Source organism: Roseivivax sediminis, assembly GCF_900112685.1.
Taxonomy (GTDB): domain Bacteria; phylum Pseudomonadota; class Alphaproteobacteria; order Rhodobacterales; family Rhodobacteraceae; genus Roseivivax; species Roseivivax sediminis.
Genome location: NZ_FOMS01000005.1, coordinates 1 through 54,556, shown reverse-complemented (window position 1 = coordinate 54,556; position 54,556 = coordinate 1). Strand labels below are relative to the sequence as shown.

59 protein-coding genes and 1 pseudogene are annotated in these 54,556 nt (G+C 66.1%); 28 read left to right on the top strand and 32 right to left on the bottom strand.

Annotation, left to right across the window (positions count from 1 at the left end; all coding sequences use genetic code 11):
* Positions 1-242: 242 nt before the first annotated feature.
* The 15 genes from F3H57_RS09170 to F3H57_RS09100 form a co-directional block, all read right to left on the bottom strand.
* A complete protein-coding gene (locus F3H57_RS09170; protein WP_149755607.1) occupies positions 243-482 on the bottom strand; it encodes a hypothetical protein in 240 nt (79 codons plus the stop codon).
* A gap of 191 nt (positions 483-673) precedes the next feature.
* Positions 674-1,852, bottom strand: coding sequence for an acetylornithine deacetylase (gene argE / locus F3H57_RS09165; RefSeq protein WP_149755606.1), 1,179 nt, complete (start codon positions 1,850-1,852; stop codon positions 674-676).
* A 17-nt stretch (positions 1,853-1,869) separates the two neighbouring features.
* Positions 1,870-2,796: a LysR family transcriptional regulator gene (locus F3H57_RS09160; protein ID WP_149755605.1), complete on the bottom strand. Its 927-nt coding sequence runs from the start codon at positions 2,794-2,796 to the stop codon at positions 1,870-1,872.
* A gap of 61 nt (positions 2,797-2,857) precedes the next feature.
* Positions 2,858-3,532, bottom strand: a complete 675-nt coding sequence (locus F3H57_RS09155) for a DUF1028 domain-containing protein (RefSeq protein WP_149755604.1) — start codon at positions 3,530-3,532, stop codon at positions 2,858-2,860.
* 64 nt (positions 3,533-3,596) lie between these two features.
* On the bottom strand, positions 3,597-4,013 hold the full coding sequence (locus F3H57_RS09150; protein WP_149755603.1) for a RidA family protein: 417 nt from the start codon (positions 4,011-4,013) through the stop codon (positions 3,597-3,599).
* Positions 4,014-4,100: 87 nt separating this feature from the next.
* Positions 4,101-4,712, bottom strand: coding sequence for a glutathione S-transferase family protein (locus F3H57_RS09145; protein ID WP_149755602.1), 612 nt, complete (start codon positions 4,710-4,712; stop codon positions 4,101-4,103).
* Positions 4,709-5,710 carry an NAD(P)H-quinone oxidoreductase gene (locus F3H57_RS09140; protein ID WP_149755601.1) on the bottom strand — a complete coding sequence of 334 codons (1,002 nt, stop codon included), beginning with the start codon at positions 5,708-5,710 and terminating at the stop codon, positions 4,709-4,711. Before F3H57_RS09140 ends, F3H57_RS09145 begins: the two co-directional genes overlap by 4 nt.
* On the bottom strand, positions 5,707-6,837 hold the full coding sequence (locus F3H57_RS09135; protein ID WP_149755600.1) for an ABC transporter ATP-binding protein: 1,131 nt from the start codon (positions 6,835-6,837) through the stop codon (positions 5,707-5,709). Before F3H57_RS09135 ends, F3H57_RS09140 begins: the two co-directional genes overlap by 4 nt.
* On the bottom strand, positions 6,827-7,636 hold the full coding sequence (locus F3H57_RS09130) for an ABC transporter permease (RefSeq protein ID WP_149755599.1): 810 nt from the start codon (positions 7,634-7,636) through the stop codon (positions 6,827-6,829). The genes F3H57_RS09135 and F3H57_RS09130 overlap by 11 nt, the downstream gene beginning before the upstream one ends.
* 1 nt (position 7,637) lies before the next feature.
* Positions 7,638-8,489 (bottom strand): ABC transporter permease, encoded by an 852-nt coding sequence (locus F3H57_RS09125; protein ID WP_149755598.1) that lies wholly within the window; start codon positions 8,487-8,489, stop codon positions 7,638-7,640.
* Between the two features lie 64 nt (positions 8,490-8,553).
* Positions 8,554-9,579 (bottom strand): ABC transporter substrate-binding protein, encoded by a 1,026-nt coding sequence (locus tag F3H57_RS09120; protein WP_149755597.1) that lies wholly within the window; start codon positions 9,577-9,579, stop codon positions 8,554-8,556.
* Between the two features lie 398 nt (positions 9,580-9,977).
* Complete coding sequence (locus F3H57_RS09115; RefSeq protein ID WP_149755596.1) at positions 9,978-10,913, bottom strand: 2-hydroxyacid dehydrogenase; 936 nt, start codon at positions 10,911-10,913, stop codon at positions 9,978-9,980.
* Positions 10,910-11,356, bottom strand: coding sequence for a type II 3-dehydroquinate dehydratase (locus F3H57_RS09110; protein ID WP_149755595.1), 447 nt, complete (start codon positions 11,354-11,356; stop codon positions 10,910-10,912). Before F3H57_RS09110 ends, F3H57_RS09115 begins: the two co-directional genes overlap by 4 nt.
* Positions 11,357-11,396: 40 nt before the next feature.
* Positions 11,397-12,647 (bottom strand): flavin-containing monooxygenase, encoded by a 1,251-nt coding sequence (locus F3H57_RS09105; RefSeq protein ID WP_149755594.1) that lies wholly within the window; start codon positions 12,645-12,647, stop codon positions 11,397-11,399.
* A 499-nt stretch (positions 12,648-13,146) separates the two neighbouring features.
* Positions 13,147-14,286 (bottom strand): alpha-hydroxy acid oxidase, encoded by a 1,140-nt coding sequence (locus F3H57_RS09100; RefSeq protein ID WP_149755593.1) that lies wholly within the window; start codon positions 14,284-14,286, stop codon positions 13,147-13,149.
* Between the two features lie 429 nt (positions 14,287-14,715).
* Between F3H57_RS09100 and F3H57_RS09095 the strand changes: the two genes are divergently transcribed.
* The 3 genes from F3H57_RS09095 to F3H57_RS09085 all read left to right on the top strand — a co-directional run bounded on the left by F3H57_RS09095 (position 14,716) and on the right by F3H57_RS09085 (position 17,254).
* Entirely contained in the window at positions 14,716-14,976 is a 261-nt protein-coding gene (locus tag F3H57_RS09095; protein ID WP_149755592.1) for a metal-sensing transcriptional repressor, read from the top strand.
* 7 nt (positions 14,977-14,983) lie between these two features.
* On the top strand, positions 14,984-16,309 hold the full coding sequence (locus F3H57_RS09090; RefSeq protein ID WP_149755591.1) for an MFS transporter: 1,326 nt from the start codon (positions 14,984-14,986) through the stop codon (positions 16,307-16,309).
* 546 nt (positions 16,310-16,855) lie between these two features.
* Entirely contained in the window at positions 16,856-17,254 is a 399-nt protein-coding gene (locus F3H57_RS09085; protein WP_149755590.1) for a hypothetical protein, read from the top strand.
* Positions 17,255-17,289: 35 nt separating this feature from the next.
* On the opposite strand, the gene F3H57_RS09080 is transcribed toward F3H57_RS09085, so the two are convergent.
* From F3H57_RS09080 to F3H57_RS22510, 7 genes are all read right to left on the bottom strand, one after another.
* Positions 17,290-17,718: a hypothetical protein gene (locus F3H57_RS09080; RefSeq protein ID WP_149755589.1), complete on the bottom strand. Its 429-nt coding sequence runs from the start codon at positions 17,716-17,718 to the stop codon at positions 17,290-17,292.
* 42 nt (positions 17,719-17,760) lie between these two features.
* Positions 17,761-20,109 carry a heavy metal translocating P-type ATPase gene (locus tag F3H57_RS09075; protein WP_149755588.1) on the bottom strand — a complete coding sequence of 783 codons (2,349 nt, stop codon included), beginning with the start codon at positions 20,107-20,109 and terminating at the stop codon, positions 17,761-17,763.
* A gap of 50 nt (positions 20,110-20,159) precedes the next feature.
* Complete coding sequence (locus F3H57_RS09070) at positions 20,160-21,479, bottom strand: APC family permease (protein WP_149755587.1); 1,320 nt, start codon at positions 21,477-21,479, stop codon at positions 20,160-20,162.
* Positions 21,476-22,192 carry a TVP38/TMEM64 family protein gene (locus F3H57_RS09065; RefSeq protein WP_149755586.1) on the bottom strand — a complete coding sequence of 239 codons (717 nt, stop codon included), beginning with the start codon at positions 22,190-22,192 and terminating at the stop codon, positions 21,476-21,478. The genes F3H57_RS09070 and F3H57_RS09065 overlap by 4 nt, the downstream gene beginning before the upstream one ends.
* A complete protein-coding gene (locus F3H57_RS09060) occupies positions 22,189-22,623 on the bottom strand; it encodes an ion channel (protein ID WP_149755585.1) in 435 nt (144 codons plus the stop codon). The genes F3H57_RS09065 and F3H57_RS09060 overlap by 4 nt, the downstream gene beginning before the upstream one ends.
* A 12-nt stretch (positions 22,624-22,635) precedes the next feature.
* Positions 22,636-23,022 carry a DUF302 domain-containing protein gene (locus tag F3H57_RS09055; RefSeq protein ID WP_149755584.1) on the bottom strand — a complete coding sequence of 129 codons (387 nt, stop codon included), beginning with the start codon at positions 23,020-23,022 and terminating at the stop codon, positions 22,636-22,638.
* A gap of 72 nt (positions 23,023-23,094) precedes the next feature.
* The gene (locus tag F3H57_RS22510; RefSeq protein ID WP_223163024.1) at positions 23,095-23,727 is read right to left on the bottom strand and encodes a penta-EF hand family protein; all 633 of its coding nucleotides are present in this window, start codon (positions 23,725-23,727) and stop codon (positions 23,095-23,097) included.
* Between the two features lie 171 nt (positions 23,728-23,898).
* Here F3H57_RS22510 and F3H57_RS09045 point away from each other — a divergent pair, with 171 nt between their 5' ends.
* From F3H57_RS09045 to F3H57_RS09025, 5 genes and pseudogenes are all read left to right on the top strand, one after another.
* Complete coding sequence (locus F3H57_RS09045; RefSeq protein WP_149755583.1) at positions 23,899-24,621, top strand: response regulator; 723 nt, start codon at positions 23,899-23,901, stop codon at positions 24,619-24,621.
* The gene (locus tag F3H57_RS09040) at positions 24,618-26,027 is read left to right on the top strand and encodes an ATP-binding protein (protein WP_149755582.1); all 1,410 of its coding nucleotides are present in this window, start codon (positions 24,618-24,620) and stop codon (positions 26,025-26,027) included. Before F3H57_RS09045 ends, F3H57_RS09040 begins: the two co-directional genes overlap by 4 nt.
* A complete protein-coding gene (locus tag F3H57_RS09035) occupies positions 26,024-26,335 on the top strand; it encodes an SHOCT domain-containing protein (RefSeq protein WP_223163023.1) in 312 nt (103 codons plus the stop codon). Before F3H57_RS09040 ends, F3H57_RS09035 begins: the two co-directional genes overlap by 4 nt.
* A gap of 55 nt (positions 26,336-26,390) precedes the next feature.
* Positions 26,391-28,391 (top strand): annotated as a pseudogene (locus F3H57_RS09030) (heme lyase CcmF/NrfE family subunit).
* Positions 28,392-28,399: 8 nt separating this feature from the next.
* Complete coding sequence (locus tag F3H57_RS09025; RefSeq protein WP_149755581.1) at positions 28,400-28,966, top strand: DsbE family thiol:disulfide interchange protein; 567 nt, start codon at positions 28,400-28,402, stop codon at positions 28,964-28,966.
* A gap of 21 nt (positions 28,967-28,987) precedes the next feature.
* Here F3H57_RS09025 and F3H57_RS09020 read toward each other — a convergent pair whose 3' ends face one another.
* Positions 28,988-30,904 (bottom strand): protein-disulfide reductase DsbD family protein, encoded by a 1,917-nt coding sequence (locus F3H57_RS09020; protein WP_223163022.1) that lies wholly within the window; start codon positions 30,902-30,904, stop codon positions 28,988-28,990.
* A 338-nt stretch (positions 30,905-31,242) separates the two neighbouring features.
* The gene (locus F3H57_RS09015; protein ID WP_223163038.1) at positions 31,243-31,503 is read right to left on the bottom strand and encodes a DUF2933 domain-containing protein; all 261 of its coding nucleotides are present in this window, start codon (positions 31,501-31,503) and stop codon (positions 31,243-31,245) included.
* Positions 31,504-31,744: 241 nt separating this feature from the next.
* Here F3H57_RS09015 and F3H57_RS09010 point away from each other — a divergent pair, with 241 nt between their 5' ends.
* From F3H57_RS09010 to F3H57_RS08975, 8 genes are read left to right on the top strand one after another with little or no spacing between them, the layout of a single operon-like run.
* A complete protein-coding gene (locus tag F3H57_RS09010; protein ID WP_149755580.1) occupies positions 31,745-32,311 on the top strand; it encodes a L,D-transpeptidase in 567 nt (188 codons plus the stop codon).
* A 29-nt stretch (positions 32,312-32,340) separates the two neighbouring features.
* Complete coding sequence (locus F3H57_RS09005; RefSeq protein WP_149755579.1) at positions 32,341-32,799, top strand: c-type cytochrome; 459 nt, start codon at positions 32,341-32,343, stop codon at positions 32,797-32,799.
* Entirely contained in the window at positions 32,799-33,143 is a 345-nt protein-coding gene (locus F3H57_RS09000; protein ID WP_107978284.1) for a hypothetical protein, read from the top strand. Before F3H57_RS09005 ends, F3H57_RS09000 begins: the two co-directional genes overlap by 1 nt.
* Before the next feature lie 43 nt (positions 33,144-33,186).
* On the top strand, positions 33,187-33,795 hold the full coding sequence (locus F3H57_RS08995) for a c-type cytochrome (RefSeq protein ID WP_149755578.1): 609 nt from the start codon (positions 33,187-33,189) through the stop codon (positions 33,793-33,795).
* A 2-nt stretch (positions 33,796-33,797) separates the two neighbouring features.
* Positions 33,798-34,751 carry a c-type cytochrome gene (locus F3H57_RS08990; protein WP_149755577.1) on the top strand — a complete coding sequence of 318 codons (954 nt, stop codon included), beginning with the start codon at positions 33,798-33,800 and terminating at the stop codon, positions 34,749-34,751.
* Positions 34,752-34,795: 44 nt separating this feature from the next.
* On the top strand, positions 34,796-36,187 hold the full coding sequence (locus F3H57_RS08985) for a multicopper oxidase family protein (protein WP_076695390.1): 1,392 nt from the start codon (positions 34,796-34,798) through the stop codon (positions 36,185-36,187).
* Complete coding sequence (locus F3H57_RS08980) at positions 36,184-36,651, top strand: c-type cytochrome (protein WP_076695389.1); 468 nt, start codon at positions 36,184-36,186, stop codon at positions 36,649-36,651. Before F3H57_RS08985 ends, F3H57_RS08980 begins: the two co-directional genes overlap by 4 nt.
* 1 nt (position 36,652) lies before the next feature.
* Positions 36,653-37,384 carry a DsbA family protein gene (locus F3H57_RS08975; RefSeq protein ID WP_076695387.1) on the top strand — a complete coding sequence of 244 codons (732 nt, stop codon included), beginning with the start codon at positions 36,653-36,655 and terminating at the stop codon, positions 37,382-37,384.
* 40 nt (positions 37,385-37,424) lie between these two features.
* Here the strand turns inward: F3H57_RS08975 and F3H57_RS08970 are convergent, their stop codons facing one another.
* Positions 37,425-37,625, bottom strand: coding sequence for a heavy-metal-associated domain-containing protein (locus tag F3H57_RS08970; RefSeq protein WP_149755576.1), 201 nt, complete (start codon positions 37,623-37,625; stop codon positions 37,425-37,427).
* A gap of 162 nt (positions 37,626-37,787) precedes the next feature.
* On the opposite strand from F3H57_RS08970, the gene F3H57_RS08965 reads away from it, so the two are divergent.
* The 4 genes from F3H57_RS08965 to F3H57_RS08950 all read left to right on the top strand — a co-directional run bounded on the left by F3H57_RS08965 (position 37,788) and on the right by F3H57_RS08950 (position 42,291).
* The gene (locus F3H57_RS08965) at positions 37,788-40,295 is read left to right on the top strand and encodes a heavy metal translocating P-type ATPase (RefSeq protein WP_149755575.1); all 2,508 of its coding nucleotides are present in this window, start codon (positions 37,788-37,790) and stop codon (positions 40,293-40,295) included.
* Between the two features lie 13 nt (positions 40,296-40,308).
* Entirely contained in the window at positions 40,309-40,734 is a 426-nt protein-coding gene (cueR, locus tag F3H57_RS08960) for a Cu(I)-responsive transcriptional regulator (protein ID WP_149755574.1), read from the top strand.
* Positions 40,735-40,793: 59 nt separating this feature from the next.
* Positions 40,794-41,351, top strand: a complete 558-nt coding sequence (locus tag F3H57_RS08955) for a class I SAM-dependent methyltransferase (protein WP_223163021.1) — start codon at positions 40,794-40,796, stop codon at positions 41,349-41,351.
* A 97-nt stretch (positions 41,352-41,448) separates the two neighbouring features.
* Complete coding sequence (locus F3H57_RS08950; protein ID WP_149755573.1) at positions 41,449-42,291, top strand: DUF305 domain-containing protein; 843 nt, start codon at positions 41,449-41,451, stop codon at positions 42,289-42,291.
* 70 nt (positions 42,292-42,361) lie between these two features.
* Here F3H57_RS08950 and F3H57_RS08945 read toward each other — a convergent pair whose 3' ends face one another.
* The 5 genes from F3H57_RS08945 to F3H57_RS08925 all read right to left on the bottom strand — a co-directional run bounded on the left by F3H57_RS08945 (position 42,362) and on the right by F3H57_RS08925 (position 47,663).
* Complete coding sequence (locus F3H57_RS08945; RefSeq protein WP_149755572.1) at positions 42,362-43,741, bottom strand: hypothetical protein; 1,380 nt, start codon at positions 43,739-43,741, stop codon at positions 42,362-42,364.
* Positions 43,738-45,573 (bottom strand): site-specific integrase, encoded by a 1,836-nt coding sequence (locus tag F3H57_RS08940; RefSeq protein ID WP_149755571.1) that lies wholly within the window; start codon positions 45,571-45,573, stop codon positions 43,738-43,740. Before F3H57_RS08940 ends, F3H57_RS08945 begins: the two co-directional genes overlap by 4 nt.
* A 65-nt stretch (positions 45,574-45,638) precedes the next feature.
* The gene (locus F3H57_RS08935) at positions 45,639-46,112 is read right to left on the bottom strand and encodes a hypothetical protein (protein ID WP_149755570.1); all 474 of its coding nucleotides are present in this window, start codon (positions 46,110-46,112) and stop codon (positions 45,639-45,641) included.
* A 103-nt stretch (positions 46,113-46,215) separates the two neighbouring features.
* Positions 46,216-47,010, bottom strand: coding sequence for a hypothetical protein (locus F3H57_RS08930; RefSeq protein ID WP_149755569.1), 795 nt, complete (start codon positions 47,008-47,010; stop codon positions 46,216-46,218).
* Positions 47,011-47,207: 197 nt separating this feature from the next.
* A complete protein-coding gene (locus F3H57_RS08925) occupies positions 47,208-47,663 on the bottom strand; it encodes a MerR family transcriptional regulator (protein ID WP_149755568.1) in 456 nt (151 codons plus the stop codon).
* A gap of 74 nt (positions 47,664-47,737) precedes the next feature.
* Here F3H57_RS08925 and F3H57_RS08920 point away from each other — a divergent pair, with 74 nt between their 5' ends.
* The 7 genes from F3H57_RS08920 (at position 47,738) to F3H57_RS08890 (ending at position 52,738) form a co-directional block, all read left to right on the top strand.
* A complete protein-coding gene (locus F3H57_RS08920) occupies positions 47,738-48,133 on the top strand; it encodes a mercuric transporter MerT family protein (protein ID WP_149755567.1) in 396 nt (131 codons plus the stop codon).
* A 13-nt stretch (positions 48,134-48,146) separates the two neighbouring features.
* Positions 48,147-48,443: a heavy-metal-associated domain-containing protein gene (locus F3H57_RS08915; RefSeq protein WP_149755566.1), complete on the top strand. Its 297-nt coding sequence runs from the start codon at positions 48,147-48,149 to the stop codon at positions 48,441-48,443.
* Positions 48,440-48,670: a mercury resistance system transport protein MerF gene (merF, locus tag F3H57_RS08910; protein WP_149755565.1), complete on the top strand. Its 231-nt coding sequence runs from the start codon at positions 48,440-48,442 to the stop codon at positions 48,668-48,670. Before F3H57_RS08915 ends, merF begins: the two co-directional genes overlap by 4 nt.
* Positions 48,671-48,682: 12 nt before the next feature.
* Complete coding sequence (gene merA / locus F3H57_RS08905; RefSeq protein ID WP_149755564.1) at positions 48,683-50,098, top strand: mercury(II) reductase; 1,416 nt, start codon at positions 48,683-48,685, stop codon at positions 50,096-50,098.
* Positions 50,099-50,101: 3 nt separating this feature from the next.
* On the top strand, positions 50,102-50,464 hold the full coding sequence (locus F3H57_RS08900; RefSeq protein ID WP_149755563.1) for a hypothetical protein: 363 nt from the start codon (positions 50,102-50,104) through the stop codon (positions 50,462-50,464).
* 48 nt (positions 50,465-50,512) lie between these two features.
* Positions 50,513-51,859 carry a dihydrolipoyl dehydrogenase family protein gene (locus tag F3H57_RS08895; RefSeq protein ID WP_149755562.1) on the top strand — a complete coding sequence of 449 codons (1,347 nt, stop codon included), beginning with the start codon at positions 50,513-50,515 and terminating at the stop codon, positions 51,857-51,859.
* A gap of 246 nt (positions 51,860-52,105) precedes the next feature.
* Entirely contained in the window at positions 52,106-52,738 is a 633-nt protein-coding gene (locus F3H57_RS08890) for a tyrosine-type recombinase/integrase (RefSeq protein ID WP_149755561.1), read from the top strand.
* A gap of 142 nt (positions 52,739-52,880) precedes the next feature.
* On the opposite strand, the gene F3H57_RS08885 is transcribed toward F3H57_RS08890, so the two are convergent.
* Positions 52,881-53,732 (bottom strand): cation diffusion facilitator family transporter, encoded by an 852-nt coding sequence (locus F3H57_RS08885; protein WP_007803328.1) that lies wholly within the window; start codon positions 53,730-53,732, stop codon positions 52,881-52,883.
* A gap of 63 nt (positions 53,733-53,795) precedes the next feature.
* Here F3H57_RS08885 and F3H57_RS08880 point away from each other — a divergent pair, with 63 nt between their 5' ends.
* Positions 53,796-54,146 carry an ArsR/SmtB family transcription factor gene (locus tag F3H57_RS08880; RefSeq protein ID WP_007803330.1) on the top strand — a complete coding sequence of 117 codons (351 nt, stop codon included), beginning with the start codon at positions 53,796-53,798 and terminating at the stop codon, positions 54,144-54,146.
* A 153-nt stretch (positions 54,147-54,299) separates the two neighbouring features.
* On the opposite strand, the gene F3H57_RS08875 is transcribed toward F3H57_RS08880, so the two are convergent.
* Positions 54,300-54,556: transposase (locus F3H57_RS08875; RefSeq protein WP_149755560.1), on the bottom strand; the 257-nt coding region annotated here is incomplete at its 5' end.

Here is a 54,556-nt window from a genome sequence, read left to right as displayed (position 1 = left end):
GATCGGTTTCTCGGGAAAGCGAGCCCTGGGATATTGCTGCGCAGCCTTGCACCGATCACGCTGCAATGCTCGCTACTGCCAAAAAAACCAACAACTCAAATATTCCTTTGCATGACATAGATTTTCCCTTGGGTGAGCCTTATCATTCTGAATCTGTTGAATTTTAATGTTGGGTTTGCGGAGTGTGAAATTGCACCAGAACCGTCGCGCCCAAGAATTGCGCAAGCGTGCCGGACCTCTGATCACCGCGTCGCTGGGTCCGCGTCTGGACAACCTTCGCTGCGCAAGGAATGTCGTGGCGCGTCTATGCGAAGAGCCGTCTTGTCCACGGTCTTTTCCTTGCGAATCTGTTCGGTGCGCCGGGTGAAGTCCGCGGATCGAGCAATCAGTTTTGCGCGCGGAATGTTCGAGGTTTCCCAGTCGAGTACCCTGATCCACCGATCGGCCGGTATGTCGTCTTTCTTCGGCTTCGCACGCTCCATGCGCCGGCCTTCTCGACAGGTCGGAGCGGCGTGAACCTCGCGGCGGCGCAGAAGGGGTCAGGCGATCCGCGCAACCTTGTTGGCGAGCGCTACAGCGACCACCCGACGCAGCTGGGCCACGGTGGGGCAGGGGGCCGACACTTATTCAGTTCCATGTCGGGTTACCTGGCCCACCGCAGCACCGCTGGCTGTCACGGTGCCAGCATCGGCTCCGTGCCCTCTTCGAGTAGACCGACGATGCGGTCGAGAAACGCGTCGCACTCCGCCAGCTGCGCCTCGGTAACGAACTCGTCGGGCTTGTGGCCCTGAACCATGTGGCCCGGCCCGCACACCAGCGTCGGACATCCGAGCGCATCGCGGAAGAGGCCGCCCTCGGTCCCGAACGCAACCTTGATCGGCGCGGCGTCGCCCTCGAGCAGCTTCGTCAGAAGCCCTACGGAACCCGCCTCCTTGGGTGTGTCGAGTCCAGGATATCCCGAGACATCTTCGATCTCGATCCGGGCCTCGGGGAAGCGGTTCCGGTGCGGCGCGGCCACCGCTTCGGCGTCCCCGGCTATATCGGCGATCATCGCGTCGGGGTCGTCGGCCGCGAGATGCCGTATCTCCAACTCGATCGCGCAGCTCTCGGGTACGATGTTGAGCGCTTTGCCACCCTGCATCAGGCCCACATGGATCGTCGAGTAGGGCACGTCGTAGGCCGTATCGCGGGCGCCGGAGGATGCGAGCCGCTCCTGACGCGCGCGAAGCCGGGTGATGAAATCGGCGCCCAGATGCAGTGCGTTCAGCGCCTCGGGCGCCAGCGCGGAATGGCCGCTCTGCCCGCGACAGCAGGCCCGCAGCGCGCGCTTTCCCTTGTGTCCGGTGGCGATACGCATACCGGTCGGTTCTCCGATCAGGCACAGCGCCGGACGCTCGGGGCGCCCCCCGAGCGCGTCGAGCATGCCGCGCACGCCGAGACAGCCAATCTCTTCGTCGTACGAGATCGCGAGGTGCAGGGGCAGCGCCAGCGTGCGCTCGGCCGCGCCCAGCATGGCGTGGATGGCCACGGCCAGAAAGCCCTTCATGTCCGCGGTGCCGCGACCGTAAAGTCGGCCGTCGGCGCGGTGCAGCGCGAAGGGGTCGGTGCGCCACTCCTGGCCTGTCACGGGGACCACGTCGCTGTGCCCCGACAACACTATGCCGCCCGAGCCTGCGGGTCCGAGGCTGGCCCAGAGGTTGGCGCGGGTGCCATCCTCGCTCTCGAACCGCTCGAGCCGAGCGCCCGCCGGGGCGAGCAGGCCCTCGACGTAGTCCAGCAGCGCGAGGTTCGACTGGCGCGAGACGGTGGGAAACGCGACGAGGCGGGCGAGGATGTCGTCGATCTCGGGCATCTTGAATAACCCTCCGGTCAGGACGAGATGCCGGGCAGCTTCCCGGCGTCGGCGGCCTCGTGACAATGGTCGATGAAGGCCTGGATAGTGCGTGAGACATGCGCCGCACGCGACATGGCGATGCCGAGCTGAAGCGGCGGCACCTCGCTGTCGAGCGGGATGAACTTGAGCGGCTTGCCGTCCATTGCCGAGTCGGCGACCGTCCGCATGTTCGAAATGCCGAAGCCGAAACCGTTGGCGACGAGGCTGCGCTGCACCGAAACCTCGGCCGTGCGCTCCGCGATGCGCGGTCGGCGGCCGAGCGCGCGGAACAGAGACAGAAAGTAATCCGAACTGTGCGGCAGGTCGAGCAGTACCATGTCGTGATCCACGAGGTCGGCCGCGCTCACCTCTCGCCGCGAGGCCAGCGGGTGAGCCACGTCGACCATGACATAGGGCGGCAGCGATCGCAGCGGCTGAAAATCGATGTCGCTGGGCAACGACAGGTCGTAGGTCAGCGCCACGTCGATCCGGGACGACCGCAGAGCCTCGAAGATTTGCGCCTGGTCCAGCTCCAATTGCCCGAAATCTACGTTTTCATACTGGTCCTCGAAGCTGCGGCGCAACTGCGGAACCATTACCTGCACGAAGGTCCGCATGCATCCGACGCGCAGCGAGCCGCGTACGCTGCCGGTGTAGATGTTGGCCATGTCGTTGAGCTTGTCGGCGGCCTCGATCACCAGGCGGGCCTGTTCGATGAACCGCTCGCCCGTGGGCGTGAGGACCGATCCCTGGGAATGGCGCCGCGTGAAGAGCTGCACGCCAAAACCCGCCTCGAGCTGCGCGATGGCCGAGGACATCGATGGCGCCGTGACGTTAACCTTGTCGGCGGCCAGCGCGATGCTGCCGGCCTCGCCCACGGCGATGAAGTACTCTAACTGTCGCAGGGTGAACCGAAGGGGCATGATCCGTGTACTTTCCGCTGGTGGTGCAGGCGGCGATGGTCCGCGCCGCCTGCATCCTACATCATTCGTCGCCCGGTACGCCGTAAGAAGGCGCCGCAGCGGGATCAAGCGCGCGCGAGACATACGCCTCGGCCTGCGGCGCGTAGACCTCCCAGGCGGTCTCGAGCGCCGCGATCGGACAGTTCTCGGTCCAGTCGATCCGCAGCTCGGCATAGGGCCAGCTTTCCTTGTCCACCAGCAGGAGCCCCGCCGAATGGACCGGCCCGGCCTCGCCGCCCGCATCGAGGCCCGCGCGCAGGGCGCCGACGAGCCGCGTGCCCAGATGCCCCGACGAGTTGGCGAAGTGCTGGACCATGACCTCGGGGACGCCCGCATCCGCCAGCAAGTTGCCAGCCGCCGCCGCGTCGCGGCCCTGCGCCTCGGACCACATGCCCAGCACTTGCGAGCCCGAATAGATCGCCGTCTGTCCCGAGGCGTCCACGGCAAGCACCTGCCGGTAGCTCATGTGCGCGCCGCGCCGCTCCAGGATCGACAGCGCCTCGTGCGGGCTCGCGCCGCGCTCCATGAGATCCAGGGCGTGCGGCCCGAGGCGCGGGTCGGTGACGTTCTGCGAGGCCACCGCACCGACGCCGGCGCGGGCGTAGGAACAGCGCGCCGCGACCGCCGGCGATGAAGAGGAAATCGCCACGCCGAACATGCCGGTCTCCGTACAGTGGCCGATGATGGAAAAGGTCATGTGAACTCCCGGAGCCTCGGGGCCCCTCCCTGTGTGGATGTCGAAATGCGGCCGCCGCCCGGGGTCAGTCCGGAATGACCGCCGTGGCGTCGATCTCCACCAGCCATTCGGGCCGGGCGAGCGCGACGACGACGAGCCCGGTGCAGACCGGGAAGACGCCTTTGATGTATTCGCCCATGGTCCGGTAGACGGCCTCGCGGTGGCGCACGTCGGTCAGGTAGACCACCAGCTTGGTGACGTGCTGCATCTCGCCGCCGCACTCCTCGACCAGCTGCTTGATGTTGCCCATCACCTTGTGGGTCTGCTCCACCGGGTCGTGGCTGTCGATGTTCTGCGCCGTGTCGAGGTCCTGCGGGCACTGGCCGCGCAGGAAGATCGTGGTGCCGCCCTTGGCAACCACCGCCTGCGACAGGTCGTTGTCGAGGTTCTGCTCGGGGTAGGTGTCGGAGGTGTTGAACTTGCGGTGACGAAGATGCGCCATCTGCTTGGCTGTCCTCTGTGCTGGGGTGTGAAACGGCCGAGGTGAGTGAGGGACGATCCCGGCCCGCGCAGGGGCCGGATCCGGGGATCAGGCGTAGGGGCGCGTGGCCGCCATGGCCGGGCGTGTGTCGAAGACGGCCTGCCAGTCGGCGAGCGCCGGGCGGTCGGTCTTCCAGTCGAGGTCCGGGAACCGGAACTCCAGCCAGCCGAGCGCGCAGGCCATCGAGATCGCCCCGATGTCGTGGCAGTCCGGGCCGGGCACATCGGCCGCCATGGCGTCCACCGCATCGAAGACCTTCTCGCGCTGCTTCTCCACCCAGAGCGGCCACTGGTGCGCCTCGGGGCGGATAAGCGTCTCGTACCGGATCAGGAGCGCCGCATCGAGGCATCCGTCCGCCAGTGCCTGCCGCCGGAGCGCGGTCCAGCGCACCGGGCCGGGGGCGGGAAAGAGGCCGCCGCCATGGGTGGCGTCGAGGTACTCGCAGATCACCCGGCTGTCGTAGAGCGGCGTTCCGTCGTCGGTCTCTGCCGCGGGCACCTTGGCCAGCGGGTTGAACGCCTTGATCCGCGCATCGCGCTCGACCGGATGGGCGGCGCTGTCGCGGAACTCGATATCGGCCTCGGCGCCCAGTTCGTGCACGACGGCCATGACCTTGCGGACGAACGGAGAGGCGGAGCCCCAGTAGAGCGTCAAGGTCATGCCGCCTCCTCGTTGCAGGTCAGGACGATCTTGCCGACGTTGCCGTCGCTTTCAAGAATCCGGTGCGCCTCGGCCGCCTGGCTCAGCGGCAGCGCCGCCGACATGACCGGCCGCACGCCGCCGGCGCCCAGCAGCGGCAGCAGGTGCGTGCGGACGTCCTCGGCGATGTCGGCTTTCTCCTCGTCGCTCTTGGGGCGCAGGGTGGAGGAGCTGAGCCACAGGCCCTTGCGCATGACCAGCCCGAGGTCCACCGGCGCCACCATGCCCTGCATGAAGGACAGGCCGATATGCCGCCCGCCGGGGGCCATGCAGGCAAGATGCCGGTTGACCGCCTCGCCGCCGAGGATGTCTAGCACGACGTCGACGCCCGCGCCGCCGGTCAGACGCAGGACCTCTTCGGTCAGGTCCGCCGTGCGGTAGTCGATGGCGGACGCGCCCAGGGCCTCGATCCGCGCGCATTTCTCCGGGCCGCCCGCGGTCGCGAAGACGTCGGCGCCCCAGGCGCAGGCCAGCTGGATCGCGAGCGTTCCGATGCCGCCGGCGCCGCCTTCGATCAGCACCCGCGACCCGGGGCGAAGCGCACCGCGGTCAAAGAGATTGTGCCAGATCGTGAAGAGGCCCTCGGGCAGCGCCGCGGCGTCCTGCAGGTCAATGCCTGCCGGCACGGAGAGGCATTGCGCGGCCTTGGCCACCGTGAAGCCGGCATAGCCGCCGCCCTTCACCAGCGCCATGACCTGCGCGCCGCCGAGCGCAGGATCGACCCCCTCGCCCATTGCGACGACCTCGCCCGCGACCTCGAGGCCGAAGATATCGGGCGCGTCCGGCGGGGCGGGCAGCGCGCCGGTGCGCTGCATCACGTCGGGGCGGTTCACCCCGGCCGCGGCGGTGCGGATCAGGACCTCGCCGGCACCCGGCGCGGGCAGCGGGCGCTCGACCAGCTCCAGCACGTCGGGACCGCCGGTGGCGGTGGCGATGACGGCTTGCATGACGGCGTTCATGCCGGTTCTCCTTCTTCCTCGCGGGCGTAGATCGCCGGACCGGTGCGGGGCAGCTCGATCCCGACGTCGGTGCCGGGTTTCGGCGCCGCACTCGCGGGGACGCGCAGCATGACGCGGCCTTCCTCGGCCTCGGCGCAATCGAGGTGCACCTCCGCGTGGCTGCCCTGGTAAACCGACAGCGCGACACGCGCGGTCACGGTCGCAGGCTGGCCCGCCTCCGTCAGGCGGCACTGTTCGGGGCGGACGAACAGGCTGACCGGGCCGGGGGCCGGCAGCGCGTCCTGGAAGGTCTGCACCTCGAACGGCGTCTTCCCGACGGTTATGCGCGCCGCCCCGCCCTCGCGCGACACGAGGGTCGCGGCGAAGAGGTTGGCGTCGCCCACGAAGGTCGACACGAACTGGTTCTGCGGGTGATCGTAGATTTCGGACGGCGTGCCGATCTGGCGGATGCGCCCCCGCGACATCACCGCGATGCGGTCCGACATGCTCAGCGCCTCGCTCTGGTCGTGGGTGACGAACACCGTCGTCAGGCCAAGGCGCGACTGGATCTCCTTCAGCTCGACCTGCATCGCGGTGCGAAGGTTCCGGTCGAGCGCCGAGAACGGCTCATCGAGCAGCAGAACGCGCGGCCGGATGACCAGCGCCCGCGCCAGCGCGACGCGCTGCTGCTGCCCGCCCGACAGCTGCCTGGGCCGGCGGTCCGCGAAGTCGGACAGCTTCACCAGCTCCAGCGTCTCGCGCACCCGCCGCTCGGCCTCGGCCTTGGCGACGCGGCGCGTCCGCAGCCCGTAGGCCACGTTCTGCGCCACGCTCATGTGCGGAAACAGCGCGTAGTTCTGGAACACGACCCCGATCTCGCGCTGGTGCGGTGGCACCTGCGTGACGAGGTCGCGGTCGATGAAGAGCTCGCCGTTATCCGCCTCCAGAAAGCCGGCCACGAGGTTCAGGAGCGTGGTCTTGCCGCAGCCCGAGGGCCCCAGCAGCGTGAGGAACTCGCCGCGGCGGATCTTCAGCCACACAGGCTCCAGCGCGACGGTCCCGGCAAAGGACTTGGTGACGCCGTCGATCTGGACGGCGGTTTCGGAGGCATCGTCCCGTGATGCGGGCGACGGGGTCTCACTCGACATTGAGCACCTTTTCGAGGCGGAAGAGTTTGTGGACGGCCAGCAGCGTCACCGCGACCACGACGACGTAGATCACCGACACCGCCGCCAGCGTCGGGTCGGCGTATTCGCGGACGTAGTTGTACATGGCGACCGGCAGCGTCTGGGTGCGCTGGTTCACCACGAAGAGCGAGGCGGTGAATTCGTTGAACGACAGGATCGCGGCAAAGAGCCCGCCCGAGATCAGCCCCGGCATCAGCAGCGGCAGCGTGATCGTCAGCAGCACGCGGCCCGGAGTCGCGCCGAGGCTCTCGGCCGCGTTCTCGTAGCCGCGCTCGAAGTTCTTGAGCGAGACGTAGACCGACCGCACCACGAAGGGCAGCACGATGATGACGTGCACCGCCACCACCAGCCACATCGTGCGCGGCAGCGACGCGGCCGCCGACAGGATCAGAAGGCCGAGGCCGATGGTGAAGTTGGGGATGATGAGCGGCGACATCAGCACGCCGTTCAGCAGTCCCTTGAGCGCGAAATCGTAGCGGTCGAGCACGTAGGCGAACCCCGCGCCCGCGACCAGGGCGATCAGCGCGCCGAACGCCGCGATCTTGAGAGAGTTCACCAGCCCCTCGGCAAAGTCGCGGTATTCGAAGGCGTTGGCGTACCAGCGCAGCGACAGGCTGTCGGGCGGAAAGGACAGGATCGCGCTTTCATTGAGCGACGCGATGGCGACGACGACGAAGGGCAGGAGCACGAAGCCCACGATCGCCGTGAGCACGATGCGCCCGGTCCAGTCCAGCACGTGGTCGAGAAGGCTCTTCTTCATCTCAGTGCGCTCCGATCTTTTCGAGGCGGCGGATCCCGAGGTTGAACAGCGCCAGCACGGCCACGGTGAAGGCCAGCCCGACCAGCGACAGCGACGCGGCCAGCGGGAAGTTGAAGGAGGCGAAACCGACCTGGTAGACCATCGTGGAGATCGTCTGCACCTGCCCGCCGCCGATCATCTGCGGCGTCGCGAAGGCCGAGAAGGTCCACGCGAAGGCGGTCGAGGTCGCCGCGACGATGCCCGGAATCGACAGCGGCAGCGTCACCGTCAGGAACACCCGGATGCGCCCGGCGCCGAGCGACGTGGCCGCGCGTTCGAGGTTGCGGTCGATATGCGCCAGCGCCGCCGCCAGCATCACCACCACGATCGGAAGGGTGAAGTGCACCAGCGCGATGACCACGCCGCCGAGCGTGAACATGAAGTCGATGGGCCGGTCGATCAGCCCGATTTCCATCAGCATGCCGTTCACGAACCCGCGGTTGCCGAGGACGATGATCCACGAATAGGTCCGCACGATTTCGCCCAGGAAAAGCGGCGTCAGGGACACCAGCAAGAGCGCGCTGCGCAGGCGCGGCGACGGGTGACGGACCATCGCGTAGGCCAGCGGATAGCCGATCAGCAGAGTGAACAGCGCGGTCCAGAAACATAGCAGAACGGTGTTCAGGAAGGCCCGGCCATAGACCGCCTTCCACAGCGTGGTGAAGTTGTCGAGCGTGAAGCCGCCCGGTTCGAGTGCACCCGGCACATGGGCGCGCAGGCTGTACTGGGCGATGGCGAGGAACGAGGCCGCGATCCCGAAGGCGATCAGGGCCGAGGGCGAGACGAACCACGCGAGGAAGGGGCGCTTCTTCATCGGGATGGGCTTTGGTCCTTGGAAAGGGGTGCCCCGGCGACGCCGCCGCCGGGGCCGTCTGGGTTCAGTTGCCGGCGATCATGTTCTCCGAGAACCACTGACGCCATTCGGCGGTCTTCTCCGCGCGCAGCTCGTGCGGGATGATGAGTGTCTGGCTGTCCCACTGCTCGGGCGTGGTGAAGATGCCGGGAAGGTCCGCCAGCTCGGCGGGAAGCTCGACGTTCGACACGACCGGGCTGCCCTTCTTGATCTCGGCGATCTCGGCCTGCACCTCGGGGTCGAGCGCGGCGTTGATGAACTGGTAGGCCAGCTCCGCCTTATCGGTGCCGGCGGTGATGCCCATGGTGTCGACGCCCAGCACCGCGCCCTCTTCGGGAATGGCAAGTTGCACGTCGAGGCCCTGCGACTGCATGTGGTAGGCGTTCATCGACAGGATGACCTGCACCGGGGTCTCGCCGCTCGACAGCAGTTGCTGCGAGTTCGCGTCGTTGGTGTAGAAGGCGCGGAAGTTCGGTTTCAGCTCCAGAAGCTTGTTCGACGCCTCCTGCCAGTTCTCGATGTCGACGCCCTCGAGCTCCGCCGCCGCGGCGATGATGTGGGAAGGGTCGAAGTCCGGCGCGGCCAGCATGCCCTCGAGCTCGGGCGACCACAGGTCGTTCCAGCTGTCGAAGGTGACGCCTTCGGGTACGAGGTCGGGCAGGTAGCCGATGGTGTAGACGTAGGCCCAGGCACCGATGTGGTAGGGGCTGATCGCCGCCTGCTCCACGAGGTTCTCGGCGTTCGGGATCTGCGACATGTCGAGTTCCTCGAACAGGCCGTCATTGGCGTAGAGCCAGCCGATATGCGAGGTCGTGAAGGTCACGTCGCTTTCCGGCGTGTCGCGGCTCAGGCGGGCCTGGTTCAGCCGGTCGATGGTGCCGCCGGTGATGAACTCGACCTCGACGCCGGTTTCTTCGGTGAACTTCTCGGCGATGGTTTGGTCGATCAGGTCGCGGAAGCTGCCGCCCCAGCTGCTGACGACAAGGGTTTCGGCAAAGGCTGCGGGCGCGAGCAGGCTCAGCGCCGTTGCGGACAAGAGGAGGCGTTTCATCTTCGGTTCCCTATGGTTGGTTGTGTTAGGCGTCGTTCTGCGGTCACGCCTTGATAGGCCGGATCGGCATGATCCGACGACATCCCCGCCCGGCGTTCGGTGCCCGCGGGGAATCGGGATGGGGTCGGCCCGGTCTCGCGCGCAGGACGGCGACCGTGGCCGGAGGGGCGGATGCGGGTCGTCTTCTCGTCCCGCGCTGTCGTGGTTCGTCTTCTCCTGTCGGCCTGCGCGTCTGTCCTGCGAAAGCTGCCCGAAGGCCAGCCGGCGGAATAATTGCAAATTCCAAATCGCTGCTTAGGCTGCGCCGACTTAGGCCATTAGATGACTGTTTTTGTTTCCTGATTCAGCGCAGCGAAGCGGTGCCTAGATTCGGCTGAATCCGCGTCTTTTGCGAACGCCTAATATCCGCGCATGCGCGAGACCTCGTTGACCAAATCCTCGCCTCTCTGCACAGCGCGGATATTGCGTGCGATCTGCGGTGCGGCACTTTTGGGCAGCGCCACCGAGGCGAGATGCGGGGTGATGAGCACACCCGGCAGCGTCCAGAGCGGATGATCCGGGGCCAGCGGCTCGTGCGTGAAGACGTCGAGCGTCGCGCCCGAAAGGTGCTCGTTCCGCAACGCGTCCACCAGTGCGGCCTCGTCCACCACCTCCCCGCGCGAAAGGTTGATGAAGGCTGCCCCCCGCTTCATCGCGGCGAAGGCCGCCGTGTCGAGCCGCTCGGCGGTGGCCGGGGTCAGCGGCAGCATGCACACGACGATGTCGGCGCGGCCCAGAAGGTCCGGCAGAGCGTCGTCGCCGCAATGGACCGTGACACCGGGCAATTCCCGGGGGCGCGTCGCCCAGCCGTGGGTGTCGAATCCCTGCCGCGCAACTTCGGTCGCGGCCATCGCACCCAGTTCGCCCAGTCCAAGCACCGCGACGGTGATCTCGTTGGCGGCGCGCGGGTGGCGATAGGCCCATTCCTTCCGCGCCTGCGCCGCCTCGAAATGCGGGATCTCGCGGGCATGGCGCAGCACCGCGAAGAGCGCGAAACCGGCCATCATCTTACCCATCTCGGGGTCCGACAGCCGCGTGATCGGCACGTTCGGCAGGTCGCTTCTCGCCACCAGCCGGTCGACGCCCGCGCCAAGGTTGATGACCAGCTCGAGGTTCGGGAACCGGGCAAAGAACCCCTCGGGCGGCATCCAGACCAGCGCGAAGCGCACGGCATCGGGATCGGTCACGGCGTCCGCATCCTCGATCCGCACGTCGTCGCCCAGAAGCGGCGCAAGCGCGTCCCGCCAGGCGTCGAACGGGTCCGGCCCGCTGCAGAAGACCAGCGTGTCGGTCATGTCGCCGGGTCCGCGATCAGATCGCGCATGGCGGTCAGCCCCAGCAGGTAGCCCTGCAGGCCCAGCCCCGCGATCACGCCGGTCGCAGCCTTCGACATGTAGGACTGGTGCCGGAAGGGCTCGCGCTTCCAGATATTGCTCATGTGGCATTCGAGGATCGGCCCGTCGAACGCCAGCAGCGCATCGAGCAGCGCGATCGAGGTATAGGTCAGCCCGGCCGCGTTGATCATCAGGCCCGCGCAGCTCTGCCGCGCCTCCTGCACCCAGTCGATCAGCACGCCCTCGTGGTTCGACTGCCGGAAATCGAGCTTGAAGCCCAGCTCTTCGGCGCGGGCGTGGCAGGCGGCCTCGATCGCCGGAAAGCTGTCGCTGCCATAGGTGCCGCTCGGGTCGAGCCCGTAGAGGTTGGCGTTCGGGCCGTTGAGGAACATGACGGTCTGCATGGGTCGGATCCTTCTGGCTGGGCGGGACGCGGGGGGCGTCTCAGGTCTTTTCGTAGGCCGTGTAATTGCGCTGCACGCCGATATGCGTGGCGATGTACTTGGCGTCGTACCAGCAGCCGTAGATGAACGAGGACGCGCGGTTGGTCAGCTCGGGCAGGCCGAGGAAGTAGATGCCGTTCTCGGCCGAGATGCCCCGCTTGTGGAAGGGCGTGCCGTCCTCGTGAAAGGCGTTCACGTCGAGCCACGAGAAGTCGAAGCGAAAGCCCGTCGCCCAGATGATCGTGGACACGTTCTCAGCCTTGAGGTCCACCGCGCGCACCGGGTCGGTGACGCAGGCCGGGTCGGGCTCGATCTCCCACGCCTCGGGCTCGGGCGGCAGGTCGATTCCGTTGCGCACGACGTATTCGTCGGCCTCGCGCAGCACGTCGAGATAGGCGCGGTCGCCCTCCAGCAGGTTGTCGACGAGGTCGTCGGCGATCCGGATCACGCCATCCTCGTAGCCCTCGGTCATGCCCAGCACCGTGATGCCCATGTTGCCGAGACGCCGGAAGTCCACCGTCCGGCCGCCGTCATAACCGCTGACGGCGAAGGCGACGTGCTTCTTCTTGGGGGTGGTCTTGATCTCGTCCCACTTGCCGAGAACGCCCAGCCACCAGACGTAGTCGCGGTTCCGGTAGGAGCGCGGCGGGCGGTAATGCTCTCCGATCGACAGGAAGACCTCCCGGCCCGAACGGCGCAGCTCCTCGGCGATCTGGCAGCCTGACGCGCCGCCGCCCACGACCATCACCGCGCCCTCGGGCAGCGCCTCGGGATTGCGGTACTCGGACGAGTGCATCTGCGTGACGCCGGCCTCCTCGGGCACGATGTCGGGCACGCTCGGCACCTGGAAAGGGCCGGTGGCGGCGACCACGCGCTGCGCCTCGAACTCGCCCTCGGAGGTGGAGACCGAGAAGCCCGGCTTGCCGTCGAGCTTGCGCACCCGCTTGACCACGACGCCGGTGCGGATCGGTGCGTCGATCATTCGGGCATAGTCCTCGAAGTAGCGCGCCATGCGCTCCTTCGGCGGGAAGGTGTCGGGCGCCACGTCGTCGAATTCGAGGTTCGGAAAACGGTCGTGCCATGCCGGGCCGTTGGCCACCAGAGAATCCCAGCGCTGCGTGCGCCAGGCCTCGGCAACCCTGTTCCGCTCAAGCACGACGTGCGGAATATCCATGGCCGTGAGGTGTTCGCTCATCGCGATTCCGGCCTGGCCCGCTCCGACGACCACTGTGTCGATCTTTTCGACTGTCATGTCCACTTCCCGAATTAGCGCGTTCGTCGCGGCAATTGGATTGTCGGTCGGAACGGAATTGAACGCCCCGGCGCGACTGCCGCTGTCGAGGCTGAACCTGCTGGAACCCGGGGGAGAGAGGAAAGAAGGAAATACCTTAGCATGGGTAAGAGACTGTTGCCGCAGCCATGCCGCGCGGTTTCGGACGCGCGCTGTCGGGTCCGGTCTATCGCACTGTATTTAATATGGAACGCACCTCGCGCGCCAGCGACGTCGCGTGGCGTCGCTCTTCCGCATCGGTGCCGGTCCGGCTCCACTCCGCTGTTCGGGCGGCACATGCGCCGGACAATTGAATTTCCACTAAAGAGCCTTCGCCTAAATTTTGGGCGGGCAATCAACGGCAAGCCTGATTCAAATTGACGCCACCCCTTCATGACCTCGCGCGCGCATCCACCACCGACCGGGATCGGCAAATCCGGCCTCCGGGCCGGAAAGCTGCACCGCTTGCGGGGCGCACCGGTCAGCCGGAGGCCCCGCTCCTTATCTCCGCGACGCTGCGGCGTCCGGTCTGGGCCATGGCCGCTTCGAGTTCGGCGGCAAGCATCTCTATCAGGGCCGCCGGTCCGCCTTTGCCTTCGGCTGCCATCGCGTAGAGGAACGGCCGTCCCAGAAAGACGAAATCGGCCCCCGCCTCCAGCGCCTTCAGGATGTCCTCGCCCGAGCGCACGCCCCCGTCCACGGCCAGCGGCACATCCAAGGGCACAGTCGCGCGGATCGTGCGGAGCGCATCGAGGGTCGCCGGCGCGCCGTCCAGTTGCCGCCCGCCGTGGCTCGAGACATGGATCGCGTCCACGCCGGCCTTCACAGCGCGCTCGGTATCGTCCGGGTCGAGAACTCCCTTCAGCACCAGCGCCCCGCTCCACCTCGCGCGGATCTGCCCGAGCACATCCCAGTCCAGCCGCCCGGAGCTCTGCCGCGCCATCAGCTGCGCGAGCGTCTGCGCCCCGGCACCGGCCTCGGCATAGGTGGCGAAGTTTGCAAGGCGCGGCGCACCGGCGCGCAAGGTCGCCAGGCTCCAGCGCGGATGCAAGGCGAGGTCTGCGGCAAGGCGCGGCGTGAAACGCAGCGGCAGGCCGAACCCGTTCCGAAGATCGCGCAGACGCTTGCCTGCGCGCGGCACGTCCGCCGTGACGACCAACGTGCGGTATCCCGCCCGTTCGGCGCGGGCGATCAGATCCTCGGTGATTTCGGCCGAGGCCCCAACGTAAAGCTGGAAGGCCGACCGGGTCGGCGCGGCGTCCCGCACAGCCTCGAGCGTCGCGGTGCCGGGCGTCGCCGTCACGAATGGCACTCCCGCGGCCTCGGCGGCACGGGCGAGGGCGAGGTCCGCACCGGGCCACGCCAGCGCGGGCAGGCCCAGCGGCGCGATCCCGAAGGGCTGCGCCCAGGACTGCCCGAGCCATGCTTGGGTCAGGTCGGCAGGTGATACCGAGCCGACCAGCACGCGCGGGCGCAAGCAGGTCTCGCGGTAGGCCTGTCTGCTGCGCGCAAGTGCGTCCTCCTCTCCGGCGCCGCCGTCGATATAATCGAAGGCGAAGCGAGGAAGGCGGGCTTTTGCGCGTGCGCGCAGGTCGGTCGAGGAAATTGGCGCTCTTACCATCCGATCCGCTCCCTTCTGTCCGTGAAAGAGAGCCACCCGGCGCAGGCCGCCGACTCGTTTGCGCACAGGCTCAGCCCAACTCGCCGCGTTCGCAATTTGGAAATATCTTCGCCTCGCGACTGCATTCCTTAACGCGGTTGGCTGTGGCCGCGATCGGTGCTGTCGTCACTCGGCCGGTGCATTGTCCACGCGAGATGTTGCTCGACCCCGCGAGAATGCCCTTGCTCGGCAATCACCTCTGTATGCGTCTGGAATGTCTCGCAGATGGACGGCGCATGGGGACGTCGCCGGTAGGGCGCAAGATACCAGGGACCGCGAGGCACAGCGGCGCCACGAATGTGCGAAGCGCCGGTCCTGCTTCCGTCGTCTCTCGTACAGCGTGTCTCCCGTGGTCTTGCTCCATCCCCCCCTGGGGGATACCGTCGCCCAATGTCAGACCCTCATATTCACCGAAGCCATCCCGCCCTGATCGCACGACTGAAACGCGCCGACGGACATCTTCGCTCGGTCATCGGGATGCTCGAGTCCGGAAAACCCTGCCTCGACGTGGCACAGCAGCTCCAGGCGGTCGAGAACGCGGTGACGAACGCCAAGCGGGCGCTGATCCACGACCATATCGACCATTGTCTCGACGCCGAGGGCTCGGAGGCCGATCGCGCCGAACTCAAGACGATCTCACGCTACCTTTGAGAACATCATGCTGTCTATCCTCGGCGACCGCACCTACCGGCACCTGTTCCTCGCCCAGGTCGTGGCCCTGCTCGGCACCGGCCTTGCCACGGTGGCGCTCGGGCTTCTCGCCTACGATCTTGCCGGCGAACGGGCCGGGCTCGTCCTCGGAGCGGTCTTCACGATCAAGATGGTGGCCTATGTCGGCATCGCGCCGGTCGCGGGAGCCTTCGCCGAATGTGTGCCGCGTAGGGCGACGTTGGTTGCACTGGACTTGGTCCGGGCCGGCGCGGCGCTCTGTCTGCCCTTCGTCACCGAGATCTGGCAGGTCTACGTCCTCATCTTCCTGCTGCAATCGGCTTCGGCCGCGTTCACCCCGACCTTCCAGGCGACGATTCCCGACGTGCTGCCTGAGGAAGCTCGCTACACGCGCGCCCTGTCTCTCTCGCGATTGGCCTACGATCTCGAGAACATCGTCAGCCCAATGCTCGCCGGTCTCCTGCTCGCGGTCATGTCCTACAACGCGCTGTTTCTCGGCACGGTCGTGGGCTTTGTCGCCTCGGCGGCACTGGTCGTCTCGGTCCTGCTGCCGAGCCCGCAGCCATCGGAGCCGCGCGGCATATACGACCGCTCGACGCGCGGAATGCGGATCTATCTCGCGACGCCCCGCCTTCGCGGGCTTCTTGCGCTGAACCTGTCGGCCGCGGCGGGCGGAGCGATGGTTCTGGTGAATTCAGTGGTTCTGGTGCGTGGCGAGCTCGGACTCGGCGGGAGCGCACTGGCCTGGACCATGTTCGCTTTCGGCGCAGGCTCCATGCTTGCCGCGCTCGGCTTGCCGCGCGTACTCGACCGGGTCTCGGACCGTGCTGTGATGCTGGCGGGCGCAATCGTCCTTGCCGCAACGCTGCTGCTTCTCGCGACGCTCATTCCGATGGCTGGGCTCAGCTGGGGATTGCTGCTTACGGCATGGTTCGTTGCGGGGATCGGTTACTCCGCCGTTCTCACGCCGTCGGGCCGGCTCTTGCGCCGGTCTTCCCATCCAGAGGATCGCCCGGCCTTATTTGCCGCGCAGTTCGCGCTCAGCCACGCCTGCTGGCTCCTCACTTATCCGCTGGCCGGGGCGCTGATGACGGTGGCCGGTGCGCCGGCGGCTCTCGTCGGCCTCGGCCTCTTGGCCACGTTTGGCATTGTCTCCGCGGCGCGATTTTGGCCTTTGGGAGATCCGGAGACAATGCTCCATCGGCACGACGATCTTGCCCCCGATCACCCGCATCTTGCAGAACACGGAGGCAAACGTAGCCATGCGCATGCTCTGGTCATTGATCGGCTGCACCCGGAATGGCCCATGGGATGACGCGAAGAAGTACGCGGCAAGACGTGCTATCGGAAACCAGGCGACTCGCGCCAGCTTTGCAAGGTCTGCGTCCTGTCGCGCCTTGCCGCCATCTGCGCGGTTCAGACCTTTGCGTCGAAGCCTGCGAGGTGCTATGCCCCGACGGCTCGGGCCTACAGGACTTCGAGCGGGCCTGCATTGATAGGCCCTTTTGCCGGGAACGACGGCAATCGCGGCTCTTGAGCTACCAACACAGCACTGCGCCACCAGTCGGAAGAGCAATGAATCAAGAGAGAATTGATCTTCACAGCGCCGCGCGCCTGTCCGTTGCACCCATGATGGATTGGAGCAACGCTTCGTAGGTCATTGATCTTAATTGAATAATACGCCTCGCAGAGTCAAGTAGCAGAAAAATAGCAACAACATTTGGCCGTCGTCGGCGATTGTCGTTGATCGAGAAATGCCGACACATCATGTCGCGCGCGGGACCTGACCGAGGGAAAAGGTTCTCGGTTTCGTCGATGCCCGATTTGGCCAAGCTCCATTGCATGGAGCAAGAGGAGCGACATGCGCTCGCATACAGGATACCCGCCTGATCGCTTGGGCTGGTCCCAGAATGCCTTGCGGGCTGCCAACCGCGACCTGCCGCACCTGCGCATTTACGCGCAGGCGCATGTCGGCCCGCCGAACCGCATCGCGTTCGTCGTGGTTCACGGGGTCGGCGAGGACCGCGACCGGCGCCGCCGGGTCCGCGCCGAGGCAAGGCTCCGCCAGTCGGCGGGTGCCTCGATCCGTCGGGACTTTTGCGTGACGATGGCGTGGGTCGGCGGCGGGGCGGTTTGCAGCGACACCGCCGGCTCGATGAGAGCGGCGGTCTCGGGAAGGTCCGGCAACGTTGCGCAGTCGGCCAGAACAAGCGGCACCGTGGCCGCAATTCGGAATATCATGGAATGCTTCCTGGGATGAGTGTCGCGCGTGCCGGCGGAGCCGGCATGGGACACTCAGCCCTTGGGCGATTTCCTCGGGCCTTTGGGATCGACGAGGTTCGCGCCGATCTCACTCATCCCGTGATGCCGTGCGATGATGAGGGTGGACTCAGTCCGGTCCACATGCGGCAAAAGGTTCATGGCAAGACCGCACATGCCGATGCAACATATGCCGGGCGCCGATTGCGTGTCAGACGTGTCTGTCTGCTCTGCCGCCGCGTGATCGGCGTGGAGCCGGTGCGTCTCATGCACATCCTGCATGACGGTGACGGTGGGGGCGGTCCTCGATACGCAGTCCAGCGCCGCGGCCCGCGCCATCACGGTTTCCCCCCCGAGCACCAGAAGGGCCAGGACGAGCACGTATCTTGTCATGAGCGCGCGGAGCTTTTTCATCGTGCGGCGAAGAATGCCGCGTCCAAAGGAACAGGCAAGAGGTATCTTCACGCAGCTTTCACTGCCAGTCACGCGCGCGTGATGAGGGGGGCGTCAAAGCTTCACCCGGCGCAGGCGCAGCGCGTTGGTGATGACCGAGACGGAGGACAGGCTCATCGCCGCCGCCGCGATCATGGGCGACAAAAGCAATCCGATGAAGGGATAGAGGATCCCGGCCGCGACGGGCACGCCGGCGGCGTTGTAGGCAAAGGCGAAGAAGAGGTTCTCCTTGATGTTGCGCAGCGTCGCGGTGGCCAGCTTGCGGGCGCGGACGATGCCGACGAGATCACCGCCCAGCAGGGTGATCCCGGCGCTCTCGACCGCGACGTCCGCGCCGGTGCCCATGGCGATGCCGACGTCCGCCGCGGCGAGGGCAGGGGCGTCGTTCACGCCGTCGCCCGCCATGGCGATATAGGCGCCCTGCGCGCGCAGCTCCTCGACCAGCGCCTTCTTGTCCTGGGGCAGGACGCCGGCGCGCACATCGTCGATGCCGAGATGGCGCGCGACGGCCTCGGCGGTGCGCTGGTTGTCGCCGGTCGCCATGATGACCCGCAGCCCGAGCGCGTGCAGGTCGCGGATCGCGCCCTCGGTCGTCTCCTTGATCGGGTCGGCCACGGCCACGAGGCCGACGAGGGTGCCGTCCACCGCCACATACATCGCCGTCTTGCCGTCCGCGCGCAGGGCGTCGGCGCTGTCCTCGGCGGAGGCGGCGTCGATCTTCAGCGCCTCCATCAGCGCGCGGTTGCCGAGGGCCACGTCCCGGCCGGAAACGCGGCCCGTGACGCCCTTGCCGGTGACCGCGTCGAAGTCGGTGACGTCGCGCCGTTCCGCGTTGCGCTCCCGCGCGCCCTGCACGATCGCTTCGGCCAAGGGATGTTCCGAGCCGCGCTCGAGGGCCGCGGCAAGGGCGAGCACTTCGGCCTCGTCGGTCTGCCCGAGCGCGACCACGTCGGTCAGACTGGGCTTGCCCATGGTCAGCGTGCCGGTCTTGTCGACGATCACGGTGTCGACCCGCGCCATGCGCTCGAGCGCCTCGGCGTCCTTGATGAGCACGCCCGCCTGCGCGCCGCGCCCGGCGGCGGTGGTGATCGAAATCGGCGTCGCGAGCCCGAGCGCGCAGGGACAGGCGATGATGAGAACCGAGACCGCCGAGGCGATGGCGAAGGCGAGGGCCGGCTCCGGACCGAAAGCCAACCAGGTGAAGAAGGCGAGCACCGCGATGCCGACCACCGTGGGCACGAAGATCGCGGACACGCGGTCGGCGAGGCCCTGGATCGGCGCGCGCGACCGGCGGGCGCCCGCGACCATGTCGACGATCTGGGCCAGCACGGTGTCGGCGCCCACCTGCGTCGCGCGGATCGCCAGCGTGCCGTTCCTGTTGATCGTGCCGCCGGTGACGCGGTCGCCTTCGGTCTTCTCGACCGGGACCGGCTCGCCGGTGATCATACTTTCGTCGACCGAAGAGCGGCCCTCGACCACCTCGGCATCCACGGGGATGCTGTCGCCGGGGCGGACGCGCAGCATGTCGCCTGCGACCACGTTCTCGAGCGGGGCATCGTATTCGGTCCCGTCCGGCAGGATGCGCCGCGCGGTCTTGGGGGCGAGGTCCAGCAGCGCGCGGATCGCGTCGCCGGTGCGCTCGCGGGCGCGCAGCTCGAGCACCTGGCCCACGAAGATCAGCGCGACGATCACGACCGCCGCCTCGAAATAGGTCCCGACGCCTTCGCCCATCCGGTATTCCATCGGGAAGACCCCCGGCAGGAAGGTCGCGAAGAGCGAGTAGACATAGGCCGCGCCGACACCGAGCGAGATCAGCGTCCACATGTTGGGCGACATGTTACGGAAGGAATCGAGGCCGCGTTTGAAGAACGGCAGTGCAGCCCAGAGCACGATTGGCGTTGCGAGGAGGAATTCGACGTAGGTGGCGACGCGGTGGCCGATCCAGTCGCGCACCGGCAGGCCCACCAGCTCGCCCATGGTCAGGATGATGAGAGGCACGGCGGCAGCCGCGCTGATCCACATGCGGCGGGTGAAATCGGTGAGTTCCTCGGAGGGCTCGTCGCTGGGCACCATGGGCTCCAGTGCCATGCCGCAGATCGGGCATGCGCCGGGTTCGTCGCGCACGATCTCGGGGTGCATCGGGCAGGTCCATTGCGTGCCGGGCTGTGCCTGCTGATCGGCCTTGTCGGCGTTTCCCGAGGCATAGAACCACGGGTCCGCCCTGAACTTCTCCTCGCAGCCCTCCGAGCAGAAATGATAGGTCTCGCCGCCGAAATCCTGATTGCGGGTATCGCCCTTGACCTCGACGGTCATGCCGCAGACCGGGTCTTTCGCGGTTTCGGCCCCGTCGGGGGCAGGGGCGCCGTGATCGTGGTGGTGCTGGTGTTTCGCGTGTTCGGACATGACCGACTCCCTTTCACATCGTCTTGATGGGGCATCCGGTAACTGGAAGGTCAAGCGCCATGTCGATGGTGATGCCGCGGCGGTGGGCGCAGTCGCAGGAAAACGTGCTCGAAGAGGAAGACCACCGCCATCGCGGTGACGGCGATCAGCACGATCGACGGGTCTGCCTGCCATTTCATCGCCGCGAAAGCAGCAAGCACCACGGCGTCGAGCCCGATGGCCGTCAGCAGGATCCAGCCGCGGGCGCCGACTTCGTCGCGCAGGTTCCGGAAGACGCCCCAGTGGATGAGGATGTCCATGACCAGGTAGAAGAACGCCCCGAGCGAGGCGATGCGGCTGAGGTCGAAGAAGACGGTCAGCAGGGAGGCGATCACCACCGTGTAGACCAGCGTGTGGTCGCGGATCACGCCGGGCATCCCGAAATGGCTGTGCGGGATCATCTTCATGTCGGTGAGCATCGCCAGCATCCGCGACACGGCAAAGACGCTCGCAATCAGGCCCGAAGCCGTGGCAACCAGTGCAAGCGCGACTGTGAGGTAGAAGCCGGTGCGCCCGAGCGCGGGTTCGGCGGCCTCGGCCAAGGCATAGTCCTTGGCAGCCACGATCCGGTCGAGCGGCAGACTGCTGCCGACGGCAAAGGCGACCAGCAGGTAGACCAGCGTGCAGACCGCGATGGAGATGACGATGGCGCGGCCGACGTTGCGGTGCGGCTTGGTGATCTCGGCGCCGCTGTTGGTGATGGTGGTGAAGCCCTTGAAGGCGAGGATGGCCAGCGCCATCGAGGCGACGAAGCCGGCTGCACCCGTCGTTTCGCCGCCGCGGCCCGTGGCCTCGAAGCTGAACCCGCCGGCCCAGAGCGCCGCCGCGCCGAAGAGCGTGATGCCCCCGACCTTGAGGGCGGCCATGAGGACCGACAGCCACCCGACCGAACGGTTCCCCGAGATGTTGACCAGCCACGCGAAGAAGATCACGCCGACACTGATCGCGGGCACCAGCCAGGTGTCGCGGGGCATGTCGAGACCGCGCAGCAGGTAGTTGGCGAAGGTCCGCGCCACGAGGCTTTCATTGATCACCATCGAAAGCGCCATCAGCAGCGCGGCGCCGGCGGCGACGGTGGTGGGCCCATAAGCCTTCTGCAGGATCATCCCGATCCCGCCCGCCGAGGGGTAGGCGTTCGACATCTTGATGTAGGTATAGGCGCTGAAGGCGGTCACGACCGCGCCGGCGATGAAGGCGAAGGGAAAGAGCGGGCCGGCCAGGTCGGCGATCTGCCCTGTCAGCGCGAGGATGCCGGCGCCGATCATCACGCCGGTGCCCATTGCGATGGCGTCGAGAAGCGTGATGCTGTCTTTCCGATAGTCGGAGCTCATCCGATGTGTTCCTTGTGTTGTGTCTGTTCGGTCTGCCGTTGGCTCGCTCCCGTTCCGCCGCGCAGGGCCATCAGCACGAGCGGCACCGCGGTCAGCAGCCCGAGGCCGAGGATGATCCATTCCGCCGTGCCGAAATCGCCCTCCACGGCCACGCTGCCGAAGTGCGCGAGCACGAAGCTTGCCGGCAGGATCCCGGCCAGGGTGGCCAGCGCGAAGCGCCAGAAGTGCAGGCGGCTCAGCCCGGCGGCGTAGCTCATCGCGTCGAAGGACACGAAGGGCAGCAGGCGGCTGACGAAGACGGTCAGCGTCAGCGCGTTCTGCGAGCCGAGCAGGCTGTAGTCGCGCTTGTCCCCGAGCATGCGCTCGACCACGCCGCGGCCGGCCCCGCGCGCGATGAGAAAGGCCGAGACCGCGCCGAGCTCGGAGCCGAGCGCGACATAGGCCGCACCCGCGTAATGTCCGTAGGCCGCCCCGGCGGCGAGCGCGATCGGCGCACTGGGCAGCGGGCTGGCCACGACCGCCGCCGTCATCAGGCCGATCACGGCAAGTGGCCCCCACGGTCCGGCGCCCGCGACCCAGCGGGCGACGGTCTCTCGGTCGAGGCCATCGGGCGGCCAGCCGGTCAGCCAGGCCACGACCAACGCGGCCAGCAGAAGGACCCCGGCGCCCGCCGCGACGATCCTGAGTGTCCGCTTCCCCGTGGCTTTTGTCATTCGTTCTCGGCGCGTCGCCAGTTCCTCTGGCACACGGTGAAGAGGTAGGTGGCCGACCATGTCAGGATCATGAAGCCGCCCAAGGATTGAAGCATGGTCACGATCCTGATGTCACCGGCCAGCTCGATCTGCGTGTAGCCCAGCGTGGTGAAGTTCACCCCGGTCAGGTAGATGAGGTCGGCCCAGGACAGCGGGGCGGAGGCGGGTCCGCCCAAGCCGTCCCAGCCCAGCAGCCACCGGTTCGCCGCGGCGAGGCCCAGGATCTCGGCGACGTGGAGAAGCAGCAGACCAATGAAGGTCGACTGTATCGCCAGCGTCGAGCTGGAATCCGGCCGCGGCGCCGCGCGTCCCAGGGAGTAGAGGGCGTAGTGGTGGACAAGGCCCACGAGGGCGACGAGGCCCACTCCTATGGCAATCGCGGCAAGTGTCATGACCGGACGGGATCAGGCGGCATCGACGGCACCGACCAGCATGTCGCGGACCTGGCCGGCGACGGTGTGCAGGTCGTCGTTGTCGATGGCCGTCATCGAGGCGACGGGGTCGATCGCGCTGATCTCGGTCCCGCCATCGGTCTCGCGCAGGATCACGTTGCAGGGCAGCATGGCGCCGACGCGGGGCTCGATCCCGATCGCCTCGTAGGCCATCTTCGGGTTGCAGGCGCCGAGGATGCGGTAGCCGTCCATTTCGGCGCCGATCTTCTTCTTCATCGTCTCCCGGACGTCGATCTGGGTCAGCACGCCGAAGCCGGCATCCGAGAGTGACGCGCGGAGGCGCGCCTCGGCATCGTCGATGGAGACGCCTTTCAGCAGGCGGTCGTGCGTGTAGCTCATGGAACTGCTCCTTTCCGAAGGGTCGGGCCCGGTCGGGCGGACCGGGCCATGGGTCAACGCAGTGCAGCCGATTCAGTTCTGGTCCGGCATGCCCTGCATCATCGGGCGGTCGCCCGTGTCATCGCCCTGCATCATCGGCCGCCTGTCCGGGTCGCCGCCGCGCATCCGGGCCACGCGGCCGGCAAGGGCCTTCATTTCCCCCGAGGTGATCGTGCCGTCACCGTCCGCGTCAAGATGCTGGAAGCGGTCGACCATGGTCTCGCGCAGCATCGCGGCGTGCCACTCGGCGAACTCGTCGAGGTCCAGCGCGCCGTCGCCATCCGCGTCGTAGTCCTCGAGGCGCGACTGCATCATCCGGCCGGGCATGCTCCCGGGCATGTCGTTCATCATGTCCGGGAGCATCATCATCTGCATCATGTCGCGGTCCATCATGGACATTCCGCCCATGCCGGGGCCGCCCATGAAGCCCATGCCCGGGCCCATCGCATCCGAGCCGTGCATCTGCATCATCATGCGCATCATGTGCTCCATCATCTCTTGCCCGTCGCCGCCCATCGGCATGGCGCCGCGGCCCATGCGCGGCTCGTCGGCGCCCATGCGAGGCCCCGAGCCATCGCGATCGTGGTGGCCGCTGTCGGCCAGGGCCGCTCCGGCGATCAGCACGGTGATCGCGGCAATGCTTGCTGTTCTTGCGAGTGTCGGCATGGAATCCTCCTGTTCTCTGGGTCGATGCCCATGACGTGGGAATGATTGCGCAAAATTGAATGTGAGTGCATCAGCGGAATTGTAACGGTCTGTCGCAGAGCGGGTGCCTGATACAATCCGCTACAAATCCATTGATGAAACCCGGTCCTCCATTCCGGTAAAATCAAGGGCATGGGCCAGCCTCCGCATATTCTTGTCGTGGACGATCACGCGCAGATCCGCGAGAGCGTGACGCGCTATCTCGCGAAGAACGGGATGCGCGCGACCGCGGCGAAGGACGCCGCCGACATGGATGCGAAGCTCGCGGCCGGTCATTTCGATCTCGTCGTTTTGGACGTGATGATGCCCGGCGAAGACGGGCTCTCGGCTTGCCGCAGGCTGGCCGCCGAGGGCGCGGTGCCGGTCATCATGCTGACCGCTCTCGGAGAAGAGCCGGACCGTATCGCAGGGCTCGAGATTGGGGCCGACGACTACCTCGCCAAGCCGTTCAACCCGCGCGAACTGCTGGCTCGGATCAGGTCTGTCCTGCGGCGGAGCAGCCGGGGTGAGCCCCTCGCCGGCAAGCTGGCCGGGCGGAAGGTGCGGTTCGAGCATCTCGTGCTCGACACCGACCGGCAGATCCTCATCGACGACGATCAGGGCGAGATCCCTCTCACCGACTCCGAGTTCCGGCTGCTGGTCGTCATGCTCGAGCGCGCGCGGATGGTGCTGAGCCGCGACCAGCTGCTCGACCTGACGGCGGGCCGCACGGCGGGACCGCTCGACCGGACGATCGACAACCAGATCAGCCGCCTGCGCCGCAAGATCGAGCCGGATGTCCTGCGTCCGAGGATCATCAGGACGGTGCGCAACGGCGGCTATTGCCTGGCCACGGACGTGGAGGAGCAGGCGTGATCTCGCGACATATCAGTTCACTGCGGGTCCAGTTGATTCTGCTCGTCGTCGCGGCACTTGTCGCGGGCCAACTGGTCAGCCTGTTTCTCTTTGCCGATGAGCGAAGCCTTGCGATCCGCGCCGCCCTGGGGTTCGAGGCGGCAGGCCGGGCGGCGAACGTGGCGCGGCTGATCGAGGAGGCGCCGTCCGACCTTCACCCTTCGATCGTCAGGGCCGCGAATTCGCCGCTCGTGCGCTTCGATCTGTCCGGAATCGCATCGGTTCAGCATTCGGATCATTCCGACGGCGGTCTTGTCGAAACCCGGATCCGGACCCTGCTCGACGACAGCTACAGCCGCGATATCCGTGTCGAACTGCACGAGGTCGAAGGCCAACTGATGCCGTTGCCGAACCTGTCGCGTGAAATGACCGACATGCACATGGCGATGATGCGGGGCGAATTGACGGCGGTCGAGATGAACCTCTCCATCGCGATCCGGGGCGGACAGTGGCTGAACGTCGGAACCCGGTTTGAGCGTCCGCCGATCCAGTGGCCGCTTTACTCGATGCTGACCTTCGCCATGTCGGCGGGGCTTCTGCTCGTCGTGGTGATCTGGTTCGTCATGACGCGCCTGACCGGCCCGTTGCGGCGGCTGGCCCGCGCGGCCGACAGCCTTGGTCGCGGCGAGGACGTGGCCGAGCTTCCCGTGGCGGGACCGACCGAAGTGCGCGACCTGACCGGGGCCTTCAACCGCATGCAGGACCGCCTGACCCGCTTCGTGGGCGACCGGACGCGGATGCTGGCCGCGCTGGGGCATGACCTGCGCTCGCCGCTGACCGCGATGCGCGTGCAGGCCGAGATGGTCGACGACACCGAAACGCGCGACAGCCTCGTCGCCTCGGTCGAGGAAATGCAGGGCATGGTCGATGCGACGCTGACCTTCGCGCGCGGGCTGACCGGGTCCGAGCAGCCCGAGACCGTCGATCTGCACGATTTCCTCGAGGCTCTGTGCGCGGACATGCGCGGCGGGTTCGTCATCGACGCGGGCCCCCGGATCGAAGCGCGCCTGCGGCCGAACGCCATGCGGCGGGCGCTGCGCAACGTGATCGAAAACGCCGACCGCTACGGGGGCGGCGCCACGGTCGGTTGGAAACGCCAGGGCGATACCCTCGTGGTGACGGTCGAGGACGATGGCCCCGGCATTCCCCGGGACAAGATCGAGAAGGTCTTCGACCCCTTCTACCGGATCGAGGAGTCGCGTTCGCGCGAAACCGGGGGACACGGCCTGGGTCTGTCGATCGCGCGGACAATCGTCCAGGCGCATGGCGGTGACATCACCCTTGGAAACCGGGAAACCGGCGGGCTGCGCGCGGCGGTCTCGATCCCGCTCGCCCCGAAACCACCTGAAGAAAGGAGAGAACGATGACCTTCAAACTCTGGAGCATGACCGCCCTTGCGAGCCTTGCCGCCTCGACGGCCCTGGCCGATCCCGACGGCTCATGGGACGGGCACATGATGTGGGGCGGCGGCTACGGCGTCTTCGGCGGCCTGATGATGCTGGTCTTCTGGGGCGTGATCATCGCCCTGATCGTGCTGGCTGTTCACTGGCTGCGTGACAACAGCGGCACCGGCGGCAAGTCCTCGGACGCGCTCGAAATCCTGCGTCAGCGTCTGGCGAAAGGCGAGATCGACGAAGAGGAGTTCCGGCGGCGGAAGGCCGCGCTCGAGGAGTGAGGCGCGAGGCGTGACGCATCAGGACCAGTGAAAGACAGACAGAGGGACAGACATCATGATACCTGAAATCGGGCATTTCGCCCTCGCGTTGGCCTTGTCTCTCGCTGTGGTCCAGAGCGTCCTGCCAATCCTCGGGGCCTCACGCGGCAACGTGCGGTGGATGCAGTCTGCCCGGTCTTCCGCGATCGGGCAGGTGTTTTTCGTTGGAGTGGCCTTCGCGGCGCTGATGCGGTCATTCGTGGTCAGCGACTTCACCGTCAGGAACGTGGCGGAGAACTCGCATTCCCTGAAGCCACTGCTGTTCAAGATCGCGGGGACCTGGGGCAGTCACGAAGGCTCGTTGCTTCTTTGGGTGCTGATCCTGACGGTATTCGGTGCCGGCGTGGCCGTGCTGGGATCGAACATCCCGGCAGCCACGAAGGCGCGCACGCTGTCCGTGCAGGCCTGGATCAGCGTCGGGTTCCTGTCTTTCCTGCTGTTCACCTCCAATCCGTTCGACCGCGTATTCCCGCCTCCCGCGGACGGCAGCGACCTCAATCCCCTGCTGCAGGACGTGGGGCTCGCGATGCATCCGCCCTTGCTCTATTTCGGCTATGTCGGGTTCTCGATCGTGTTTTCCTTCGCCGTCGCGGCCCTGATCGAGGGACGCATCGATGCCGCCTGGGCGCGATGGGTCCGGCCCTGGACCCTGGCCGCATGGATGAGCCTGACCGCGGGGATCGCCCTTGGGTCGTGGTGGGCCTATTACGAGCTGGGCTGGGGCGGCTGGTGGTTCTGGGATCCGGTCGAGAACGTCAGCTTTATGCCCTGGTTGCTCGGCACGGCACTCCTGCATTCGGCCATCGTGACCGAGAAACGCGATGCATTCAAAAGCTGGACCATTCTCCTGGCCATCCTGACGTTCTCGCTGTCGCTTCTGGGCACCTTCATCGTGCGCTCGGGGCTGCTAACCTCGGTCCATGCCTTCGCCGTGGATCCGGAGCGGGGGATCTACATCCTCGGACTCCTGGCTCTTTCCATCGGCGGCTCGCTGACGCTCTACGCCTGGCGCGCGCCGGTCATGGAGGGCGGCGGATTGTTCCGTCCAATCAGCCGCGAGGCCGGGCTTTTGGTCAATAATCTGATCCTGGCGGCCGCAACCGGAACCGTCCTGTTCGGAACCTTGTATCCCTTGCTCCTCGAGGCCCTCACGGGCGACAAGATCTCCGTCGGACCGCCCTTCTTCAACGCGGCGTTCGTGCCCATGATGCTCGTGCTCGGCCTTTTCATGGGTGCCGGCCCCTTCCTGTCATGGAAGCGCGCGGATCTTGCCGGCGTTCTTCAACGGGTCCGGTTCGTCGCCGGGCTGGCGGTTCTTGTCACTCTCGCCGTCTGGTACCTGATCAGCGGCGGTCCTTTCCTGGCCTATGTTTCCATTCTGATCGCGGTATGACTGCTTCTGGCGACTCTCCGGGAATGGGCGTTGCGGATCAAATTCATGGAAGCTCCTCTGAGCGAGACGCTGCGCCGGGCGCGCAATCTGCCGCGTGCATCGCAGGGCATGACGCTGGCGCACGTCGGCCTCGCCGTGGCAATGATCGGCATGATCGGATCAAGCGCTTGGAAGAGCGAAGAGATCGTCTTCGTCACGCCGGGGACCGACGTAACGATCGCCGGATTCGACGTGACCTTTACCGGTGCCGAGCGTCTGCGCGGCCCGAATTACATCGCGGATCGCGGCAGGCTCGAGGTCCGGCGAGACGGCGAGCCGGTGACAACGCTCTACCCGGAGCGGCGGAGCTATCCCGTGGCGCAAAGCACGACCACGGAATCTGCGATCCGGTCGACACTTGCGGGCGATCTTTATGCTTCGATCAGTGAGCCCGCCTCGGAAGATGCGGCCAGCGGCGAAGCCTGGACGCTGCGTATTCTCTACGAACCGCTGGTCAATTTCATCTGGCTCGGTGCCTTGATGCTGGTGGCAGGCGGCGCGCTCTCGCTATCGGATCGGAGGCTGCGCGTGGGGGTGCCGCGCCGAACCCGCCCCCATGGCGACCTGCGCCTGCCTGCAGAATAGGAGACCCCATGAAACGCCTGTTTGCAGTGGTGCCGTTGGCTGTCGCCGTAGTGCTCGGAGGATTTTTCCTCTGGGGGCTGAATCCCGAACGCGACCCGAGCGAAATTCCGTCGGTCCTGATTTCGCAGCCCGCACCGGAATTCGATCTGCCTTCCGTTCCCGGTGTCGATGTGCCGGGCCTGGGGCGCGCAGACCTGACGGACACCCCGGGCCCCGTGGTCATCAACGTCTTCGCCTCGTGGTGCGTCCCGTGCAAGGCCGAGCATGCCGTGCTGACGCGGTTCGTCGAGCGTTACGGCCTGCGTCTCTTCGGGATCAATTACAAGGACGAACCCAAGGACGCCGCGACCTGGCTCTCGGATCTGGGCAACCCCTACGCGCGGATCGGCTCGGATCGTTCAGGACGCGCGGGCATCGAATGGGGCATATCCGGCGTCCCCGAAACCTTCATCGTCGGCCGCGATGGGACGGTGCTCTACCGCTATGTCGGCCCCATCGTGGGGGAGGAGGCTGTCGCGAAGTTCACCACCGCACTGACCCAGGCCGGGGCCCTTGATCGGGAGTTGGGCTCATGATCCGGGCCCTGTTTCTGATCATCATGCTGGGGTTGCCTGGGCTGGCGAATGCCGTGGAGCCGGACGAGATGCTGGCTGACCCGAACCTCGAAGCTTGTTGGCCTTGCAGGTGAGGCACCAGTCGGCCGTGACATCGACGAAGACGACCTCTCCGCGCGACACGCGCCGCGCGATTTCCGCCCGGTCGAAGGGCATCCAGCTGAGCGAAGAGACCGCGACTTCGGTCGCTTCCGTTTTGGTCAACTGGGGAACTGCGATCAGGGGCAGCCCGGCGCATGCGGCGACGATCGGCCAGCGGGCGGCCGAGGGCAGACGTGGGACGGAGAGAGTGACCGCCAGCGCCAGCGCCAGCCCGCCTACGGCAGCTGCCGCGGCTGTCCCGGCCACACCTGCCATCACCCAGAGAAGCCAGGCCACCGTGGCCATGAGCAGGCCCCCGAGGAGAAACCTCAACGCCACCATCCAGCGCCCGGGCTTCGGCAGGAGCGAAATGGCGCCCGGCACGGCTGCGACCAGGAGGTACGGCACGGCCAGCCCGATCCCGAGGCTGGTGAAGACGATGAAGATATCGATACCTCGCCCGGCCAGTGCGAAGGCGATGGCCGTCCCGAGGAACGGGGCCGAACATGGCGTCGCCATGACAGCGCCGAACATGCCGGTCAGGAAATCCGCGGCATGCCCGTGTCCGCGTCCGGAATTCGCCAGCCGCGTCTGCAGGCCGGAGGGCAGGCTGAACTCGAAACCGCCCAGCATGTTGGCAGAGAAAACCGACAGCAGCAGCACCATCGCCGCAAGGAACAGCGGGTTCTGGAATTGCAGCCCCCAGCCGACCACGACACCGGCCCGCTGCAACAGGAAGAGGATCAGCGCCAGCCCCCACATGAATGTCAGGGCGCCCCCGGCGGCGGCGAGGAAGCCCGCGCGCACCGTGCGCCTATCCTGCTCGCCGTGTTTCATGACCGTCGAGAGCTTTATCGAGAGGACCGGCAGCACGCAGGGCATGACGTTCAGGATCAGTCCCCCGAGGAAAGCGACCAGTGCGATCCAGATCAGGGTTTCGATGCCGGGGGCGGCGGTCGCGATGCTGAAAGGTGGGGCAGGGGCTTCGGCAGCACGGTCCGGCGTGACGGTGAAGGCTCGGTCCGGGCCGTCTGTCACCGTGAGGACCGGATCGTGAAGCGTCGCGTCGTCGGTCGAAAGGACCGGCAGCGTGGCCCACATTCTGCGCCCGCCGTCGCCAAGCCGGACATCGGGTTTGCCGAGAGCGTTGTCTGCGCCGAGTTCCGGGAAGACGTCCGGGTCCTTGAACGGTGTGGCGCTGCGAAGCGAGATGGTGAGCGCGGTCGTCTGGTTGTCGAGATGGAAAAGCGCCTGATCGACGCCGATGCCGTCCCCCTCAGCTGGAACGCGCGCCAGAAAGCCGGCGATACGGTCGGCGACCGGCTGATCGATTCCGTTACTGGCCGGCAGATCGAGGCTCAGGTGGAAATCCCGCGGCACGCAGACGTCTGAACAGACGAGCAGCGAGACTTGCGCCTCAAGCTTTGCCGGCTCTCCCGGTCGTGCGAGTTCGATCCGGAGCGGGAAGACGACTTCGCCGTGGTAGCCGAAGTTCTCGATACCGAAGGCCGTGAAGCGCTCAGGGGCGGGCCAGAGGAATTCCACCTCCGCGATGTTCTCCGATCCCGCCCAATCCACCGATGGTGAGATGCCGACTTCACCTGGTGACCGCCAGTAGGTCTTCCAACCGTCGCCAAGGTCCAGGTCCAGCCCCCCTGATAAGGTTCGGCCGCTGTCGGGCACTCCGTCCTGGGCAGAGATCAACCGCGCCGTGACGGCGGGGGACTCATATGGCTGCGAGGACGCGGCATGGACGGCTGGGGCAGTGCCGAGCGCCGCGGCCGCAATGACCATGACGAAACGAAATGTCGTCAGCATGTTATGGAGCATCTTTCGGGATTTCGTAAGTGGCGGGAAAGGATCGGCGATCTCCCGGACAAGCGGACATGCCGTGAAGCTCGTTGCAACGCCACCGGCAGAACAGGACCCGTAGTCGCGTGATCGCTGTCGTCTTCGACAGGGGGGATCATGACCCAAACACGAAGCCCTGGCGGCCGTCATCGCATTCGAGCCTTCGCAAGTCCGTGCCCGTTCTGTCCGTCACGCGACACCCCCGGGGAAGAGCGACACCCTCTTCCCGGGTCGACAGCGCGCCGGTATCGCGAAAGCACTCGGCAAGAGAGGCCGAGCATCCGCCGAGCGCAAGCAGCAATGCGCTAACCTTCAAGACTTGTGGCGTGGACACCCGGGCTCCCCGTCCGACTTTCGTTCCCTGGCCGATCGTCGGCAACCGGTATGGACTCAGCGATGAGCTTGGGAGCTGTTTCACCGTCCCCATGGCAGGACTTGCCCATCATCCTGTGCATGACAACATGGCCCCCGGCGCACAGGATCAACGGGGCGAAAATCCCGGCATTGGCCCAGAGACCTGAAACGCTACCTCCCGTAACGAAGAATGCGCCGACGGGGATCAGCATGACCGCGCAGCAGGCCATCATGCCGTATCGCATGAGCTTGTTGCCTTGGGGGTTGCCAGGTCGATTTGCGTGTATCATGGTCGCCTCATCCTTCAGAAATTGTCGCTTCATTTGCCGCCCTCCCGGAGTGGAAGGTCAAGGATACAAACCGATACATTTCTCGCAGGCTTGTCAGGTTGTCGCACGCACCTTCTCGGGTATTCATCTTCTTGGAACAGGCAAGGAAGAAGGACACAGGCAGATGAAGGCAGATCGTTCGATCAACTTGAACCGGCGCGGACTGATCGGCGGTGCTCTCGCCCTGATAGCCACGCCGGGTATCGTTCACGCCGCCGCCGATAAGGCGCGGCGCAACATTTCGTCGTTCCGCACGCACGACTGGCGCGATCACTTCGACCGGATCGGAAACGGCATCATCATCGCCGACACCACGTCGAGGATGCTCCAGCACTGGACGGGAGACGGCGAGATGCGCATCTACCCGACCTCCGTCCCGCTGACCGAGGACCTCACCCGCCGCGGCTACACCGAGGTTGTCGAAAAACGCGAGAACCCGGGCTGGGGCCCCACGGCGTCGATGCGGGAGCGCGATCCGACCTTGCCCGCTTACGTCGAAGGCGGCGACCCGCGCAATCCGCTCGGCACGCGCGCGCTTTATCTCTCGTGGCAGTACTACCGGATCCACGGCACGCAGGACACGCGCAAGATCGGGCGCCGCTCCTCGAGCGGTTGTATCGGCCTCTACAACCGGCAGATCGAGGAGGTCTATGAAAGGGCGCCCGTAGGAATCCAGGTCAAGCTCATCTGAGTTTCGGAAAGAGAAAGAAAGACAGGTACATGGACAAGCTGACCGTGATGGTGGCCGTCGTTCTGGCCGGGGGGTTTGGAATTGCGGGCTGGCAGTTCCTGCAGCCCGCGGCCGCGCCGACGGGGCATTCGATGACACCGCCTGACATCAGTGAGGTTGCCGAAGGCGCTCCGATTGCGGAGGTCAGCCTGCCGGAAGAGCTTTCCGGCAACGCCCAACTGGGGAAGAAGATCTTCGAGGCCAAGTGTTCCAGTTGCCACGGTCAGAGCGCAGCCGGACAGAATGGAGTCGCGCCGCCACTGGTTCATAAGATCTACGAGCCGAGCCATCATTCCGACATGGCGTTTGTCGCGGCGGCTCAGAACGGGGTGCGGTCGCATCATTGGGATTTCGGCAACATGCCCCCGGTCGAAGGCGTGACGCCGGGCGACGTCAAGATGGTCGTGGCCTATGTCCGCGAACTGCAGCGGGCAAACGGGATCGAGTGATGATCCTGCGGCGTGCGAACGGATTGCTGAACGCCCTGGTTCTGCTTGCCGTGATGTTCGTGGCGGGCGTGCCCGATACCGCGTCGGCTCACGCGGACGATCACGCGCCGTCCCGCTCGGCGGCCCTGCATGAGGCACATGACTCACCGGTCCACCAGTCGGACGAGGAGGGCGCGGGGCATTGCCATCCCGGGCTCGACTGCTTCACGGCCGCCGTTTTCATCCTGGCGGTGGACATCACGCCGCCTGAATTCGTCACCACGACGGCATACCTCACGCCGTTCCACATGGTTGACGACGTTCGCCCCGACATGGACCTCCCGCCGCCGCGCCGGCATTCCTGAACAACCCATGAACCGGAATTCAGGACGACGGAGTAACGATACGATGAAGAGAACGACCATTCTGGCAGCAATCGCCGTGACTGGAACGGCGGCGGCCGCCCTCGCACACAGCGGCGCGACGGGCATCGTCAAGGAACGCATGGAAGCAATGAAGGCCATGGGCAACGCCGTGAAGACGGTCACCCCGATGATGCAGGGCGAGGCCGAGTATGACGCCGATGTCATGCGCGACGCCGCGCGCACCTTCCAGGAGCATTCGGGCGAGGCCCTGACCGAGCTGTTCCCGGAAGGCTCCGACGGGGCACCCTCCGAAGCCAAGGACGTGATCTGGTCGGACTGGGAGCGGTTCGAGGAGCTTGCGAGGTTGCTCGACGTCTACGGCGAGGGCCTGGAAGGCGCCGCCGGCAACGGCATGGCGGGTGGCGGCAACATGGGCGCAGGATCCATGATGGGAGGCAGCTCCGGCATGGGGTCCGGCTCCATGATGGGAAGCGGGTCCATGATGGGCTCTGGCTCGGGCATGATGGGCGATGACGCGTCCGACATGATGAGCGCGGAGGACATCGCCGAAATGCCGGCCGATGCGGCGTTCAACATGACGACGCAGGTCTGCTCGGCCTGCCATTCGCGGTTCCGGGCGGAAGACGACTGACCATGCGTCGGATAATCTATTGGTCGGTCGGGGCGGCGGCGCTTGGCGGCGCCGCCCTGGCCGCGGTGATCGCATGGCCGGTCGGCAGCGCACCCGCGCCGATCGAGCTGGAGGGTAACGTCGACAGGGGTGCCTACCTGGCGCGCGCCAGCGGCTGCATCGCCTGTCATTCGAATTTCGAGGCAGGAGGCGCTCCCCTGGCGGGCGGCGCTCCGCTCGAGACGGATTTCGGCACCTTCTACCCGTCGAACCTGACCCCGGACCCGGAGCACGGGATCGGAGACTGGACGGCAGAGAGCTTTGCCAAGGCGGTTCGCCAGGGCATAGGCCCGGACGGCGAACCTTATTTCCCGGCCTTCCCCTATCCGTTCTACGCGGAGTTCTCGGACCAGGACATCGCCGATCTCTGGGCAGCGTTCCAGACCGTGGCGCCGGTGGCCGAGCCCGCGCCCTATCATGACGTGAGCTTTCCCTTCGACCAGCGGTGGGGGTTGAAACTCTGGCGCGCCGCGTTTTTCTACGAGCCTAAGTCAGAGCCTGTGCCGGATCGCAGCGACGCGTGGAACCGGGGCCGCGAACTCGTGCGCGGCGCGGCGCATTGCGGGGCCTGCCACACGCCGCGGAACCTGGCGGGCGGCCGCGACCTTGGCGCCGTCTTCGCCGGCAATGCCGAGCTTCCGGGCGGCAGCAAGGCGCCGTCCATCCGGGCCGAAGACCTCGAACAGAACGGATGGACGGTCTCGTCGCTGGCCTATGCGCTGCAATCGGGCCTCACGCCCTCGGGCGACGCCTTTGGCGGCAGCATGGCCGAGGTCGTCCGCGAAGGCACGCGGTTCCTGTCTCCACAGGATCGCGAGGCGATGGCGATCTACCTGTTCGACGCGGAGGTAGGCGGGGCAGACGACATCGTGAAGGAAGAAGGGGGGTCCGCAGAGCGGAAGACCCGGATCGACTGAGAAAACGGCGGGGCCATCGGCCCCGCTCTGAAAGGAATGAACCGATGACACCCACAAGGCGTGATGCCCTGAAGCTGGCCGGACTTGCTGGGCTTGGCGCGGGCCTCCCGCGGGGGCTCTTCGCCGCCGAGGAGATCCCCGAACTCGCGGCTCAGGTCGCTCGGCTTCAATTGCTGCCCGACAGTTACCCGCAGACCGAGGTCTGGGGCTATGGCGGCACCATCCCGGGACGCGAGATCCGGGTGGGGCAGGGCCAGCGCCTGCGCCGGCGCTTTGTCAACGACCTGCCGCAGGCCAGTTCGATCCACTGGCACGGGATCCGCATCGACAATGCGATGGACGGGGTATCAGGCCTGACGCAGGACGCCGTCGCGCCAGGCGGCACCTTCGACTACGATTTCGTGACGCCGGATGCCGGGACCTACTGGTATCACGCGCACAACAGGTCCTGGGAACAGGTGGCACGCGGGCTGCATGGCCCGCTGATCGTCGAGGAGGCCGGGGCGCCGGATGTCGATCGTGAAGAGGTGCTCGTTCTCGACGACTGGTTGCTGAACCCCGAGACAGGCCAGATCGACGACAGTTTCGACCATCCCATGATGATGAGCCACGGCGGACGCACCGGGAATTACGTCACCACCAACGGGCGTTACAACCTGTCGCTGCCCGTGCGACGGCACGAGCGGCTGCGCCTGCGACTGATCAACGCATCGAACGCCCGGATTTTCCCGCTGAAGCTGTCGGGGCTGGAGGGCTGGATCGTGGCCCTGGACGGGATGCCGCTCGCCACGCCAGCCCCGGTGGAGCATGTCCTTGTCCTTGGCCCGGCACAGCGGACGGACCTGATCGTCGACGTTTTGGCAGAAGAAGGGGAAACGGCAGACCTGGTCCATGTCGGCGATGCCGAGAATTTTTCGCAGGTCGTTTTCACTGTGTCGGGCACGGCCAGCCAGACGCGGCGCGCGGCGCCCGTGGCCCTGCCGCCGAACCCGAAGATGGATCTGCCGGACCTGGCCGGGGCGACTCCGCTGCGGCTCGTCATGTCGGGCGGCGCGATGGGGCGCATGGACTCCGCCATCCTGAACGGCGAACGCATGGCTTTCCGCGAATTGGCGGCCGCGGGTCGGTTCTGGGCATTCAACGGCGTGGCAGAGATGACAGATACGCCGCTGGCCGACTTGGGGCTGGGCGAGACCGTGCTGCTGGAGATCGTCAACGACACCGTTTTTCCCCACGCCATGCACCTGCACGGCATGCATTTCCGAGAGGTGTCCGAGGACGGCGCGTTGGGACCGCTTCGGGACACGATCCTTGTTGGCGGCAGGGAGACGCGCGAGATCGCCTTCACCGTCGACAATCCCGGCGACTGGCTGTTCCACTGCCACATGCTCGGTCACGCGGCCTCGGGCATGACGACATGGGTGCGGGTCACATGAGGGGCGTTGTCATCGGGACAGTCTTCGCGGTTCTTGCGGCTGCGGGCTTCTGGTTCGTCCTCGGGCAGGGGACGACCGAGAATGCCTCTGCGGCGCCGGTGGACATCGCCGAAGGCAAGGCGCTCTACGCCGAGAACTGCGCCTCCTGCCACGGAGCCGAGCTTGAGGGCCAGCCCGACTGGCGCTCACCCGGCCCCGATGGGCGTCTGCCGGCGCCGCCGCATGACGAGACGGGTCATACCTGGCATCACCCGGACAGCGTCCTGTTCGACTATACCAAGCTGGGCGGAGAGGCCCTGATGGCGCAACGTGGCATGGAATTCGGCAGTGGCATGCCGGGTTTCGGTGACAGCCTGACGGATCAACAGATCCGAAACATTCTGGGTTACATCCGCTCGACCTGGCCCGAAGACGTGAAACAAGCCCAGGCAGAACGAACGAAAGCGGACAATGGAGCGAACTGAAATGACGCTGAAGAAACCGATCCTTGCGCTGGCGATGGCAGCCCTGCTGCCGATGCCTGCGCTCTCCCAGGAGCTTGACGAGGCGCGGGTCAAGGAACTGGTCCTCGAGGCGATACGCGAGAACCCCGAGATCATCATGGAGGCGGTCGCGCTGCTCGAACAGCGGCAGGCGGATGCCCAGGCCCAGAACCAGTCGGACGTGCTGCGCAACCAGCGTGACCTGATCGAGCATGATCCGAACGCGCCCGTGCTCGGCAACCCGGACGGCGATGTGACCGTGGTGGAGTTCTTCGACTACAACTGCCCCTATTGCCGCCGCGCAAAACCGGAGATCCGGGCCCTGATCGAGGAAGACCCGAACGTCCGGCTCGTCTACCGCGAATGGCCCATCCTCGGCGAAGGATCCGTCTTTGCCGCCAAGGCGGCGCTCGCGGCCCGTGCGCAAGGCAAGTACGAAGACTTTCACTGGGCGATGATGGCGATTGATGGCCGCGCGAACGAAGCCTCAGTCATGCGTGTCGCCGAAGACGTCGGGCTGGACCTGGATCAACTGAGACAGGACATGGAGGCCCAGGAAGTTGCCGAGCACATTGAAACCTCGATGCGCCTGACGCAGGCGCTCGGGTTCAATGGGACGCCGTCCTTCGTCATCGGCGACGCGCTCGTGCCCGGCTTCGTCGAGAAAGAGCGTCTCTCCGATCTGGTGAGCGAGGCACGCGATTCTTCGCAGTGACGGTAAGCTCTGCGCCAGCGATGACCGGCGCGGGCCATGGTCAGGCGCTGACCTGCTGTGCGTCGTAGCCCGCGTCCTTGATCGCCGCGCTCACCTGCTCCGGCGCGAGGACGCTGTTGATGCTGACCCGGTGCGTGTCCAGGTCGCAGGCGACATCGGCGCCGGGGTCGGCGGCCTTGACCGATTTCTCGATGGCAGCCGTGCAGTGGCCGCAGCGCATGTCGGGCACATTGAATTGCATTGCGACGTCTCCTTGCGTTTGCTTCGCCGCAGATATGAGGATTCCAGCGGGTGGAAGGTCAAGAGGGCCGGTCACCGCGAAGAAAATTCATCCGCACGCTTGACCTTCCAGTGACTGGAGGCCCCACATGAGGGGCAGCCAAGAGGAATGAAGGAGGCCGTCATGCCCGAACCAACGCCCGTCACTCTCTCCGTCGAGGGTATGTCCTGCGCCTCCTGCGTGGGGCGCGTGGATCGTGGCCTGGCGGCGCTGGAGGGGGTCCATGACGTCTCGGTCAACCTCGCCTCGGAAACCGCCCGCATGACCGTCGACGATCCCGCGCGTGTAGGCGCAGCGGTCGAGGCGCTCGACGACCTGGGCTACCCGGCGCGCCGGGCGAAGGTGACGCTGAACGTCGAGTCGATGTCCTGCGCCTCCTGCGTGGGTCGCGTCGACAAGGCGCTCGAGGCCGTGCCGGGCGTGCTCGAAGTGAACGTGAACCTCGCCTCGGAAACCGCGACGGTGACCTACGCCGAGGGCGCGGTCACGCCCTCTGACCTGACCGCCGCCAGCGCCGAGATGGGCTACCCCGCCACGGTGGCCGAGGCCTCCGGCGGCGAGGACCGCGGCGCCCGCAAGGAAGAGGAGGCGCGCGGCCTCCTGCGCCAGACGGCGCTCGCCGCCGCGCTCGCCCTGCCGGTCTTCCTGGTCGAGATGGGCGGGCACGTCCTTCCCGCCGTGCACCACTGGATCGACGCGACCATCGGCCAGCAGACCAGCTGGGTGCTGCAGTTCGTGCTGACCACGCTGGTCCTCGCGGGCCCCGGGCGCATGTTCTACCGCAAGGGCATCCCGGCGCTGCTCAAGGGCGCGCCCGACATGAACAGCCTCGTCGCCGTGGGCACCGGGGCGGCCTACCTCTACTCGGTCGTGGCGACCTTCCTTCCGGCGCTGCTCCCCGAGGCGGTGCGCGCCGTCTACTTCGAGGCCGCCGCCGTCATCGTCGTGCTGATCCTGCTCGGGCGCTTCCTCGAGGCGCGCGCCAAGGGCCGCACCGGCGCGGCGATCCGCAAGCTGCTGGGCCTGCAGGTCCGCACCGCCCGCGTCCTGCGCGACGGCGAAAGCGTCGAGGTCTCGGTCGATGACCTCGCGACCGGCGACATGGTCCTCGTGCGGCCGGGCGAGCGCATCGCCGTGGACGGCGAGGTCACCGAGGGCTCCAGCCACGTCGACGAAAGCATGCTCACCGGCGAGCCGGTCCCGGCCGAGAAGGGCCCGGGCGATGCCATCACCGGCGGCACCGTGAACGGCGCGGGCAGCCTGACCTTCCGCGCCACCCGCGTCGGCGCCGACACCACGCTGTCGCAGATCATCCGCATGGTCGAGGAGGCGCAGGGCGCCAAGCTGCCGATCCAGGGGCTGGTCGACCGCATCACCCTGTGGTTCGTGCCCGCCGTCATGTCGGCGGCGCTGCTGACCGTGCTGGTCTGGCTGGTCTTCGGCCCGTCGCCCGCGGTGACGCTGGCGCTGGTGGCCGGGGTCTCGGTTCTCATCATCGCATGCCCCTGCGCCATGGGCCTCGCGACGCCGACCTCGATCATGGTCGGCACCGGCCGCGCCGCCGAGATGGGCGTCCTCTTCCGCAAGGGTAACGCGCTGCAGCAGCTCGCCTCCGTGGGCGTCGTGGCGCTCGACAAGACCGGCACCGTGACCGAGGGACGGCCCGAGATGACCGACCTCGTGCTGGCCGAGGGGGTCGACCGGGCCGACGTGCTGTCGAAGGTCGCGGCGGTCGAGTCGCGCTCCGAGCACCCCATCGCCGAGGCCGTCGTCCGCGCCGCCCGGGCAGAGGGCGCCCCGCGCGCCGAGGCCACGGATTTCACCTCCGTCACCGGCCACGGCGTCCGCGCCACGGTGGACGGCGCCGAGGTGCTGGTCGGCGCCGACCGCCTGATGGCCCGCGAGGGCATCGAGACCGGCGCGCTCGCGGCGCGCGAGACCGAGCTTGCCAGCCGCGGCCGCACCGCGCTCTTTGCCGCCATCGACGGCCGCATCGCCGCGGTCATCGGCGTGGCCGACCCCGTGAAGCCCGCCAGCCGCGCCGCCATCGCCGCGCTGCATGACAAGGGCCTGACCGTCGCGATGATCACCGGCGACAAACGCGAGACGGCAGAGGCCATCGCGCGCGAGACTGGCATCGACCATGTCATCGCGGGCGTCCTGCCCGACGGCAAGGTCGCCGCGCTCGATGAGCTGCGCGAGGGGCACCGCCAGGTCGCCTTCGTCGGCGACGGCATCAACGACGCGCCCGCGCTGGCGCATGCCGACGTCGGCATCGCCATCGGCACCGGCACGGACGTGGCGATCGAGTCCGCCGACGTGGTGCTCATGTCCGGCGACCTGCGCGGCGTGGTCAACGCCTTCGAGGTCTCGACCCGCACCATGCGCAACATCCGCGAGAACCTGTTCTGGGCCTTCGGCTACAACACCGCGCTGATCCCGGTCGCGGCAGGCGTGCTCTACCCGGCCTTCGGCCTGCTGCTCTCGCCGATGCTGGCCGCCGGGGCCATGGCGCTTTCGTCGGTCTTCGTGCTGACCAACGCGCTGCGCCTGCGCCGCATCGCGCCCGCCATGGACGAGCGCGCCATAGCACGCCCGGCCGCCCACGCGGCGCACGCGCCCGCAGAGTGAAAGGAGGACTGCCATGAACATCGGAGACGTCGCCCAACGCTCGGGCCTGCCCGCCAAGACGATCCGCTACTACGAGGAGATCGGCCTGATCCGCCCGCAGCGCGGCGAGAACGGCTATCGCCGGTTCCGCGAACAGGACCTGCACAAGCTGGCCTTCCTCGGCCGCGCCCGCGCGCTGGGCTTCACCATCGAGGACTGCCGCACCCTGATCGCCCTCTACGAGGACGAGAGCCGCGAGAGCGGGCAGGTCAAGCGCGTCGCGGAAGAGCACCTGCACCAGATCGACGACAAGATCGCGCAACTCCAGTCGATGCGCACGACGCTTGGTCACCTGATCCATGCCTGCGCGGGCGACCACCGCCCGGATTGCCCGATTCTGGAGGACCTGGCGAAGGATGTTCCGGAAGAGGCGGCCAGTGCATCAGAGGGAGTCCGCTGACGGGAACCGGGGACAGAGCGCACTGGGATGCGGTCTACGAGTCGCGCGAAGAAGAGGCCGTGTCCTGGTTCCAGGCGGTGCCGCAGCCAAGCCTTGATCTGATAGAGCGCCACGGCGGCGGCAACGCGGCATCGGTCATCGACATCGGCGGCGGGGCTTCGCGCCTTGCGGATGCGCTCTTGGCGTCAGGCTATCGCGACCTGTCGATCCTGGATATCTCCGAATCGGCGCTCGCGCGGACGAGAAAGCGCCTCGCCTCCTTGGCGGATCGGGTCGGTTTCATCGTGGCCGACGTCACTACTTGGAAGCCGGCCCGTCACTGGGATGTCTGGCATGATCGGGCGGTGATGCACTTCCTCGTGTCGGAGTCCGGCCAGGAGGCCTATCGCCGGGCGATGCTGGCGGCCACCGTGCCCGGATCCGTGGCGATCATAGGCACCTTCGCGCCAGACGGCCCCGAGCGGTGCAGCGGCCTGCCGGTGAGGCGCTGGTCCGCGGACGATCTGTCGGACTTCTTCGCACCTGAGTTCTCGCTCCTGGACACGCGAAGGCACCGGCACGAGACGCCGGGAGGGGTAACCCAAAACTTCGAGTTCGCTGTGCTCCGACGGGTTTGAGCCGTCGGTCCCAGACCCGGCCCGAGGTTCGACAAGGGGAACCCTCCAGCGCGGGAGTGTTGTTTCACACTCAATTAAAGGCAATTGAGGAGGCGACATGTCCTATATTCGGTTTGGTCTGATGATCGCGACTTCGACGATCATCATGTTCGTCCTGATGTATCTGAACACCTACGCGTGGGAGCATCTCTTCTTTTCCGAGACGCGCGCCTACATGGCCATCCTGATGGGGACAACGATGGCCATCGTGATGCTGTCCTTCATGCTGGCAATGTATTCGAGCAAAGCGCTGAACATCGCCATCTTTCTTGGCGCGGCGGTCGTCTTTGCCGGATCTCTCTGGCTGGTGCGCAGCCAGGTCACCGTCAGCGGGCCCAGCTACATGCGTGCGATGATCCCGCACCATTCCATCGCGGTCATGACGTCGGAGCGGGCCGGGATCGAGGACGCGCGCGTGCGCAAGCTCGCCGACGAGATCATCGCCGCGCAGCGCAAGGAGATCGCACAGATGCGCCATCTGATCGCGGATGTCTCCGGCGGCAACCTGGTCAACGACATCTACGAAGACCCCGCCGCCGAACCGGGCAGCGTCGAGGACGCCCTGAACAACACCCTGATTTCCAAACTTGACCTTTCGCCGCTCCCCGAGGAGGAGGCGAGCCGGGTCATCGACGCGCCGGGCGCATGCCGCTTCAACCGCAGTCCCGAGGCCGACCCCATCCTGTGGTCCGGACCGGACGGCGAAGCCGTGACCAAGCTCAATGGTGTCCTTGTCGGTCTGCAATCGTCCGATGGCAAGGCCGGCTTTGCCTCCGATGGCATGGAGATTGAGGTTCGGCCGCTCGGAGACGACGCGGACTGGCGGGGGAACGCGGAACTGACCTTCGCCCTCGATGCGGGGCTGACTGCAGGCTACCGGGGTTTCTGGTCGTGCGGCTGACGGCGAGCGTGACGGCACCCGGACTGTCTCGTCTACAATCTGCGTTGCGGTATCGCGCGGAGTCTCCACGTCATCCATTGTAGGCATCGAAGATGTCGTCGATCTCCTTTCCGGCGGCTGCGAGGGAGGCCTGTTTGGCGCGGTCGCCGGTGTATTTCTTCCGCGCCTGCTGCGAGGTGTGGTCATTCATCAACATGCCGGCCAGCGTCGCGTCCTCGCTGATGGCGAACACCACGTCGTAGACGATGGACCTGCAAATGTGAGCGCCGGTTCCGAACTCCGAGGACCAGACCTGCGACACGTAATTCTCGGCAACGGGCGTGCCGTCGGGATGGACGAATAGCGGCCATTCGTGCTGCTCGGCGATCTCGCGAAAGGTATCGAGATATTTCGGGTCATCATCCTGAAGCAGGCGGGCGTCGACGAAATGACATACGCTCGGATGCACCGAACCGGGGTATTCCTCTCGGCCGGGACGATGCCGGGTCTTGCGGAGCTTGTAGTCCCGGAGGCGGTAACGGCCCTCGGTCCAGACCAGGTCCCGGCCGAACCTGAGATCATGCCATTCGCGGCGGAGCGGGGTCAGCGGCGGCACCGCGATTGCCATGGCTCTATTGCGCTTGATGGCTCGCCTTGCCGGGTTGGTTTGCTTTACGATCTCTGCGAGGACTGCTTCGGCGCGCGGATGAATCGTCGTGATATCGATCGCGGCGAGGGCTGCGAACTTCTGCGCCGTCTCGACGCTGGCCCGGTCCCGCAGCTTCTGGAGAAGCTTGTCGATTTGCTTGATCAGGGGCTTCGGGTAGGCCTTCGAGAGCCGGAGGAAGTCCCTGAGATCGGCGAATGTCGCGATGATGGTTGAGGTGCTCAGTGGCGCGCCCCGGGCGGAAATTCTCGTCGTCTCATAGGTATAGAATTTTCGGAGCGAGGCTATTTCGAAGTCCTGCGCCAGCCCGCTTTCCCGCAGATACCAGCCGTATTGGCAGAGCTTCCGGGTCATGCGGTCGTAGAGATCCGGCACCAGCTTGATTTCGCCATCTTCTCTGCGGTCCCGGATCCGGGCCAGGTGCTGTTGCCATTCCGCCGGAAGGTCTTCTGGATAGAGTGAGATGGTCCGTTCATAGTCGCGACGCGGCTCACGCGAGATTCCGGCGAAGCGCGTGCAAGCGGTCAGGGACTGTTCTGCCGCACGCAGGGACGCAAGCGGCAGGGCTTCGGGACCGTCGGTCTTGATCATTGCCGCGACGGCATTGCCGATGGCGGCGGCGCCGTCATTGAGGCGAGCCCAGACCCGGCAGTCGGACGGCGTGAGTTCCGCGCAGCCATGTTCGATCATGAACTCGACCAGGCTGTCGAGTGCCTGCAACTCCGCGAGCGGCATGCCCAGCAGGATGGGAGAAGCCGCGTTGGGTTGCCAGTGCGGCTTTGCGAGGATGACATGACGGGTCATTTTCCGGCCAGAGCCTCCGCCAGGAGATCCTGCACTTCCTCGAGCTTCTGCCGCTTGTCGATCCACCCGTAATAGGTGTCGAGCACGCCGACCGAGCAGCCGAGATACGCGGCTGCCCGCCCTCGGTTGCTCCAATTCCGCGCGAGCAGCAGCGTTGCGAAGCCATGCCGGAAATTGTGCGGGAACATCGGCAGGCCGATCTCTGCGCTGCTTCGGGTTAGCCATTTGTAGAGCATGGACCCGGACAGGGGGCGCGCGGATCGCTCCGAAACGAACAGATGAGAAGCCCTCGCGCATTTTTTCTTTTTACAATAGTCCTTGTTCGCGAAGTCGAAGAGCGGCCGCGCTGTGGTCAGATACCAATCGAGCACCTCATAGCCGCAATACTTGTCATCCCGGATGTGGATGGGGGGCAGCTCAACATACTCGCCTTTCATGTCCTTGATGGGGATCCTCAGTTCGAAGAATTTGTTCTCGCCCATCGCCTTGCGGAAAAAATTCTGCCCGGTGCCGCTACACTCTGCAGCCAGCGCACTGCCTTTCCGCAGGCCGGCGCCACGGATTGCCAGCGCGGAGAAGGCGGCGCAGGTGGCAAGCCGCCGAGCATCGCGCAGTTGCGTTTTGGTCAAGACCTTGTCCGTCGCGAGGATGTCCTTCGCTCGCTCCTGGTAGAGCACGTGCTGCCGGAGAAAGGTCCGGACATCGGTTGGATTATGGATGAGGTCCTCGCAGAAGGTCCTGTTTTTGGGGGACATCTTCTCGCCCGACGCATGTCCCTCCTGCAGGTGCGGATTCTTCTTCAAGTTCTTCAGCCACTTCTTGGTCTTGAGGCCATTAGCCTTGCCGATTTGGGCGACGATGCGGACGTAATCTGCGGCGCTCCGAAGACTGAACCCGGCATCCGTTTCGGACTGGTCGATCCAATGTCGGATGGCGGCGATGCGAACCGGGGTCTCGAACAGCGAGTCGAGACAGTTCAACGACGCCAGGTCCACAACGCCGGTTTCCTGTGCGGCCCGGGCCAGTGCGACCAAGGCGGCGCGGTAGGTCTCGGCCGTTTGCGCGTTGAAATTCTCGGTGCAACTCTCGGAGACATCATCATAGGTGCTCTGGTCGTAGCGTGCCGCTTCCACCATCTCGGCGATCATTTTGCGCACGGAGGCGGGCACGGGTGTGCGGGCCGTCGGAACGAGGTAGTCCGTGTCGAAGTCCGGTGGCAGATGTGCTGCGATCTGTGGGAAGACGCGGTGGCGGGCAAGCGCTCTGAGAGCTGTTGCCGACGCGTCTCGCTCGTGGGCGGGCATTTGATCCAGGAAGGGCGGAACGATGTCAGGGGTCAGATCCATCGGGTCGATACCGGCCGCTCTTGCGCGGTCGGAAAAGGTGCGGATCGAGCCAAAGGTTCCGGGATGCACCGGACCGTGGTCTTTCGAGAGATCTTCCAGGAGGGCCAGGAAAGGGGTCCAGCCGTCGATGCGCTCCCGCAATGCCATCTTCGCAGCGACGAGACCAAGGGTGGTCCTGATCCGGCGGCGGACGACCTCGCGCCACTTGCCATAGCTGCCCTTCGACTTCCAGAAGTTCCGACCTGCACCCGGCAACGGTCCGGCACCGATCTGCTTGAGCGACGGAAAATTTGCGTCGAACCAGGCCAGGAGGTCGACCTCGTCGCCATCCAGGGTCGAAAGTGGTGCGTTGAAATACTCGGCCACCCGCGCAATACGGTTGCGTTCGGTTTCGTTGACGGTCTCGTCGAACACCGTTTGCATGGTTTTTGAGGTAGGCACTGCAACGGCCGTGGCGACCTGCGAGGCATCTGAGAAAAAACCCATTCGGTATTCCTTATCGGGTTGTAGGGAGGCGGCCGACGTTCCGGACGGCCGCGCGATTTCGGGGCTCAGTCGGACTTAGGTGCGGCTGCGGTTTTGCGGAAATTCGCGTAAAGGGCCCTGGTGCGCTTGACGCCAGTGTGCCCGAGAAGCTGGGCTGCCGGGATCGGGGAGTGGGGGGGCGCATTCGTCCGGGAGAGAAGGCTCGCCTGGACGTGACGGATCCGCATGACGGACGTGCCGAGCGCGAAGATGTACCTCCGGATGGCGCGGCGGACGGCGCTGCGCCAAGCTTGGTAGGCTTGGGCACTGGTCCAGGGTGCCTTGGCACCGTCGAAGCCGCCGCTCGGAAAGTGCGCATCGAACCAGTCGATGTCCGCGGGAATCTTCTCGAGGGGCCTGTCGAGGACGGTTTCGAGCCGGCGCAGGGCGGACTGTAGGCGCTGATCGGGTTCGTGCTCGAACACTTCCCGAAGCGTGAATGGCGTCTGGGCGAGCGGGTTCGCAACGATGCGGCTTTGGTATTTGGTCTTGGGAACCAAGGGATTTCCTTTCATCTGGTTCATTGAGGAGATTGGTCGCTTGGCGTGCACACGAAGCGAAAATGTGCACTCGAGTCGAAATATCCGGGAACTAAGCGACGCCTTATGTTCCCGACAGTTTCGCCTCGACCGGCGCACCGTGCAGGCCATCGCCTCGGCGTGCATTTGCGCCGGATCCTGTGCAGGAGAGCTGCGTTTCGGCTTGGGCGGCAGCGCGGGCCGTGGTCTCCGCGAACAGGCCGTCAGGCGCGCCGACGGTGGCGCCAGGCGCGACTTCCGAGCCGTCTTCGATTGTCTCCTCGGCCCGGGGGTCTTCCTCCGTGACGCGGTCCTCACCTGAGGACGCGAGCCTGTGCGCCACGTCCGAGAGGATGTAGCGGACGCGTCCCCGGCTGATGATGCGCGCGGGCAGAACGTCCTTGTCCGCGAGCATCGCGTCGATCCGGGCTTGCGGAACCCCGAGGGTCCGCGCCAGGCGCGAGGCGGGCAGAGCATGTCCAGGGATCGGGTCCAGGCCATGAAATGCGTTTCTGGGGCTCGCCAGAAGCTGCTCGACCTGCGCCCTCAGCATCAGATTTCGCTTCGGCCCCAACGCGTAGAGCGGGGGGTATGAATTGCCGGGCGCGCGGAGCTGGTCCAGGAGAACGTCGCCGGAGACACCGAACCACTCCGCTGCCTTCGTTGCTCGCACCAGGCCCCGGCCGAGCATGTCGTCTTCGAGGGGATCCGATGGGGTTACGCCGAGCAGTTGCTCATAAACTCTCAGCATCGGGAATTTTCGACCGAGCGGTTCAATGGCGAACCGGGCAAGGAAGGGGCGCACCTCGTTGCGCGAAAGCGTCGACCAAGTGTGCAGGTCGAGGAGCGTCGCGGCGTGAAATCGCGTGAAGGGAAGCATGGGCATCTCCTGTTTTGCAGGAGATGGTTCCGATCGCAGAGTGACAAAAAGAACCGGGGGTATCCGCAGATCGTGTCGATCGGCTCTGCGGACCTTCCTGTAGTTGGCTGCGCATGCTTCGCAGCCGCCGCGACAGCGCATGCCATCGCAAGAGTGGGCGGAGAGCCGACCTTCGCTGCACCTCCCATGAACGGCAGCTATTCGGACGCCCTCACTACTCGTTCTGGAACGGCCTGGCCCTCGCTGAGAACATCGAGCAACGGGCAGTCAGGGGTGTCGGTGCCGGTGCAGCGTGCGATCGTTCCGGCGAGAATGGCTTCGATCGTCTGGAGGTCGCGGATCTTCGCGCGGACCACGTCGAGGTGGTGACGTCCCATTCGTTCGACCTCGGCGCAGGTATGGCTACCGCGATCGACGAGGGACAGCAGGCCGCGGATCTCCTCCATGGTGAAGCCCAGATCCCGGGCGCGCATTACGAAGTTCAGCCGTTCCACATGAGGTGCGCCGTAGCGGCGATGGCCCGACTCCGTGCGCGGCGGATCGGGCATCAGGCCCACGTTCTCGTAGTAGCGGATCGTCTCGAGATTGCAGCCGGTCAGGCGCGCAAGGTCGGAGCGCTTCAGCTCGCTCGCGATGGCGTGATCGTCGGACATGAGAAAACCCCTTGATCCTGTAGTCGCTACAGACCCTATCTTGCCTGTCATCAAGCGGCAACCACGGTGAAGCGATGAGCGAGATGACTGAGACCGAGCGACAGGCCGGAGACCAACCGGACAGGGCTGGATGGGCCGCCACGGGCGCAGGTGTGCTTGGCGCATTGGCAATGACCTCCTGTTGCATCCTGCCGCTGGTGCTTGTCAGCCTCGGCGTCACCGGCGTGTTCATCGGCCAGCTCACGGCGCTTTACGCCTACAAATGGGTCACCTTCTCCCTCGCTGCCGCCGCACTCGGCTACGGCTTCTGGAAGGCCTATCGCCCGATGTCCACAGTCGAATGCGGCACTGGTGCCTGCGCCCGTCCGGTGGACCGCGGGGTGATGCGGACGCTTCTTTGGAGCGCATTGGCCGTCGTGCTGCTGGCCTTGGTTTTCCCCCACGTCGCCCCGCGCATTTTGACCTTCTGATACGGAGATTCCGATGAAAAAAACCCTTCTTGCCACAGCTCTGATGCTGGCCCCTGCGATGTCGCTGGCGGACGAGGCCGAGACCAGGCTGCACGTCACCGGGCTAACCTGCCCTTCATGTAGCTACATCGTCGCCAGCGCTCTAAAAAAAGTAGAAACCGTCAAGATCGCCGAGTTCACCGAGGGCGGGGCCAAGGACGGCACTTACCTGCTGCAATATGACGACGCCGTCATTGATCCCGAAGCCTTGATCGCGGCTGTGACCGGCGTCGGTTACGGAGCGTCTCTCGTCGCCGGGGGCGGATCGTGACCCAACCCCAGACACCCTCGGGCAAAAACGACCGCCTTCTGAAATACGGGCTGATCGGCACTGTTATCGCGGCGCTGTGCTGCTTCACGCCGATCCTCGTGATCCTGCTGGGCGCGGTCGGGCTGTCGGCCGTGCTTGGCTGGCTCGACTTCGTGCTCCTGCCTGCGCTTGCGCTGTTCCTCGGCATCACCCTCTACGCGCTTTGGCGGCGCCAACGCATCAACTGAAGAGAGACTGACATGAGAGATTGCTGCACCCCCAAGGGCGGCGCCTACGACCTCGCCGTGATCGGCGCCGGATCGGCGGGATTCTCGGCCGCGATCACCGCCGCCGAAGCCGGGGCGCGGGTCGCCTTGATCGGCAACGGAACCATCGGCGGCACATGCGTCAACGTGGGCTGCGTGCCTTCTAAGGCGTTGATCCGCGCGGTGGAAAGCTTGCATCACGCCCGCGCCGCGAGCCGCTTCGACGGCATCGGGGCCGAGGCCCGCGTGACCGATTGGGCCGCGACAGTGGCGCAGAAACAGGCGCTGGTGGAGGAGTTGCGCGTTGCGAAATATGCCGACGTTCTGCCGCAGCACGAGAACATCGACTACATAGAGGGCCGCGCCCGCTTCGACGGCGAGGGCCAACTCACTGTCGACGGCACGGCCCTTCCAGCAACGAAGATCGTCATTGCGACCGGTTCCCGTCCACATGTGCCAGCGATCCCGGGTATCGAGGCGGTCGACGCGCTCGACAGCACCTCGGCACTGGAGATGGACGAACTGCCAGCCTCGATGCTGGTTCTTGGCGCGGGCTATATCGGGGTGGAACTGGCGCAGCTCTTTGCTCGTGCGGGTGTCGAAGTGACGCTGATCAGCCGCCGCGGCGTGCTGCCGGAAGCCGAACCCGAGGTCTCCGATGCTTTGGAGGGTTACCTGTCCGAGGAAGGTATCCGCCTGGCGCGGGTCAGTGGCTACGAGAGCGTGGCGCGCGACGGCGGCAGTGTCCGCCTGACCGGAACGGGCGGAGAGAGCTTCGACGCCGAACGGCTGCTGCTCGCTACCGGCCGGGTGGCTAACAGCGATCGCTTGAACCTCGGCGCCGCCGGGATCGAAACTGACCCGCGTGGCGGGATCGTCGTCGACGCGCAGATGCGCACCGCCAACCCGGATGTCTGGGCGGCGGGCGACGTCACCGGGCGCGACCAGTTCGTCTACATGGCGGCCTATAGCGCCAAGCTCGCCGCCCGCAACGCGGTGGCGGGCGAAGCGCGCAGCTATGACAATGGCACGATGCCCTGGGTGGTGTTCTCCGACCCGCAGGTGGCGGGCGTGGGGCTGAGCGAGGCGCAGGCCCGGGCCGCCGGGCACAAGGTGATCACCTCGGTCCTGCCGCTCGACGCCGTGCCGCGCGCGCTCGCCGCTCGAGACACGCGCGGGCTGATCAAGCTGGTGGCGGAGGTAGGCAGCAAGCGGCTGTTGGGCGCGCAGATCCTCGCCCCCGAGGGCGCAGACAGCATCCAGACGGCAGCGATGGCGCTCAAGGCGGGGCTCACCTACGAGGAGCTGGGCGACACAATCATGCCCTATCTCACCACGGTGGAGGGGCTGAAGCTTGCCGCCCAGACCTTCGAGAAGGACGTGGCCGCGCTAAGTTGCTGCGCAGGGTGACCCATGAGTGACAAGTCTTCGCGCGATCTCCTTGGCTCGGTCAGCGGCTCTTTCATCGCTTGGTGGCCGCCCCTCGGTGCCATGCTTCTGGCGATCCCGCTGTCCGATGGCCCCAAGACGGTGATCTGGCTTTTGGCGCTGGTCTGGATGGGCGGGGCCTGCCTGCTCAACGCCCGACGCTGCGGGCGTGTCCATTGCCGCTACACCGGGCCCTATCTGCTGGCAATGACGTTGCCAGTGCTGGGCCACGGCACCGGGCTGGTGCCGTTGGGCGGCGAGGGATGGCAATGGCTCGGCCTCGCGGTCGGCGGGGGCACCGCGGCGATCTGGGGGCTGAGCGAGCGCTTCATGGGCAGATACCGCTGAAAAGCCCAGAGCACCCCCAGCCCAACACTTGAGAAACGAGGAGCATGTATGACCGAAACACTTGACCTGATCGTCATCGGCGCCGGCATGGCCGGGATCAACGCCGCGAAGAAATGCAGCAAGGCCGGCTGGTCGGTCGCCATTGTCGACGAGCTTCCCTACGGCGGCACCTGCGCGCTCAGGGGCTGCGACCCGAAAAAGATGCTCCGCGCCGGGGCCGAGGCGGTCGAGGCCGCGCAGCGGCTGACCGGCAAAGGTATCACGGGCGAGACCCGTATCGACTGGCCGGCGCTGATGAAGCACAAGGAGAGCTTCACTGACCCGGTGCCCGAGAACATGGAAAGCGGGCTGAAGGAGGCCGGGGTGCAAACGCTGCATGGCCGCGCCCGCTTCATTGCCGAAGACCGGATCGAGATCGAAGGTCATGGCGAGATCGGCTTCCGCCACGCGCTGATCGCTACAGGAGCAAAGCCGCGGCCGCTGGACTTTCCCGGCGCCGAAAAGCTGATCGACAGCACCGACTTCCTGAACCTCGCCGAGCTGCCGCGCCGGATCGTCTTCGTCGGCGGCGGCTACATCTCCTTCGAGTTCGCCCATATCGCGGCGCGGGCGGGGGCGGAGGTGACGATCCTCGACCGTGGTGCGCGGCAATTGAAGATGTTCGATCCCGATCTTGTCGACATGCTGATCGAGCGCAGCCGCGCGGCCGGGATCGAGATCATCCCCGAGGCCGCGATCGAGCGGATCGAGGAGGCGGAGGGAGCTCACCGGGTGGTCTACCGGAAGAGGGACGAGAACCATGCCATCGAGGCCGACCTCTTCGTCCACGGCGCCGGAAGGGTGCCCGCCATCGACCACCTCGACCTCGCCGCCGCGGCCATCGAGCCCGAGCAGGACGGCGTGAAGGTCACGCGCTGGCTGCAATCCCCGTCGAACCCGCGCATCTTCGCGGCCGGCGACGCCGCCGCCTCCCCCGGCAAGCCGCTGACCCCCGTGGCGGTCTTCGAGGGTAAGATCGCCGCATCCAACATGCAGAAGGACAAGCGCACCGAGCCCGACTACACCGGCGTGCCGAGCGTCGTGTTTACCATCCCCGAGTTGGCCCGGGTTGGTCTCCTCGAGGAGGAGGCGCGAGAAAGGGGCGAAGTCGATGTCAGCTTTACCGACACCTCGGGCTGGTTCTCACAGAAGCGGCTTGGCGAAAGCCATGCGGGCGCGAAGGTCATTACCGGCAAGGATGGCAAGGTGCTCGGCGCGCACATGTTCGGCCCAGACTACGCCGAGCTGATCAATGTCTTCTCATTGGCGATCAAGTTGGGGCTGACGGCGGCACAGGTGAAGTCGATGCCCGCGGCCTATCCGACGGGAGCCTCCGATATCGGCTCGATGTTCTGAAACGAGCAGCAGCCTTTCGCTGCGCGATCTTACAACGGCAGCTAAGGGCCGTCCTCGATGGGGCGCGCGTTGCTGCACTTGGGAACTGCATATCCGGTGTCGCGGTCAGTATGGGCTCGAAGCGGTCATGCGGCAGCGCGGCAGGCTCCAGCTGCGGAATCGTCGGGCGGCACAGCAGGTTTGCTATGCTCGGCCGTCGGCATGGTGCCGAAGATGTGGCGGGCGTGGTGGATCGGAGGAACCACCATGCAGACTGCAAACCTGCCAGCCATCCGCGCTTGCCGCCCCGCTTGGAACAAGGGCCGCATCGTCGGCCAGAAGCGTCCGCTCGAACCGCAGCATGTATGGGCGATCCGGGTGCGCCTCGAGATCGCACAGCAGACTCGCGAGCTGGCGCTCTTCAATCTCGCCATCGACAGCAAGTTGCGCGGATGCGACCTGGTGAAGCTGAAGGTCGCCGACGTCTATGCGGCCGGACAAGTGAAGCGCCGCGCCTCGATCGTCCAGAGCAAAACCCGGAGGCCGGTCAGCTTCGAAATCACCGAGGGGACGAGAAAAGCCGTCGCGGCTTGGCTCGAGGCTCCGCTGATGATCGGGTCTGAGCACCTCTGGCCTGGGCGCTTTCACGAACGCCGACATATCTCGACACGGCAATATGCCCGCCTCGTGCGGGACTGGGTGACTTCGATCGGTCTCGAGCCAAGCGCCTATGGCACTCACTCCATGAGGCGAACCAAGGTGGCGCAGATATATCGCAAGACTGGAAACCTCCGCGCCGTGCAACTCCTGCTCGGCCATATGAAGATGGATAGCACGGTGCGCTACCTCGGTGTCGAGCTCGAAGATGCGCTCGCCATCGCTGAAGCGGTGGAGCTCTGAGAAGCCGGGCCGGTCGGTAACGGCCGGCCCAATGCGGACCTTCGCACCAGGCGCGGCGAAAGTCTTCTTCGAGCCCAGACTCACCGATGCTGCGGGGCGCGCGAATGTCGGCTTTCGTCCGGCGCGTCGCACCATGATGGAGTTAGTCAGCTTCCACCAAGTCACTCCGGGCATCGCGGATGATCATCCACGACGAATGCAGGAAAAGCCCCGCGATCGCGAACGCGACGATCAGGTCGGGCCATGCACTGCCAAGCCACGCGACCAGCCCGGCGGCGATGACCACGGCGAGGTTGCCGATGGCGTCGTTGCGAGAGAACAGCCAGACGGCTCGCATATTGGCATCACCCTTGCGGTGCTTTAGCAGCGGCAGCACCGCGAGGATGTTTACGATCAGCGCACCTACCGCGAAGGCTCCCATCAACCCGGCTTCTGGCGTGGTCTGGTTGAGGACACGCCAGAGCGTGCTGCCGACAACGCCAAGGCCCAGAAGGCCCAGAAACACGCCTTGGATCATCGCCGACCGCGCCCGCCATGTCAGGCTCCAGCCGATGGCGAGCAGGCCCAGAAACGTGATCGCACCATCGCCCAGAAAATCGAGCGCGTCTGCCTTCAGCGCCTGCGAACCGGACAAGAACCCGCCGAACATTTCGACCACGCCGTATCCGAGATTGAGCGCGACCACGATCCAGAGCGCGCGGCGATAGCTCGGGTCCTTGTAGGCCGGATCGGACGATGTATCGCCGTCCTCGATCTTCTCGAAACCGTAGCCGGTCGCGTCGAGCGCGGGCCGCACTTTCGGCAGATCGCCGTCCGCGATCCGCAATGTCATGATGTGGGTGGCGGCGGACACTTTCACGTCGCCTTCGGCCACGCCCGCAGACCGGGCCGCGCGCTCGATCTCGGCGGCATCTTTCGCGCAGTCCATGCCTTGCACCCGCATTCGGATCGGGGAGGAGGCTGTCGCCAACTTGCTGTTATCGGGCTGGCTCATGTGCGATCCTTTTTGTGGTGGCGGGCGAAAAGGTACGCTGCTAACGTATCAGTGGATAATGATATGACAGCGCAAAACATTCAAGACGATCTTTCGGCACCCGATACACTGGAACTGCGGGCAAAGCTCTTCCGGGGCCTAAGCGATCCCAGCCGTCTGACGATCCTCGATGCGCTGGTGTCGGACGAACGCAACGTGCAGGAAATCGTCGGGCATACGGGTTTGGGTCAGCCCAACGTCTCGAACCATCTGCGCTGTCTGCTGGAATGCGGGCTGGTCAGTCGCCGCAGCAAAGGCCGCTTCGTTCGGTATCGTCTGGCGGACAGGCGGGTCGCCGATCTCATCCGTGATGCAGATCAGCTACTTGCCTCGACAGCCAACGGAGTTGATGCCTGCCAAAGCTATACGGACTAACCGGCGCGACCTGCTGCAATGTCCTATCGGTGCGCCAAACCTGAAGCAGCCATCTGCGCATCCGCAGCGAATGCACCCTTTGTCCGGATGTTGTTGAAAAACTCGCCTCAGTTTTCCCGTGGACTGGATAGCCATTGCGGTCCTGCCAACTTCTCAGGCCACTGAAGGCCTCAGCTTGGCGAGTTTGCGGAGGTTCTGGACGGTTGCGGCTATGTGGAACTCGTCTTTGGCGCCATTTGGTCCCCTGAGGCGAAGGCGGTCGAGGCCAAGAATGCGCTTCAGGTGAGCGAAGAGCATCTCGACTTTCTTCCGGGCGTATCCCGAAGTGACATAGGCATCGGTCTTGGCGATCTCTCGGGCTTTCTGGCGCGCGTGCTCGTACCGCGATCGGGAGATCTTTCGCGTGGCCT

Bases quoted from the DNA above. Each gene is read 5' to 3' on its own strand.
- F3H57_RS09000 (WP_107978284.1), top strand. From the start codon at position 32,799: ATGATCCTGCGGCGTGCGAACGGATTGCTGAACGCCCTGGTTCTGCTT.
- F3H57_RS09095 (WP_149755592.1), top strand. From the start codon at position 14,716: ATGTCAGACCCTCATATTCACCGAAGCCATCCCGCCCTGATCGCACGA.
- F3H57_RS08890 (WP_149755561.1), top strand. From the start codon at position 52,106: ATGCAGACTGCAAACCTGCCAGCCATCCGCGCTTGCCGCCCCGCTTGG.
- F3H57_RS09075 (WP_149755588.1), bottom strand. From the start codon at position 20,109: ATGTCCGAACACGCGAAACACCAGCACCACCACGATCACGGCGCCCCT.
- F3H57_RS08895 (WP_149755562.1), top strand. From the start codon at position 50,513: ATGACCGAAACACTTGACCTGATCGTCATCGGCGCCGGCATGGCCGGG.
- F3H57_RS09110 (WP_149755595.1), bottom strand. From the start codon at position 11,356: ATGCAGACCGTCATGTTCCTCAACGGCCCGAACGCCAACCTCTACGGG.
- argE (WP_149755606.1), bottom strand. From the start codon at position 1,852: ATGCCCGAGATCGACGACATCCTCGCCCGCCTCGTCGCGTTTCCCACC.
- F3H57_RS09005 (WP_149755579.1), top strand. From the start codon at position 32,341: ATGGACAAGCTGACCGTGATGGTGGCCGTCGTTCTGGCCGGGGGGTTT.
- F3H57_RS09130 (WP_149755599.1), bottom strand. From the start codon at position 7,636: ATGAAGAAGAGCCTTCTCGACCACGTGCTGGACTGGACCGGGCGCATC.
- F3H57_RS09065 (WP_149755586.1), bottom strand. From the start codon at position 22,192: ATGACAAAAGCCACGGGGAAGCGGACACTCAGGATCGTCGCGGCGGGC.
- F3H57_RS09010 (WP_149755580.1), top strand. From the start codon at position 31,745: ATGAAGGCAGATCGTTCGATCAACTTGAACCGGCGCGGACTGATCGGC.
- F3H57_RS09120 (WP_149755597.1), bottom strand. From the start codon at position 9,579: ATGAAACGCCTCCTCTTGTCCGCAACGGCGCTGAGCCTGCTCGCGCCC.
- F3H57_RS22510 (WP_223163024.1), bottom strand. From the start codon at position 23,727: ATGCCGACACTCGCAAGAACAGCAAGCATTGCCGCGATCACCGTGCTG.
- F3H57_RS08900 (WP_149755563.1), top strand. From the start codon at position 50,102: ATGAGTGACAAGTCTTCGCGCGATCTCCTTGGCTCGGTCAGCGGCTCT.
- F3H57_RS08885 (WP_007803328.1), bottom strand. From the start codon at position 53,732: ATGAGCCAGCCCGATAACAGCAAGTTGGCGACAGCCTCCTCCCCGATC.
- F3H57_RS09045 (WP_149755583.1), top strand. From the start codon at position 23,899: ATGGGCCAGCCTCCGCATATTCTTGTCGTGGACGATCACGCGCAGATC.
- F3H57_RS09085 (WP_149755590.1), top strand. From the start codon at position 16,856: ATGCGCTCGCATACAGGATACCCGCCTGATCGCTTGGGCTGGTCCCAG.
- F3H57_RS09150 (WP_149755603.1), bottom strand. From the start codon at position 4,013: ATGGCGCATCTTCGTCACCGCAAGTTCAACACCTCCGACACCTACCCC.
- merA (WP_149755564.1), top strand. From the start codon at position 48,683: ATGAGAGATTGCTGCACCCCCAAGGGCGGCGCCTACGACCTCGCCGTG.
- F3H57_RS09125 (WP_149755598.1), bottom strand. From the start codon at position 8,489: ATGAAGAAGCGCCCCTTCCTCGCGTGGTTCGTCTCGCCCTCGGCCCTG.
- F3H57_RS09070 (WP_149755587.1), bottom strand. From the start codon at position 21,479: ATGAGCTCCGACTATCGGAAAGACAGCATCACGCTTCTCGACGCCATC.
- F3H57_RS09025 (WP_149755581.1), top strand. From the start codon at position 28,400: ATGAAACGCCTGTTTGCAGTGGTGCCGTTGGCTGTCGCCGTAGTGCTC.
- F3H57_RS09115 (WP_149755596.1), bottom strand. From the start codon at position 10,913: ATGACCGACACGCTGGTCTTCTGCAGCGGGCCGGACCCGTTCGACGCC.
- F3H57_RS09020 (WP_223163022.1), bottom strand. From the start codon at position 30,904: ATGCTGACGACATTTCGTTTCGTCATGGTCATTGCGGCCGCGGCGCTC.
- F3H57_RS09100 (WP_149755593.1), bottom strand. From the start codon at position 14,286: ATGGTAAGAGCGCCAATTTCCTCGACCGACCTGCGCGCACGCGCAAAA.
- F3H57_RS09160 (WP_149755605.1), bottom strand. From the start codon at position 2,796: ATGCCCCTTCGGTTCACCCTGCGACAGTTAGAGTACTTCATCGCCGTG.
- F3H57_RS09105 (WP_149755594.1), bottom strand. From the start codon at position 12,647: ATGACAGTCGAAAAGATCGACACAGTGGTCGTCGGAGCGGGCCAGGCC.
- F3H57_RS08925 (WP_149755568.1), bottom strand. From the start codon at position 47,663: ATGTCCGACGATCACGCCATCGCGAGCGAGCTGAAGCGCTCCGACCTT.
- F3H57_RS08915 (WP_149755566.1), top strand. From the start codon at position 48,147: ATGAAAAAAACCCTTCTTGCCACAGCTCTGATGCTGGCCCCTGCGATG.
- F3H57_RS08995 (WP_149755578.1), top strand. From the start codon at position 33,187: ATGAAGAGAACGACCATTCTGGCAGCAATCGCCGTGACTGGAACGGCG.
- F3H57_RS08950 (WP_149755573.1), top strand. From the start codon at position 41,449: ATGTCCTATATTCGGTTTGGTCTGATGATCGCGACTTCGACGATCATC.
- F3H57_RS08985 (WP_076695390.1), top strand. From the start codon at position 34,796: ATGACACCCACAAGGCGTGATGCCCTGAAGCTGGCCGGACTTGCTGGG.
- cueR (WP_149755574.1), top strand. From the start codon at position 40,309: ATGAACATCGGAGACGTCGCCCAACGCTCGGGCCTGCCCGCCAAGACG.
- F3H57_RS09155 (WP_149755604.1), bottom strand. From the start codon at position 3,532: ATGACCTTTTCCATCATCGGCCACTGTACGGAGACCGGCATGTTCGGC.
- F3H57_RS08940 (WP_149755571.1), bottom strand. From the start codon at position 45,573: ATGGGTTTTTTCTCAGATGCCTCGCAGGTCGCCACGGCCGTTGCAGTG.
- F3H57_RS08990 (WP_149755577.1), top strand. From the start codon at position 33,798: ATGCGTCGGATAATCTATTGGTCGGTCGGGGCGGCGGCGCTTGGCGGC.
- F3H57_RS09170 (WP_149755607.1), bottom strand. From the start codon at position 482: ATGGAGCGTGCGAAGCCGAAGAAAGACGACATACCGGCCGATCGGTGG.
- F3H57_RS09015 (WP_223163038.1), bottom strand. From the start codon at position 31,503: ATGCTGATCCCCGTCGGCGCATTCTTCGTTACGGGAGGTAGCGTTTCA.
- F3H57_RS09055 (WP_149755584.1), bottom strand. From the start codon at position 23,022: ATGAGCTACACGCACGACCGCCTGCTGAAAGGCGTCTCCATCGACGAT.
- F3H57_RS08880 (WP_007803330.1), top strand. From the start codon at position 53,796: ATGACAGCGCAAAACATTCAAGACGATCTTTCGGCACCCGATACACTG.
- F3H57_RS08980 (WP_076695389.1), top strand. From the start codon at position 36,184: ATGAGGGGCGTTGTCATCGGGACAGTCTTCGCGGTTCTTGCGGCTGCG.
- F3H57_RS09090 (WP_149755591.1), top strand. From the start codon at position 14,984: ATGCTGTCTATCCTCGGCGACCGCACCTACCGGCACCTGTTCCTCGCC.
- F3H57_RS08920 (WP_149755567.1), top strand. From the start codon at position 47,738: ATGAGCGAGATGACTGAGACCGAGCGACAGGCCGGAGACCAACCGGAC.
- F3H57_RS08945 (WP_149755572.1), bottom strand. From the start codon at position 43,741: ATGACCCGTCATGTCATCCTCGCAAAGCCGCACTGGCAACCCAACGCG.
- F3H57_RS09145 (WP_149755602.1), bottom strand. From the start codon at position 4,712: ATGACCTTGACGCTCTACTGGGGCTCCGCCTCTCCGTTCGTCCGCAAG.
- F3H57_RS08930 (WP_149755569.1), bottom strand. From the start codon at position 47,010: ATGCTTCCCTTCACGCGATTTCACGCCGCGACGCTCCTCGACCTGCAC.
- F3H57_RS08965 (WP_149755575.1), top strand. From the start codon at position 37,788: ATGCCCGAACCAACGCCCGTCACTCTCTCCGTCGAGGGTATGTCCTGC.
- F3H57_RS09135 (WP_149755600.1), bottom strand. From the start codon at position 6,837: ATGTCGAGTGAGACCCCGTCGCCCGCATCACGGGACGATGCCTCCGAA.
- F3H57_RS09035 (WP_223163023.1), top strand. From the start codon at position 26,024: ATGACCTTCAAACTCTGGAGCATGACCGCCCTTGCGAGCCTTGCCGCC.
- F3H57_RS09140 (WP_149755601.1), bottom strand. From the start codon at position 5,710: ATGAACGCCGTCATGCAAGCCGTCATCGCCACCGCCACCGGCGGTCCC.
- F3H57_RS09060 (WP_149755585.1), bottom strand. From the start codon at position 22,623: ATGACACTTGCCGCGATTGCCATAGGAGTGGGCCTCGTCGCCCTCGTG.
- F3H57_RS08975 (WP_076695387.1), top strand. From the start codon at position 36,653: ATGACGCTGAAGAAACCGATCCTTGCGCTGGCGATGGCAGCCCTGCTG.
- F3H57_RS08970 (WP_149755576.1), bottom strand. From the start codon at position 37,625: ATGCAATTCAATGTGCCCGACATGCGCTGCGGCCACTGCACGGCTGCC.